The sequence below is a fragment of the Aureibaculum koreense genome, assembly GCF_034296135.1.
In the GTDB taxonomy this organism is placed as follows: Bacteria; Bacteroidota; Bacteroidia; order Flavobacteriales; family Flavobacteriaceae; genus Aureibaculum.
On record NZ_JAXKVV010000007.1, the window covers coordinates 57,672 to 115,342 of the forward strand.

51 protein-coding genes and 1 pseudogene (1 of these 52 only partly in view) are annotated in these 57,671 nt (G+C 33.8%); 23 read left to right on the plus strand and 29 right to left on the minus strand.

Annotated elements, in window-relative coordinates; all coding sequences use genetic code 11:
- Positions 1 to 545, plus strand: the final stretch of a protein-coding gene (gene katG, locus UMM65_RS08350; RefSeq protein ID WP_321976048.1) for a catalase/peroxidase HPI. It extends 1,684 nt beyond the left edge of the window; 545 of the gene's 2,229 nt are visible here — the last part of the coding sequence; its start codon lies beyond the left edge, outside the window; the stop codon is at positions 543 to 545.
- A gap of 77 nt (positions 546 to 622) precedes the next feature.
- Here katG and UMM65_RS08355 read toward each other — a convergent pair whose 3' ends face one another.
- From UMM65_RS08355 to UMM65_RS08365, 3 genes are all read right to left on the minus strand, one after another.
- Positions 623 to 880, minus strand: a complete 258-nt coding sequence (locus UMM65_RS08355; RefSeq protein ID WP_321976049.1) for a DUF6952 family protein — start codon at positions 878 to 880, stop codon at positions 623 to 625.
- Positions 861 to 1,175 carry a thioredoxin family protein gene (locus UMM65_RS08360; protein WP_321976050.1) on the minus strand — a complete coding sequence of 105 codons (315 nt, stop codon included), beginning with the start codon at positions 1,173 to 1,175 and terminating at the stop codon, positions 861 to 863. Before UMM65_RS08360 ends, UMM65_RS08355 begins: the two co-directional genes overlap by 20 nt.
- 85 nt (positions 1,176 to 1,260) lie before the next feature.
- Positions 1,261 to 1,905, minus strand: a complete 645-nt coding sequence (locus tag UMM65_RS08365) for a peroxiredoxin (RefSeq protein ID WP_321976051.1) — start codon at positions 1,903 to 1,905, stop codon at positions 1,261 to 1,263.
- A gap of 206 nt (positions 1,906 to 2,111) precedes the next feature.
- On the opposite strand from UMM65_RS08365, the gene UMM65_RS08370 reads away from it, so the two are divergent.
- The gene (locus UMM65_RS08370; RefSeq protein WP_321976052.1) at positions 2,112 to 2,552 is read left to right on the plus strand and encodes an SRPBCC family protein; all 441 of its coding nucleotides are present in this window, start codon (positions 2,112 to 2,114) and stop codon (positions 2,550 to 2,552) included.
- A 154-nt stretch (positions 2,553 to 2,706) separates the two neighbouring features.
- On the opposite strand, the gene UMM65_RS08375 is transcribed toward UMM65_RS08370, so the two are convergent.
- The 6 genes from UMM65_RS08375 to UMM65_RS08400 all read right to left on the minus strand — a co-directional run bounded on the left by UMM65_RS08375 (position 2,707) and on the right by UMM65_RS08400 (position 9,709).
- Positions 2,707 to 3,870, minus strand: coding sequence for a sigma-54-dependent transcriptional regulator (locus UMM65_RS08375; RefSeq protein WP_321976053.1), 1,164 nt, complete (start codon positions 3,868 to 3,870; stop codon positions 2,707 to 2,709).
- Between the two features lie 133 nt (positions 3,871 to 4,003).
- Complete coding sequence (locus UMM65_RS08380; protein WP_321976054.1) at positions 4,004 to 4,357, minus strand: four helix bundle protein; 354 nt, start codon at positions 4,355 to 4,357, stop codon at positions 4,004 to 4,006.
- A gap of 15 nt (positions 4,358 to 4,372) precedes the next feature.
- Entirely contained in the window at positions 4,373 to 5,236 is an 864-nt protein-coding gene (locus UMM65_RS08385; RefSeq protein WP_321976055.1) for a mechanosensitive ion channel family protein, read from the minus strand.
- A 9-nt stretch (positions 5,237 to 5,245) separates the two neighbouring features.
- Complete coding sequence (locus tag UMM65_RS08390) at positions 5,246 to 6,565, minus strand: ABC transporter permease (RefSeq protein ID WP_321976056.1); 1,320 nt, start codon at positions 6,563 to 6,565, stop codon at positions 5,246 to 5,248.
- 1 nt (position 6,566) lies between these two features.
- Entirely contained in the window at positions 6,567 to 7,493 is a 927-nt protein-coding gene (locus UMM65_RS08395; protein WP_321976057.1) for an ABC transporter ATP-binding protein, read from the minus strand.
- Between the two features lie 281 nt (positions 7,494 to 7,774).
- Positions 7,775 to 9,709, minus strand: coding sequence for an LTA synthase family protein (locus tag UMM65_RS08400; RefSeq protein ID WP_321976058.1), 1,935 nt, complete (start codon positions 9,707 to 9,709; stop codon positions 7,775 to 7,777).
- A 112-nt stretch (positions 9,710 to 9,821) separates the two neighbouring features.
- On the opposite strand from UMM65_RS08400, the gene UMM65_RS08405 reads away from it, so the two are divergent.
- The 5 genes from UMM65_RS08405 (at position 9,822) to UMM65_RS08425 (ending at position 16,172) form a co-directional block, all read left to right on the plus strand.
- Positions 9,822 to 10,280, plus strand: a complete 459-nt coding sequence (locus UMM65_RS08405; protein ID WP_321976059.1) for a MarR family winged helix-turn-helix transcriptional regulator — start codon at positions 9,822 to 9,824, stop codon at positions 10,278 to 10,280.
- Between the two features lie 12 nt (positions 10,281 to 10,292).
- A complete protein-coding gene (locus tag UMM65_RS08410) occupies positions 10,293 to 12,683 on the plus strand; it encodes a 3-hydroxyacyl-CoA dehydrogenase/enoyl-CoA hydratase family protein (protein ID WP_321976060.1) in 2,391 nt (796 codons plus the stop codon).
- A gap of 4 nt (positions 12,684 to 12,687) precedes the next feature.
- Positions 12,688 to 13,872, plus strand: a complete 1,185-nt coding sequence (locus UMM65_RS08415) for an acetyl-CoA C-acyltransferase (RefSeq protein ID WP_321976061.1) — start codon at positions 12,688 to 12,690, stop codon at positions 13,870 to 13,872.
- 74 nt (positions 13,873 to 13,946) lie between these two features.
- On the plus strand, positions 13,947 to 14,306 hold the full coding sequence (locus tag UMM65_RS08420; protein ID WP_321976062.1) for a four helix bundle protein: 360 nt from the start codon (positions 13,947 to 13,949) through the stop codon (positions 14,304 to 14,306).
- Between the two features lie 57 nt (positions 14,307 to 14,363).
- Positions 14,364 to 16,172, plus strand: coding sequence for an acyl-CoA dehydrogenase family protein (locus UMM65_RS08425; protein WP_321976063.1), 1,809 nt, complete (start codon positions 14,364 to 14,366; stop codon positions 16,170 to 16,172).
- A 72-nt stretch (positions 16,173 to 16,244) separates the two neighbouring features.
- Here the strand turns inward: UMM65_RS08425 and UMM65_RS08430 are convergent, their stop codons facing one another.
- A complete protein-coding gene (locus UMM65_RS08430; RefSeq protein ID WP_321976064.1) occupies positions 16,245 to 16,703 on the minus strand; it encodes a DUF1569 domain-containing protein in 459 nt (152 codons plus the stop codon).
- A gap of 131 nt (positions 16,704 to 16,834) precedes the next feature.
- Here UMM65_RS08430 and UMM65_RS08435 point away from each other — a divergent pair, with 131 nt between their 5' ends.
- Entirely contained in the window at positions 16,835 to 20,122 is a 3,288-nt protein-coding gene (locus tag UMM65_RS08435; RefSeq protein ID WP_321976065.1) for an amidohydrolase family protein, read from the plus strand.
- 285 nt (positions 20,123 to 20,407) lie between these two features.
- Here UMM65_RS08435 and UMM65_RS08440 read toward each other — a convergent pair whose 3' ends face one another.
- Positions 20,408 to 21,136, minus strand: a complete 729-nt coding sequence (locus tag UMM65_RS08440) for an NYN domain-containing protein (RefSeq protein WP_321976066.1) — start codon at positions 21,134 to 21,136, stop codon at positions 20,408 to 20,410.
- 104 nt (positions 21,137 to 21,240) lie between these two features.
- Here UMM65_RS08440 and UMM65_RS08445 point away from each other — a divergent pair, with 104 nt between their 5' ends.
- The 3 genes from UMM65_RS08445 to UMM65_RS08455 all read left to right on the plus strand — a co-directional run bounded on the left by UMM65_RS08445 (position 21,241) and on the right by UMM65_RS08455 (position 23,467).
- Positions 21,241 to 21,837 (plus strand): superoxide dismutase family protein, encoded by a 597-nt coding sequence (locus UMM65_RS08445; RefSeq protein WP_321976067.1) that lies wholly within the window; start codon positions 21,241 to 21,243, stop codon positions 21,835 to 21,837.
- Positions 21,838 to 21,934: 97 nt separating this feature from the next.
- Complete coding sequence (locus tag UMM65_RS08450) at positions 21,935 to 22,465, plus strand: RNA polymerase sigma factor (protein WP_321976068.1); 531 nt, start codon at positions 21,935 to 21,937, stop codon at positions 22,463 to 22,465.
- Between the two features lie 192 nt (positions 22,466 to 22,657).
- Positions 22,658 to 23,467 (plus strand): anti-sigma factor, encoded by an 810-nt coding sequence (locus UMM65_RS08455; protein ID WP_321976069.1) that lies wholly within the window; start codon positions 22,658 to 22,660, stop codon positions 23,465 to 23,467.
- 84 nt (positions 23,468 to 23,551) lie between these two features.
- Here UMM65_RS08455 and UMM65_RS08460 read toward each other — a convergent pair whose 3' ends face one another.
- Positions 23,552 to 24,397 carry an AraC family transcriptional regulator gene (locus UMM65_RS08460; RefSeq protein ID WP_321976070.1) on the minus strand — a complete coding sequence of 282 codons (846 nt, stop codon included), beginning with the start codon at positions 24,395 to 24,397 and terminating at the stop codon, positions 23,552 to 23,554.
- A 95-nt stretch (positions 24,398 to 24,492) separates the two neighbouring features.
- Here UMM65_RS08460 and UMM65_RS08465 point away from each other — a divergent pair, with 95 nt between their 5' ends.
- Genes UMM65_RS08465 through UMM65_RS08485 form a run of 5 tightly spaced genes read left to right on the plus strand, consistent with a single transcriptional unit; the run spans position 24,493 to position 28,019 of the window.
- Entirely contained in the window at positions 24,493 to 25,152 is a 660-nt protein-coding gene (locus UMM65_RS08465; protein ID WP_321976071.1) for an NAD(P)H-dependent oxidoreductase, read from the plus strand.
- A gap of 6 nt (positions 25,153 to 25,158) precedes the next feature.
- Entirely contained in the window at positions 25,159 to 26,148 is a 990-nt protein-coding gene (locus UMM65_RS08470; RefSeq protein ID WP_321976072.1) for a polysaccharide deacetylase family protein, read from the plus strand.
- A 1-nt stretch (position 26,149) separates the two neighbouring features.
- Positions 26,150 to 26,524 carry a VOC family protein gene (locus UMM65_RS08475; protein WP_321976073.1) on the plus strand — a complete coding sequence of 125 codons (375 nt, stop codon included), beginning with the start codon at positions 26,150 to 26,152 and terminating at the stop codon, positions 26,522 to 26,524.
- Positions 26,524 to 26,919 carry a hypothetical protein gene (locus UMM65_RS08480; protein WP_321976074.1) on the plus strand — a complete coding sequence of 132 codons (396 nt, stop codon included), beginning with the start codon at positions 26,524 to 26,526 and terminating at the stop codon, positions 26,917 to 26,919. The genes UMM65_RS08475 and UMM65_RS08480 overlap by 1 nt, the downstream gene beginning before the upstream one ends.
- A complete protein-coding gene (locus UMM65_RS08485) occupies positions 26,916 to 28,019 on the plus strand; it encodes an alkene reductase (protein WP_321976075.1) in 1,104 nt (367 codons plus the stop codon). Before UMM65_RS08480 ends, UMM65_RS08485 begins: the two co-directional genes overlap by 4 nt.
- A gap of 357 nt (positions 28,020 to 28,376) precedes the next feature.
- On the opposite strand, the gene UMM65_RS08490 is transcribed toward UMM65_RS08485, so the two are convergent.
- The 5 genes and pseudogenes from UMM65_RS08490 to UMM65_RS08510 all read right to left on the minus strand — a co-directional run bounded on the left by UMM65_RS08490 (position 28,377) and on the right by UMM65_RS08510 (position 34,241).
- Positions 28,377 to 30,602, minus strand: coding sequence for a TonB-dependent receptor (locus UMM65_RS08490; RefSeq protein ID WP_321976076.1), 2,226 nt, complete (start codon positions 30,600 to 30,602; stop codon positions 28,377 to 28,379).
- 3 nt (positions 30,603 to 30,605) lie between these two features.
- Positions 30,606 to 31,898: a tetratricopeptide repeat protein gene (locus UMM65_RS08495; protein ID WP_321976077.1), complete on the minus strand. Its 1,293-nt coding sequence runs from the start codon at positions 31,896 to 31,898 to the stop codon at positions 30,606 to 30,608.
- A gap of 77 nt (positions 31,899 to 31,975) precedes the next feature.
- A complete protein-coding gene (locus tag UMM65_RS17645; RefSeq protein WP_415859560.1) occupies positions 31,976 to 32,275 on the minus strand; it encodes a DUF4331 family protein in 300 nt (99 codons plus the stop codon).
- 30 nt (positions 32,276 to 32,305) lie between these two features.
- A pseudogene (locus tag UMM65_RS17650) lies at positions 32,306 to 33,208 on the minus strand (DUF4331 family protein); the annotation flags it as partial.
- Between the two features lie 448 nt (positions 33,209 to 33,656).
- Positions 33,657 to 34,241 carry a DinB family protein gene (locus tag UMM65_RS08510; protein ID WP_321976078.1) on the minus strand — a complete coding sequence of 195 codons (585 nt, stop codon included), beginning with the start codon at positions 34,239 to 34,241 and terminating at the stop codon, positions 33,657 to 33,659.
- 83 nt (positions 34,242 to 34,324) lie between these two features.
- On the opposite strand from UMM65_RS08510, the gene UMM65_RS08515 reads away from it, so the two are divergent.
- The 5 genes from UMM65_RS08515 (at position 34,325) to UMM65_RS08535 (ending at position 40,495) form a co-directional block, all read left to right on the plus strand.
- Entirely contained in the window at positions 34,325 to 35,305 is a 981-nt protein-coding gene (locus UMM65_RS08515) for a YpdA family putative bacillithiol disulfide reductase (RefSeq protein ID WP_321976079.1), read from the plus strand.
- Positions 35,306 to 35,491: 186 nt separating this feature from the next.
- The gene (locus tag UMM65_RS08520; RefSeq protein WP_321976080.1) at positions 35,492 to 36,388 is read left to right on the plus strand and encodes a TlpA family protein disulfide reductase; all 897 of its coding nucleotides are present in this window, start codon (positions 35,492 to 35,494) and stop codon (positions 36,386 to 36,388) included.
- 48 nt (positions 36,389 to 36,436) lie between these two features.
- Entirely contained in the window at positions 36,437 to 37,921 is a 1,485-nt protein-coding gene (locus tag UMM65_RS08525; protein WP_321976081.1) for a TlpA family protein disulfide reductase, read from the plus strand.
- A 161-nt stretch (positions 37,922 to 38,082) separates the two neighbouring features.
- Entirely contained in the window at positions 38,083 to 39,471 is a 1,389-nt protein-coding gene (locus UMM65_RS08530; RefSeq protein WP_321976082.1) for a TlpA family protein disulfide reductase, read from the plus strand.
- A 448-nt stretch (positions 39,472 to 39,919) separates the two neighbouring features.
- Entirely contained in the window at positions 39,920 to 40,495 is a 576-nt protein-coding gene (locus UMM65_RS08535) for a YdeI/OmpD-associated family protein (protein ID WP_321976083.1), read from the plus strand.
- Positions 40,496 to 40,498: 3 nt separating this feature from the next.
- Here the strand turns inward: UMM65_RS08535 and UMM65_RS08540 are convergent, their stop codons facing one another.
- The 5 genes from UMM65_RS08540 to UMM65_RS08560 form a co-directional block, all read right to left on the minus strand.
- Positions 40,499 to 41,353, minus strand: coding sequence for a hydroxymethylglutaryl-CoA lyase (locus tag UMM65_RS08540; RefSeq protein ID WP_321976084.1), 855 nt, complete (start codon positions 41,351 to 41,353; stop codon positions 40,499 to 40,501).
- A 33-nt stretch (positions 41,354 to 41,386) separates the two neighbouring features.
- A complete protein-coding gene (locus tag UMM65_RS08545) occupies positions 41,387 to 42,001 on the minus strand; it encodes a LysE family translocator (protein ID WP_321976085.1) in 615 nt (204 codons plus the stop codon).
- 123 nt (positions 42,002 to 42,124) lie between these two features.
- Positions 42,125 to 43,120: a type I glyceraldehyde-3-phosphate dehydrogenase gene (gap, locus tag UMM65_RS08550; RefSeq protein ID WP_321976086.1), complete on the minus strand. Its 996-nt coding sequence runs from the start codon at positions 43,118 to 43,120 to the stop codon at positions 42,125 to 42,127.
- An 11-nt stretch (positions 43,121 to 43,131) separates the two neighbouring features.
- Complete coding sequence (gene pfkA, locus UMM65_RS08555; RefSeq protein WP_321976087.1) at positions 43,132 to 44,118, minus strand: 6-phosphofructokinase; 987 nt, start codon at positions 44,116 to 44,118, stop codon at positions 43,132 to 43,134.
- A gap of 149 nt (positions 44,119 to 44,267) precedes the next feature.
- Positions 44,268 to 48,704: a translocation/assembly module TamB domain-containing protein gene (locus tag UMM65_RS08560; RefSeq protein ID WP_321976088.1), complete on the minus strand. Its 4,437-nt coding sequence runs from the start codon at positions 48,702 to 48,704 to the stop codon at positions 44,268 to 44,270.
- Between the two features lie 196 nt (positions 48,705 to 48,900).
- Here UMM65_RS08560 and tsaD point away from each other — a divergent pair, with 196 nt between their 5' ends.
- A complete protein-coding gene (gene tsaD, locus UMM65_RS08565; protein WP_321976089.1) occupies positions 48,901 to 49,929 on the plus strand; it encodes a tRNA (adenosine(37)-N6)-threonylcarbamoyltransferase complex transferase subunit TsaD in 1,029 nt (342 codons plus the stop codon).
- Between the two features lie 22 nt (positions 49,930 to 49,951).
- On the opposite strand, the gene UMM65_RS08570 is transcribed toward tsaD, so the two are convergent.
- The 7 genes from UMM65_RS08570 to UMM65_RS08600 form a co-directional block, all read right to left on the minus strand.
- Entirely contained in the window at positions 49,952 to 50,551 is a 600-nt protein-coding gene (locus tag UMM65_RS08570) for a hypothetical protein (protein ID WP_321976090.1), read from the minus strand.
- 137 nt (positions 50,552 to 50,688) lie between these two features.
- Positions 50,689 to 51,459 carry a response regulator transcription factor gene (locus tag UMM65_RS08575; RefSeq protein WP_321976091.1) on the minus strand — a complete coding sequence of 257 codons (771 nt, stop codon included), beginning with the start codon at positions 51,457 to 51,459 and terminating at the stop codon, positions 50,689 to 50,691.
- Between the two features lie 132 nt (positions 51,460 to 51,591).
- The gene (locus tag UMM65_RS08580) at positions 51,592 to 51,957 is read right to left on the minus strand and encodes a VOC family protein (protein WP_321976092.1); all 366 of its coding nucleotides are present in this window, start codon (positions 51,955 to 51,957) and stop codon (positions 51,592 to 51,594) included.
- Between the two features lie 9 nt (positions 51,958 to 51,966).
- The gene (locus tag UMM65_RS08585; protein ID WP_321976093.1) at positions 51,967 to 52,311 is read right to left on the minus strand and encodes an RNA methyltransferase; all 345 of its coding nucleotides are present in this window, start codon (positions 52,309 to 52,311) and stop codon (positions 51,967 to 51,969) included.
- Positions 52,312 to 52,522: 211 nt separating this feature from the next.
- A complete protein-coding gene (locus UMM65_RS08590) occupies positions 52,523 to 53,770 on the minus strand; it encodes an aminotransferase class I/II-fold pyridoxal phosphate-dependent enzyme (RefSeq protein WP_321976094.1) in 1,248 nt (415 codons plus the stop codon).
- Positions 53,771 to 53,931: 161 nt separating this feature from the next.
- Positions 53,932 to 54,969 carry a PLP-dependent cysteine synthase family protein gene (locus UMM65_RS08595; protein ID WP_321976095.1) on the minus strand — a complete coding sequence of 346 codons (1,038 nt, stop codon included), beginning with the start codon at positions 54,967 to 54,969 and terminating at the stop codon, positions 53,932 to 53,934.
- Positions 54,970 to 55,080: 111 nt separating this feature from the next.
- Positions 55,081 to 57,249 (minus strand): S9 family peptidase, encoded by a 2,169-nt coding sequence (locus UMM65_RS08600; RefSeq protein WP_321976096.1) that lies wholly within the window; start codon positions 57,247 to 57,249, stop codon positions 55,081 to 55,083.
- Positions 57,250 to 57,338: 89 nt separating this feature from the next.
- Here UMM65_RS08600 and UMM65_RS08605 point away from each other — a divergent pair, with 89 nt between their 5' ends.
- Positions 57,339 to 57,662 carry a YbaB/EbfC family nucleoid-associated protein gene (locus tag UMM65_RS08605; RefSeq protein ID WP_321976097.1) on the plus strand — a complete coding sequence of 108 codons (324 nt, stop codon included), beginning with the start codon at positions 57,339 to 57,341 and terminating at the stop codon, positions 57,660 to 57,662.
- The last annotated feature ends 9 nt before the right edge of the window (positions 57,663 to 57,671 follow it).

Here is a 57,671-nt window from a genome sequence, read left to right on the forward strand (position 1 = left end):
TCGTACCTTTTACTCCCGGAAGAGGAGATGCTTTACAAGAGCAAACCGATATTGAATCGTTTGGCCATTTAGAACCCATTTCAGACGGTTTTAGAAACTATGTACACAAAAGACAATCAGCTCCTGCAGAGGCTCTACTAGTGGACAGGGCTCAACTGTTGACACTTTCTATTCCTGAAATGACCGTGCTAGTTGGTGGGTTAAGGGTATTGGGCACAAATTATGATGGTTCTAAACATGGAGTTTTTACGGATAAAGTAGGTAGCCTTACTAACGATTTCTTTATCAATTTACTTGATTTATCAACCACTTGGAAATCTATTTCCGAAAATGATTCATTATTTGAAGGTCGGGATAGAAAATCTGGCAATCTAAAATGGACTGGAACTAGAGCCGACCTAATCTTTGGTTCTAATTCAGAGCTTAGACCTGTTGCCGAAGTTTATGGAAGCGATGAATCTCAAGATAAGTTTGTAAAGGATTTTGTTGCAGCATGGACAAGAGTAATGAATCTAGACCGTTTTGATTTGAAGCAGTTTAATTGATTATCTTAATAAATAGTAAAATAAAAACCACTTCAATTGAAGTGGTTTTTATACTTTTTTATTAATATCTAAATATTTTAGTTATCAATAGAACCCAAAACACGTTTCATAAATGCGTTTAATGCTTCTTTTTTTGGAGTCCCATCTTTAACCATTTTATTAACCTCTAATGCACCGTACATATTTGAGATTAATTCTCCAATTACATCAAGTTCTTCATCCTTTAACGAAGATACTTCGGTAAGTGCTTCTAAGGTTTCAATGGTTTCTATTAAATAGTCTTCATCATTCTCTTCAATAAATTGAGACAAATGCTTAATTACTGGTAACTTCATTTACTAAATCTTTTAAAACATCAAACTTATTGGTTTGTGTCTGGTTTACAAAAGCTCCATCTTTAAAAGTGGCAAAAGTTGGTAAATTATCAACTGTAGCTAGCTTTCTAGATTCAGGGAACTTTTCTGCATCTGCTATAACAAAGGTAATATCTTCTAGTTCAGAAGCCAATTTCTTAAACTTTGGCTTCATAATTCTACAATTACCACACCATGTTGCCGAATACTGTACAACAACAGTCTTATTGTTAGTTACAATTTCCTGTAAATTATCTTTTGCTAATTCTTGAACCATAATTATTTAAATTTTCAATATTAAAATCCCAAATTCCAAAATTTTAACATTGGGATTTGGGATTCATAAATTTATTTTTGACAATCTAATTGATATGTGCAGCTAAATATTCTGCTGTACTTTTTGAATCTGCTCTCATGGCATTTTTACCCTCTTCCCAGTTTGCAGGACAAACCTCACCTTTTTCTTGCACATGTGTTAAGGCATCTACAATTCGTATGTACTCTTTTACATTTCTACCAATTGGCATGTTGTTGATACTTTCATGTTGCACCACACCATCTTCGTCAATAACATAAGTTGCTCTATACGTTACATTATCACCTTCAACCTGAACTGTTCCAGTAGCCTCATCATAAGTTTCATTGGTAATATCTAAAATACCTAAAACACTTGATAAATTACGATTGCTATCGGCCAACAATGGATAGGTAACACCTTCTATTCCACCATTAACTTTTGGCGTATTTAACCATGCAAAATGCACTTCTGGCGTATCACATGAAGCTCCAATTACAATTGTATTTCTCTTTTCGAATTCGGCCATAGCCTCTTGAAAAGCATGTAATTCTGTAGGGCATACAAAAGTGAAATCTTTTGGATACCAGAAAAGTACAACTTTCTTTTTATTATTTACTGCTTCTTCCAATACATTTACTTTAAAAGTATCGCCCATTTCGTTCATGGCGTCAACATTTAAATCAGGGAATTTTTTACCTACTAATGTCATTTTTTAATGTTTTTATTTGTTACTATTTATTATTTTCTGAGTGCAAATATATCATGGCAAAGACTGAAATCATAATATTGATTATGTAATTTTTTTATATAATTATAAGGTTTATTTATAGCTACTATATAACATATATACTGCCTCTTTCTTGACTTTCTGAAATAAAATAATTAGCTTCGTAACACATTAAATATGAAATAATTATGATACACAAGGGCTTTATTGACATCAATCAAACTTTAACAAAAGTGGCTGCACTTTTTGCGGATTCCGATAATCTTAAAGAATATCAGGACGGCTTTATTAGAAAGGAACTGGTAAGTGGAGAAAATGGGGAAGTTGGTGCGGTTTCAAAAATGTACTACAAACATGGGAAAAACGAAATGGAATTGGTTGAAACCATAACCAAAAATGACCTTCCACATTCATTTGAGGCTAGTTTCCATCATATTCATATGGACAATACAATGAAGTGTGATTTTGAAGCTCTTGATGATAAAACCACTAGATACCATTATGAATATGAATACACGCGTATAAATTGGTTTATGCCAAAGCTGATCTCAATTCTATTTCCCAGTATGTACCGAAAACCTGCTGAAAAGTGGTTGAGACAATTTAAAGAATTTGCGGAAAGGCAATAAAATTGAATGCTTCGGAGTATGCTCATTGACAGGCCAACTTCAGGACAGGATTTCAAATTCTTTTTCCGAAAAGCAAAGAAGCTCCATAAGATCCCTTGTTCGTCCCTCCTCGGGATAAGCGATTCACACCACGCCAAAAGCGTGGGTTCTCTGCTTACTTACTTGCAAACAACTTTACATCGTCTTCAGAAACTTGGCTACCCCCTAAAATAATCAATCTTTCTACCACATTTCGGAGTTCACGGATATTACCTGTCCAATCGTATTCTTGTAGTTTTTTTATGGCCTTATCGGAAAATGATTTTTTGGCGTTACCTTGTTCACTCGCAATTTTTTCAGCAAAAAAATCTACCAATAATGGAATGTCCTCTCGTCTTTCGTTCAATGAAGGTACTTCGATTAAAATAACAGCCAATCTGTGATACAAATCTTCTCTAAAATTGCCTTCAGAAATTTCTTTTTTCAAATCTTTATTAGTAGCTGCAATAACCCGTACATTTACTTTAATATCTTTATCGCTACCTACCCTACTGATTTTATTTTCCTGTAATGCACGTAATACTTTTGCTTGTGCAGAAAGACTCATATCACCAATTTCATCCAAGAAAATTGTACCTCCATTGGCAGCTTCAAATTTACCCGCACGATCTTTATTTGCACCCGTAAACGATCCTTTTACATGACCAAACAATTCACTTTCAATCAATTCTGATGGAATGGCAGCACAGTTTACCTCAACCAATGGTGATTTAGAGCGTTCGCTTTTTTCGTGCAACCAATGAGCGACCAACTCTTTACCAGTACCATTTGGCCCAGTAATCAAAACCCTGGCATCAGTGATTGCTACTTTTTCAATGATATCTTTAATATGAGCAATGGCTTTACTTTCGCCCACCATTTCGTAGTTTTTACTGACTTTTTTCTTCAGTTGTTTATTTTCAACAACTAAATGCTTCTTATCTAAAGCATTACGGACAGCATTTAATAATCTATTTAAATCGGGCGGTTTTGAAATATAGTCAAACGCTCCCATACGCATGGTTTGTACTGCAGTATCTAAATCGCCATGGCCAGAAATCATCAGCATTGGTATTTCAGGCTTTATTTTTTGCGTTTTTTCCAATACTTCTACACCATCCATTTTTGGCATTTTAATATCGCACAGCACTAAGTCGTAATCGTTATTTTTTATCATTTCTATACCTGACAATCCATCTTCAGCCTCTTCAACTTCATAGGTTGAATTTTCTTCAGAAATAATTTTTTTTAATACCCTGCGGATTGCAGCTTCATCTTCAATAATTAATATTTTTGGCATATTTAGAATTTAGTCGGAAACCGGAAAACCGAAGACCGGAGTTTATTTTTAATGGTTCTACTTATTTTGAGACGGAAGTCGGAAGACCGAAGACCGAAGTTTTTATTTGGAAGTTCAAAATTTGAAATTTGTTTTATTTTATGTTTTTTCTAAATGCAATCATCATATTCATGAGATTATACGAAGCTAAGTAATATTTATTAAATTCAATTTCTGATATATAAGATCGTCTTTTTGCTTTATGCAAACAGGTTACTACCTCTGCCAACGAACGAATGGAATACCCCATAAATTTTTTAAATTCGGGATTGGTCTGACCGATTGAACCTTCAGATATATTTAAGGCGATAGAATCTACTGCCCTTCTAATCTGTGAAGTTAAGTTATACATTTCATCTTTAGGAAATTCATTTGTAAGGATGAAAATTTCTTCACCCATATCCATTGCTTTTTCCCAAATAATTAAGTTTTCAAATTTGAAATTCATTTTTTCTTATTTTTTTCACTTCGGTCTTCGGACTTCAGACTTCGCACTAACCAAATGTACATCTCTTTGAGGGAAAGGTATTGTTACATTATTTTCCCTAAACAATTTGTCAATCTCAAAACGAATATCACTTTTAGGAATGCGTACGTTAAAACTGTCATTGATAGAAAAAGCAACTCTAAAGTCCAACGAACTATCACCAAAATTCATAAATAAGACTTTAGGTTCTGGCTCTTTCAGAACTGCAGGATGCGTTTTGGCCGCTTGCAATAAGAGTGATTCAACCAATTTAACATCACTACCATAGGCAACGCCAACATCTACCGTTTCTCTGGTTTCAATTCCATTAGCTGTCCAATTGTACAAACTATTGGTTAAGTATAAATGATTAGGAATAACCAACACCTTATTATCCACAGTAACCGCCCTAGTGGTTCGTAATTTGATTTCTTCTACCCTACCTACTTTTCCGTCCAATTCAATGATGTCACCCACATGAACGGATTGATCCACTAAAATAAAAACACCCGAAATTATATCTTGAAACAAGGTTTGTAATGCTAAACCTATACCGATTAATAAAGCCGCCGAAGCCGTAAAAAGTGCAGTAACATTTACACCTATATTATCGAAAGTAATTATTAAGATAATTAAATATATAAACCAACGACCAAAAGTAAATAACGAAATAAATTTTACCTTGTCTTGAGGTGGCAATTTTCTGGTCACTAATTTCCTTATCCATTTTAAGACCAAAGCCGTAATAAAAAGGGCAACTAAAACAATTAGCAAACCTTTGTATGTAATAGCTATTGAGTCTGAAAACCTTATTGTTTCATTTAGAATTTCATTTATTTTGTCCATAGTCTCGTGAAACATATATAAAAGTTAGTACTTCAACCATTTATACAATTCCTTATACGTAGGTTTTTTTCCGTACATTAATATACCTACTCTATAAATTTTGGCGGCAAACATTACGGTTATATAAAATGTTACAAATAGAATCAATACCGATAATAGTTGTTGCCAAATAGGCACACCAAATGGAATACGCATTAGCATTACTACCGGTGATGTGAACGGAATATACGAAAAAACTTGAGAAACCATACCGTGTGGATTTTCGATAACCGTAAAAAATCCTACATAAATGGCAAGCATTAACGGCATAATTATGGGCATCATAAATTGTTGCGTATCGGTCTCATTATCAACGGCGGCACCAATGGCAGCGTATAAAGATGCGTACAATAAATAACCTCCAATAAAAAATAAAATAAACATTATAATAAGGTTGGCCAAAGGCAAATTATTAATCTCTTGGAATATAGTAGTTGCCATCTGCTGAGCTTCATCATTTTCTGCTACTTGTTTCATCATTTCTTGCTGCTGTTCTGCCATGGGGCTTTGTGACATTTGTACGCCAAAAAATGCGGATACGCCCAACATTAGCACAGTTCCTATAATTATCCAAACTGCAAATTGTGTTAGTCCGGCCAAGGAAGTTCCAAATATTTTTCCAAGCAATAACTTGATCGGTTTTACCGATGAGATTATAATTTCTATAATTCGACTTGTTTTTTCTTCTATAACGCTACGCATTATCATATTACCGTAAATTATGATAAACATAAACAACAAATACCCAGCTGCTCCTCCAAAAATCAATTTCATATAATTACCGGCCTTTGAGGTTTTTTGACCATCAAAAGTTTCTAAATTCGCTCTTACCTTAATCTTTAATTTATTTACAATTATAGGATCTAAACCTGATTCTTTTAATTTAATTGCCCTAGCTTCTTCTTCAATTTTATCCTCAATACTGTTCATGACACCCACCGAAGGCGATTCTTCCGAATAAAATTTAATTTTATCGGCAATAGCATCCACGTTGTCGGCCGGTGGAATATAGAGTAAGCCATAATTTTCAGCTTCGCGTACCAATTTCTTTGCATCATCTAAATTTAAGCCTGTTAAAATATCATACTTTGTGTTTTCGGTATTTTTAAATTTACTTGCAAATAAATTGCTTTCGTCCAAGACCGAAATGGTTTTGACACCATCATTATTCAATTGTGTTAAAAATCCGATTAACGCAAAAATAGCCACGAATATCAACGGACTTAAAAAAGTCATAATAATAAAAGACTTATTTTTTACTTTATTAAGATATTCCCTTTTTGTGATTAGAGATAAATGGTTCATATTAATGGTTTTGTACAGTTTGGATAAAAATATCGTTTACACTCGGAATTACCTCAACAAAATGCGTGAGCTCACCTTTAGATGTTAAATGTCCTATCAATTCATTTGCGGGAGTTTTATCGTCAATTTTAATATTGAACTGCAGTTCGTCGTTTAAACTTTTAAAGGTGGCGTTGGTCAGTTCAAAATTTTCTTTAAGATTTTGTGTCACTTCAACCTTATTTTCGGTTAACAATCCCACCTCAAATATATTGGCTTTATAATTGCGTTTAATATCAATCAATTTACCTTCCAAAATTTTATTCGATTTATGTATTAGAGCGATGTCATCACATAATTCCTCAACGGATTCCATCCTGTGCGTGGAAAAGATGACGGTGGCACCATCATCCCTTAATTTTAGGATTTCATCTTTAATCAAATTGGCATTTATTGGGTCAAAACCACTAAAAGGTTCATCGAAAATCAATAATTTTGGTTGATGTAAAACTGTAACAATAAATTGTATTTTTTGAGCCATCCCTTTAGATAGTTCTTGAATTTTTTTGTTCCACCAATCGCCAATTTCGAATTTATCAAACCAATATTTTAATCGCTGTTTAGCTTCCGCTTTACTCAACCCTTTTAATTGAGCCAAATAAAGAGCCTGTTCACCCACTTTCATAGATTTGTACAAGCCGCGTTCTTCGGGCAAATAACCAATATCTTTTATATGATCTGGTTTTAAAGGTTCTCCATCCAAAGTTACCATACCTTCGTCAGGCATTGTAATTTGGTTGATAATCCTTATCAATGTTGTTTTACCAGCTCCATTGGGGCCTAGCAATCCAAAAATACTTCCTTCCGAAACATTTATGGAAACATTGTTTAATGCGGTATAATTACCGTAGTTTTTTACAACATTTTCAGCAACAAGAATATTGTTCATTCTATATTATTTATTTTTTATTGAGGTCAAAGATATTGAATTGACGTTGGTTATCCGAGATTGTTACGGAGAACTTTTTATTTTGAAAAATATATGTCTGACCTATATTTTTATCTATTAAAATTTTACGACGAACCCGCCTGCCGGGCAGTTGCACGAATTAATTGATTTTGGTAAAAATAATAATCCGCTCAAATTCCCTTCTCTTTCCGCGTGTCCTTCGGTCGCCGAAGGCTTGCCGAAGATGCGACGCTAAAGCTTTAGCAGAGGTAAAGGAAGGGCTAGGGATGGGATAACTTTTTATCGACTATCCTATCAAAATAATCCTTTAAAAAAGCTTTACAAGCTTCTTCAATTTCATCCATTTCCGGTGTTCTGTTCCCTATAAGATTATTGGTCAGCCCTTTATCGTTAATATCGTAAAATCCCGTAGCTTTTTTACCATCAAAAATACAGATATAATTGCCACGTAACAATTGATATTGTGTACCGTTGTAATTCATCACATAGGGTTCTATTTGAGGTTTACCAATCAAGCTCCTGCCCCAACTTCTAAAAGGTTTGTCATAACCAATAGCGTCTAGAACCGTGGGATAAATATCTATTTGTTGTGCTAATTTATCATCAACACCTACATAAGTACTATCAGGTTTGTAAATTAAAATTGGTACCGCACCTCTATTAATAACTTTGTAATATTCATCTTTATAAAAAGATTGATTGGTATGGTCCGCAGTAAGAATAAAAATGGTATTGTTAAACCATGATTCTTTTTTTGCTGCTTCAAAAAATCGTTTAAAAGCATGGTCCGTATAGCCTACCACTTCGTGCATGGGAATATCCCCGTCGGGGAAAACACCTTTATATTTTTCTGGTACTATATAAGGTTCATGCGAAGTCAGCGTAAAAAGTGAGGCAAAAAATGGCTCTTTTTCAGTGTCCAATACCTGTTTGGTGTATTGCATAAATTCTTCATCCCAAATACCCCAAAACCCATCGTGATCTTCGTCTTTTCCGTATTCGGTCATCCCATAATAATGGTCAAACCCTAAAATATTACTAAATCCTAAAAAACCCATTGATCCGTTGGGAGCCCCATGAAAAAATGAAGTGTCGTAACCACTTTCCTTTAAAGTTGAAACCAAGGATTGTATTTTCTGATTGGCATACGATGATGACGTAAAAGCATGTTCAAAAGAGGGAATACCCGCGATAACAGACGACATGCCATGAATGGATTTTCTTCCGTTTGCAAAAGCATTGGGGAAAATTAAGCTGTGCTCTGCCAAAGAATCTAAAAAAGGAGTATAACTTTTAAAATTCGGTATTTCGGTGTTTTTATTAAATGTGCCCCAATATTCGCGACCATAGCTTTCTACAATAAAAACTACAATGTTTGGCGTTGTTTTAGGGTTGTTTTTATATTGTTTTACAGGCTTAAAATATTTCTCAACAGCATTTGGTGCAACACTGTATTTTACCTTTTTAATATTATCAGATGTAAAGGTTCTAATATAGGCGAAAGGAGAATTTAAGACAAAATCAGCCTGCTGTAATTTTGTAACGTGGCGACTGGCATCAACCATATTAATAGGTCTGGTACTTTTTTTAAAATCGCCACCACGAATACCGCCAATCATCATTACCACCAAAAAGCAAAATACCAGAATAGAAGAAACAAAATAGCTAAGGTTACTTTTTTGATAAGGTTTTTCCTTTATTTTTACTTTTTTGTACAGAAAAATCCACAAAGCGGCCATTGCAAAAAATAGCAAATAGACATGCCAATAATTTACCAGAAACCTAAAAAACATATTAGCTTTGTTCGATTCGTTTTCTAAGGTTTCAAAAACGGTTTTTGTAGTTCTGCTAAAGGTAAATCTGTAATAGATAAAGTCCACAAAATTAATGGCATAAGCTACTAAATTGAAGATAAAATATACGTAAAACAACACTTGCTGATACCATTTTCGCGTATTTATCTTTAAAGGTATCAAAGACAAAACAACAAACAGGGCATTTACATATAGAATTGCAGCGGTATCAAACGCAAGCCCGTAATAAGATAATCTAAAAAAATCAGAAACGGTATTAATTCCCAGTAAATCACTGTTGTAGAAATAGAATAAAACCCTAGCAATAAAATAAAAAAAATAGGCTAACAACAACCTATAAAACAGTATTTTGTATTCATTTTTTCTTAAAAAATCAAACATAAGCGACCAAAAAAACAGGTTTCAAAAGTACAAAATAATGAATGAACTTAATATGTTTTTATATTTCTAAATTTATTATGCGTGCATAATAAATTTTTTGTATATTTGTGTCATGCAAAAAGAAACTACCATTGACCATGCTCTTAGAGCCACCTGGCAAGCAGTTGCAAAAATGTATAACGAGCAGGCTGCAAAGCACGGTAGTACAATGGCCACAGCATTTGTATTGTTGAACATAGATTTTGAAAATGGAACGCCATCAACCTCTTTAGGCCCGCAAATGGGAATGGAACCTACGAGTTTGTCAAGGATTTTAAAGTCTATGGAAGATGATAATCTGATTTTTAGAGAGAAAAATCCCGAAGATGGTCGCAGTGTTTTGATAAAACTGACCGATTTTGGCAAGGAGAAAAGAAAAGTTTCTAGGCAATCGGTAATTGCTTTTAACGAAAAAGTTAGAGCCCATTTAGATGAAGAAAAATTAAATCACTTTTTTGAGGTAACGGAAAAAATAAATCAATTAATAGCTGAGCGTGAAATTTTTACAGAAGTAAAACGTAAAGCAGTATAAAAAAGTTAATAAATGAACAAAAGACATATTAAAAAGGTAGCTGTTATAGGTTCTGGAATTATGGGATCTGGCATAGCTTGCCATTTTGCCAATATTGGTGTGGAAGTGTTGTTACTTGATATTGTGCCGAGAGAATTGACAGCTGCTGAAAAAGCAAAAGGGTTGACGCTTGAGAATAAAAGTGTAAGAAACAGATTGGTCAATGATAGTTTAAAAGCTTCCTTAAAATCGAAGCCCTCTCCTATTTACGATCAAAAATTTGCTGATAGAATTTCAACAGGAAACCTAGAGGATGATTTGCACAAAATAGCAGATGTTGATTGGGTTATGGAAGTGGTTGTAGAGCGATTGGACATCAAACAAAAAGTTTTTGAACAGGTTGAAAAACACAGAAAACCCGGTACGTTAATTACATCAAACACTTCGGGCATTCCTATTCAATTTATGAACAAAGGAAGAAGTGAAGATTTTCAACAGCATTTCGCGGTAACACACTTTTTCAATCCACCTCGATATTTACAACTTTTTGAAGTTGTTCCCGGGCCAGATTGTAAGCAAGAAGTTACCGACTTCCTAATGATGTATGGCGAAAAGTTCTTGGGCAAGACTTCGGTTTTAGCCAAAGATACACCAGCATTTATCGGAAACCGAATTGGCATCTTTGGTATCATGAGTCTTTTTCATCAAGTAAAAGAATTAGGATTAACCGTTGAAGAGGTTGATAAATTGACTGGACCTGTTATTGGCAGACCAAAGTCAGCTACTTTCCGAACCGTAGATGTTGTAGGGTTGGATACTTTAGTGCACGTAGCCAATGGAATTTATGAGAACTGTCCAAAAGACAAGGCTCACAATCTTTTTAAATTACCTGATTTTATCAATAAAATGATGGAAAACAACATGTTGGGTAGTAAAACTGGGAAAGGTTTTTATAAAAAGGAAGGTAAGGAAATTTTAACCCTAGATTTAGATAGTTTAGAATATCGCGAAAAGAAAAGAGCAAAATTTGCAACGCTAGAGCTTACCAAAACCGTTGATAAGGTTATCGACCGTTTTAAAATTTTGGTGGGCGGAAAGGATAAAGCAGGAGAATTTTACAGAAAGAATTTCGCTGCGATGTTTGCTTATGTTCAAAATCGAATCCCTGAAATATCGGATGAATTATATCGAATTGATGACGCTATGAAAGCTGGATTTGGTTGGGAACATGGCCCATTTCAGATTTGGGATGCCGTTGGTGTAGAAAAAGGAATCGAATTGATGAAAGCCGAAGGTCACGAACCTGCAAAATGGGTTTCTGAAATGCTAGAAAGTGGAAATACTTCTTTTTATTCAGTTAAGGAAGGTGCAAAATATTATTATGATATTCCTGCTAAAAAACAGACCAAAATACCAGGTCAAGATGCGTTTATCATAATAGATAATATACGTGAGGCGAAAACCGTTTGGAAAAATAGTGATGCCTCCATTCAACATTTAGGCAATGGCGTATTGAATGTGGAATTTCAATCAAAAATGAATACATTGGGTAGCGGTGTTTTACAAGCTATAAACAAAGGAATTGATTTAGCCGAAACAGAATATGATGCTGTTATTTTAGGAAATCAAGATGCTAATTTCACCGTTGGTGCAAATCTAGCCATGATGTTTATGATGGCGGTGGAACAAGAATATGATGAGCTTAATTATGCGGTAAAATATTTTCAAGATACCGTAATGCGTTTACGTTATTCCTCTTGCCCAACTATCGTTGCCCCTCACGGAATGACACTTGGTGGTGGATGCGAACTTTCGTTACACGCAGACAAAGTTGTAGCTGCTGCCGAAACGTATATTGGATTGGTTGAATTTGGTGTTGGTATTATTCCAGGTGGAGCCGGCTCAAAAGAAATGGCTTTAAGAGCAACCGAAGGTTTGCTTAAAGATGACGTTAAACTCAATAAATTAAGAGATTACTTTATTAATGTAGCAATGGCTAAAGTAGCAACCTCAGCTTATGAAGCCTTTGACTTAGGATTTTTCAAAGAACATAAAGATATCGTAGTAGTTAATAAAAATAGACAAATTGCTACGGCAAAACGACATGCCATTCAGATGTTGGAAGACGGATACGCCCAACCCACTCCGAAAAAAGCATATGTAATGGGTCAGCAAGCATTAGGTATGTTTTTGGTTGGAACGGACAGTTTAGAAAAAGGGCATTACGCTTCTGAACATGATAAAAAAATAGCTAATAAATTAGGTTATGTAATGGCAGGTGGTGACTTATCTGAACCGACTTACGTCTCTGAAAGATACTTATTAGACCTAGAACGTGAAGCTTTTATGTCACTGACTACAGAGCGAAAAACATTAGAACGTATAGAGCATATGTTAAAAACAGGTAAACCGCTAAGAAATTAAAAAAATGAAACAAGCATATATAGTAAAAGGATATAGAACGGCAGTTGGTAAAGCTCCGAGAGGTGTATTCAGATTTAAAAGACCTGATGAACTTGCGGCAGAAACCATCCAACATTTATTGAAAGAAGTTCCTTCTCTAGATAAAACAAGAATTGATGATGTAATTGTTGGAAACGCGATGCCCGAAGCTGAACAAGGTTTGAACATTGGAAGATTAATCTCTTTGATGGGGCTTAATATTGACGATGTACCAGGTGTAACCGTTAACAGATATTGTGCATCAGGACTGGAAACAATCAGTATTGGTGTGGCAAAAATACAATCGGGTATGGCAAAATGTGTCATTGCCGGTGGTGTAGAAAGTATGAGTTATATACCTATGGGTGGTTACAGACCAACACCAAACTATAAGGAAGCGAAAAATGGTCATGAAGATTATTATTGGGGAATGGGTCTGACCGCTGAGGCTGTTGCTCAACAATTCAAAGTTTCTCGCGAAGATCAAGATGAATTTGCTTTTAACTCACATGAAAAATCATTAAAAGCACAGGATAATAACACTTTTCAAGACGATATTGTTCCTATAGAGGTAGAAGAAATTTTTGTTGGAGAGGATGGCAAAAAACAATCTAAAAAATATACCGTAAAAAAAGATGAAGGTCCAAGAAGGGGAACCTCAATTGAGGCGTTGTCAAAATTACGTCCTGTTTTTGCTCAAGGTGGAAGTGTAACAGCAGGTAACTCCTCGCAAATGAGTGATGGTGCTGCTTTTGTCTTGATAATGGATGAGGATATGGTTAAAGAACTAAATCTCGAACCTATTGCTAGAATGGTTTCTTTTGCGGCCGCTGGTGTCGATCCAAAAATTATGGGAATAGGCCCAGTAAAAGCGATTCCAAAAGCTATTGATCAGGCTGGATTAAAGTTAAAAGACATTGATCTCATAGAATTGAACGAGGCTTTTGCTTCACAGTCCTTAGCTGTAATCCGTGAATTAGGATTGAATAAAAATATTGTTAATGTTAATGGTGGAGCCATTTCTTTAGGACATCCGTTAGGTTGTACAGGTGCAAAATTATCTGTTCAATTATTTAATGAAATGCGAAAACGGAAAAATAAATACGGAATGGTAACGATGTGCGTGGGTACGGGTCAAGGAGCAGCCGGAATATTTGAGTTTATTTCTTGACAGTCCGAAGTTTTGGAGAATAGAGAATAGAGAATAGAGAATAGAGAATAGAGAATAGAGAGAATAAATTTAAAATGGCTAAAAAAAGACACAACTACAAAAATTTGAAAATATGGGCATTGGGATTAGAAATTGCCAATGATATTTCTGATCTGTTGATCGAATTTCCCAAACACGAAACATACGATTTAACTTCTCAAATTGGTAGATGTTCGGTATCTATTCCTAGTAATATTGCTGAAGGTTCCGCGAGAACGAATAAATCTTTCAGTCATTTTATTGATATTTCTTTAGGTTCTTCATTTGAACTCGGAACACAATTATTAATAGCCTTACACAGAAAATATTTAAACAATCAACAATTGGAAAAATTAGAGGAAAAAATAGAAAAGTTTCAAAGAATGACAATGGTCTTTCAAAATAGTCTGAGCTAGTCTATATTCCATTCTCTATTTTCCATTTTCCTAAAATAATAATGTAAAATATAAAAAATGAGTACTGAAAACGATTTACTAAGAGGCGGACAATTTCTAGTTAGGGAAATTAGTTCTGACGAAATATTCACTCCTGAAGATTTTAACGAGGAGCAACAAATGATGAAAGAATCGGTCACTGAATTTGTTGACCGAGAACTTTGGCCAAATAAAGCAAAATTTGAAAACAAAGATTATGCTTTGACCGAAGAATGTATGAAAAAAGCTGGTGACCTCGGTTTTTTAAGTGTTTCAGTACCTGAAGAATACGAAGGTATGGGTATGGGTTTTGTCTCGACCATGTTGGTTTGTGATTATATTTCAGGTGCTACGGGCTCATTCAGTACTGCTTTTGGTGCTCATACTGGTATTGGAACAATGCCCATTACTTTGTACGGAACCGAAGAGCAAAAGAAAAAATATGTCCCGAAATTAGCTTCTGGAGAATGGTTTGGGTCTTACTGTCTAACAGAACCTAGTGCCGGTAGTGATGCCAATTCTGGTAAAACAAAAGCAGTTCTGTCTGATGATGGCAAATATTATAATATTACAGGACAAAAAATGTGGATTTCCAATGCTGGTTTCTGTCATTTAATGATCGTTTTTGCACGAATTGAAGATGATAAAAATATCACTGGATTCATCGTTGAATATGATAAGGACAATCCTAATGGTATTACAATGGGTGAAGAAGAACACAAACTAGGCATCAGGGCTTCTTCTACACGTCAGGTGTTTTTTAACGAGACTAAAGTACCCGTTGAAAATATGTTATCCACTCGTGGCAACGGATTTAAAATTGCCATGAATGCTTTAAATGTTGGACGTATTAAACTAGCTGTTGCCTGTTTAGACGCACAGCGTAGAACAGTCACAGAATCTATTAAATATGCCAATGAGCGTATTCAATTTAAAACACCTATTGCTAAATTTGGTGCTATCCGTCAAAAAATTGCAGAAATGGCAACCAATTGCTGGGTAGGTGAAGCTGCTAGCTATAGAGCTGCAAAAAATATAGAAGACAGAATTGATTTACGAAGAAATAACGGAAAAGATACACATCAAGAGGCGGAGTTAAAAGCTGTGGAAGAATATGCCATTGAATGTTCTATTTTAAAAGTAGCGGTTTCAGAACATATTCAAAAATGTACGGATGAAGGTATTCAAATCTTTGGTGGCATGGGATTTTCTGAAGAAACCCCAATGGAATCGGCTTGGAGAGATGCCAGAATTACTCGAATTTATGAAGGTACCAATGAAATCAACAGAATGCTTTCGATTGGAATGTTAATCAAAAAAGCCATGAAAGGCCATGTAGATTTGTTAACTCCTGCAACAGCAGTAGCGAACGAATTAACAGGGATTCCTTCTTTTGAACAACCCGATGCTTCTGTGCTGTTTGCTGAAGAAAAACAAATTATAGTTAACCTTAAAAAATTATTTTTAATGGTTGCAGGTGCTGCATTACAAAAATATGGCGAAGAAATTGAAAGGCACCAACAATTAATGCTTGCAGCTTCTGATATTTTAATTCAAATTTATTTGGCAGAATCTGCTATTTTGCGTGCCGAAAAAATGGCTAAAAAAGATGGTGAAGACAATGTAAAAGAGCAAATAGCCATGGCAAAATTAAATTTATTCCATGCGATAGATGTAATTGAAACCGCTGGTAAACACTCTATAATCTCATTTACAGAAGGAGATGAACAACGTATGATGCTAATGGGGCTTAAGCGATATATTAAGTATGTTAATATGCCCAATATTATAGAATTAAGGAATATTATTGCCGATAAAGTAACTGAGAAAAATAAATATTGTTTTTAAAAATAGTACACTCAAATAATTGTCAAGTTTAGTGGATTGAAGTCGTTTTCTCACGAAAACGGCTTTTTTTATTTATACACCAAACTGACTCAAATGATGATCTATGTGTTTATAAAACAAATTATTCCATTCATTTTTAGTCAATGTTCCAAAGGAGTGGCTTTCTTTTCCATCAAAATGTGCTTCACCTAACTCTTGAGTTTTTGTAATATAATCAATTAAACGCTTCTTCTCTTTATTAAAATCTTTATCCCCTTTCATTATAAACATGGGTGCAGTTCTTGAATTGCGTTTATAAGGAGCATTTCCTGTAACTATTTTCTTTGCGAATAGCTTAACCATAAATTTGGTAAAAGCATTGGGTTTTGGATGTTTATTATCATAAACCAGCTCATAAGCTACACAACAATGTGCCAACATTTCAGCCACACCCATTGTACCCCATTGTGGGTTGGTTTCTGGCGTTAACTTATTGATGCGTCCAATTACTTTGTCAGCAACTTCTTTGGTAAAAATATTAGGGAAATCCATAGTGTAAGATTTTGATTTGTTGAATTAAATCAAAAGTAACTATTTTATATAAAATTTGTTCACTTGGTACTGATGTTTTTTAAATCTATGGATTATAATTATATTAGCATTTCTAATCTAAACTTGCCAAAATGTCTAAAACCAACCTATCACTCATTCTTTGTTTTTTAATTTCACTAAACTTTTTTGCCCAAGATAAAAAATCTAAAAAATGGGATGTTTCAAATCCCGAAGGTGATTGGAATTTTAAAGAAGTTAAACTTGCTACCGATGAAGGCACTTGGATGAATCTTGATGTGAGTCCTGATGGAAAAACCATTGTTTTTGATCTGTTGGGCGATATTTACAAAATGCCCATTTCAGGTGGAAAAGCCACTTTATTACGTCAAGGATTACCTTTTGAAATCCAGCCACAATTTAGTCCCGACGGTAAAAAAATATTGTTTACAAGTGATGCGGGTGGCGGTGATAATATTTGGATGATGAATACCAATGGTTCGGGTGCCAAGCAAATTACAAAAGAGGATTTTAGGTTGTTAAACAATGCCACTTGGATGCCAAACGGCAATTATTTGGTAGCTAGAAAACATTTTACTTCGGGACGCTCGTTAGGTGCTGGAGAGATGTGGATGTATCATATTACAGGTGGTTCTGGCACACAATTAACAGAGAAAAAAAACGATCAACAAGATGTAAATGAACCAACAGTATCGCCCGATGGAAAGTATTTATATTATAGCGAGGACGTTTATCCTGGTGGAGCTTTTAATTACAATAAAGACCCCAACAGTCAGATTTATGTGATTAAAAGATATAGTTTTGAAGATGGAGATATACAAACCATTACCGGAGGACCCGGAGGAGCGGCTCGTCCTCAAATTTCACCAGATGGTAAAAAGTTGGCATTTGTAAAACGTGTACGGACTAAATCCGTAATTTATATTCACGATTTAGAAACCGGTGAAGAATACCCTGTTTATGACAGCTTAAACAAAGACCAACAGGAGGCTTGGGCTATTTTTGGAGTGTATCCACGTTTTAGTTGGATGCCAAATAACAAGGAATTGGTGTTTTGGTCAGGAGGAAAAATCAATAAGCTTAATATTGAAACCTTGGAAGTGAACAATATTCCTTTTCAAGCGGAAGCCACTATTAAAATTGCTAAAACCGTTCAATTCGAATACCCCGCATTTACAGAAAACTTTACCGCGAAAGCGATTCGGAATGCGGTTACATCACCTGACGGAAAAACACTGGCTTTTAACGCCTTAGGATACATATACACTAAAAAATTACCCAACGGTACACCAAAAAGACTGACAAAAGGCACTGATTTAGAAGCGGAGCCAAAGTTTTCTCCCGATGGAAAAGAAATTGTGTTTGTTACTTGGAATGACGAGAATTTGGGAGCCATCCATACCGTATCTTCTAAAGGTGGAAAATCAACAAAAATTACTGAGGAAAAAGGGATTTACAGAATGCCCTCTTTCAGTAATGATGGTAAAAAGATTGTGTACGTAAAAGAAAGCGGTAACAACGAACAAGGCAGAACGTTTTCTAAAAAATCTGGGCTTTATACCATAAATACCGATGGCTCTAATAATAAATGGTTGGAAGTTAGTGGAGAATATCCTCAATTCTCGCAAGATGACAACAGAATTTTCTATCAAACCGGTGGTACGTATTTTGGTAATTTGACGAAATCCTTAAAAAATGTTGATCTGAACGGGCAAGACGAAAAAACCATGATTACATCAAAATATGCCAATAGGTTAGTACCAAGTCCTGACAATAAATGGTTAGCATTTACCAATTTGCATAAAGTATTTCTGGCACCGATGCCAATGACGGGTAAAACGCTTGATTTGGACAATAAAACCAAAGTTGTTCCTGTTTCGCAAATTTCAAAAGATGCAGGTACTAATATACATTGGTCTGGTGATAGCAAAACCGTACATTTTACTTTAGGTGAAGAATATTTTAGCAATAAAATCAATGAACGGTTTACATTCTTAGAAAACGCACCAGATAGCATTCCACCTCCAAAAGAAAAAGGAATCAATATTAATTTGGTTGCCAAAATGGATAAACCCATGGGTAAAATTGCTTTTACGAATGCACGAATAATTACTATGGAAGGTGATGAAGTTATTGAAAATGGAACTATCGTTATTCAAGAAAATAAAATTGCTGCCATTGGCAAAACCGAGGATATAAAATTGGATTCAAATACAAGGGTTTATGATGTTTCCGGTAAAACAATTATACCAGGAATTGTGGATGCCCATGCACATATTGGTGGATTCAGATATGGTTTAAACGCCCAAAAACATTGGCAATTCTATGCTAATTTAGCTTATGGCGTTACTACTGCTCATGACCCTTCTGCCAATACCGAAACCGTTTTCACTTTGGCAGAATTAATAAAAAGTGGCGAAATGGTCGGTCCTCGCCTCTACTCTACTGGGTTTATTCTCTATGGAGCCGATGGCGATTTTAAAGCGGTTGTAAATAATCTGGAAGATGCACGTTCATCCATCAGAAGAACAAAAGCTTTTGGAGCTAATTCAGTCAAAAGCTATAACCAACCCAGACGTGATCAACGTCAACAAATTTTACAGGCGGCTCGCGAAGAAAATATTTTTGTGGTACCTGAAGGTGGCTCAACTTTCTATCATAATATGACCATGATTATGGATGGCCATACGGGAATAGAACATAACATTCCGATTGCTCCAGTCTATAAAGATGTAATTACGCTTTGGAGCAATAGCAATACGGGTTACACCCCTACACTTATAGTAAATTATGCCGGGATGAGCGGTGAATATTATTGGTATCAGACCACAAATGTTTGGGAGAATGAAAAACTACTAAAATATACACCAAGAGGTATTATTGATGCTAGATCAAGACATAGAACAATGATACCTATGGAAGAATATGATAACGGGCACATATTGACTTCAAAAACCTGTAAAGCACTAACAGATGCAGGAGTTAAAGTTAACCTCGGAGCTCATGGTCAGTTACAAGGATTAGGTGCTCATTGGGAATTATGGATGCTTCAACAAGGCGGAATGACAAATCATGAAGCGTTACAAGCAGCCACCATCAACGGAGCGGAATATATCGGGTTAGGTAAAGATATTGGCTCATTAAAAGTGGGTAAGTTGGCAGATTTAATAGTATTGGATAAAAATCCGTTAGAGGATATTCAAAATTCCAATAGCGTAAAGTACACTATGGTAAATGGAAGATTATACGATACCGAAAACATGAACGAAATTGGAAATACCATAAAAAATAGAACAAAATTCTACTGGGAAAACAACAATTATAATCAGGCATTTCCTTGGCATGAAGAAGCTCAAAGTTTTACCCAACCGGGTTGTGGTTGTGTAGTTGGGCATAATTGAACGAGAAGCATTGGTTACGGCTTAGTTCTCTTCTAAACGAGAATCTTTTCAGTAACACAACGGTTCTCGATATCCCCCAAAAGGGCGGACAGGCTATTTTTTTGTTTCATTGCATTACACAAAAAAATACTCGAACTGACATTAGAATATGGAATCTAAGTGATATTTTATCGTGAAAATTGTCCCCTTGTGCCTCGCTAAAGCTTTAGCGTCGCATCTTCGGCAACCGAAGGACACGCGGTGAGGGGACTTTAGGGGTGTTTTTTAAGCAAAGAACAATTAGCATCACTTATTCCTCACATAAATCAACTTAAACCTTTTATTGCCTTGATCGCGTTGCTCAATTTCAAATTGAGATAGTGAATTAAAAAGTGGAGTCAATTTTTCAAAGCCAAAATTACGAGCATCAAAGTTGGGTTGTTTTTTAATGATTAATGAGCCTACATCCCCTAAAAATGCCCAACCATCTTCGTCTGCGGCATCTGAAACGGATTGTTTTAATAATCTAATGGTTTGTGGTGTTATTTTATCTAAACTTGGTTTTTTAGGTTCGTTTTTACCAGATTGTTTTTCAGTATAAGTTTCTAATATTTCAAGGTAAATAAATTTGTCACAGGCTACAATAAATGGGTCTGGGGTTTTCTTTTCCCCAATGCCAATTACTTGCATTCCCGACTCTCTAAGTCGTGTTGCCAATTTGGTAAAATCACTGTCCGAAGAAACCAAGCAAAAACCATCAATATTTTTAGAATATAAAATATCCATGGCATCAATAATCATGGCAGAATCCGTAGCATTTTTACCAGTAGTATATCCATATTGTTGGATCGGGTTTATGGCATTTTCCAACAATACGTTTTTCCATTTGCTTAAATGTGGTTTTGTCCAATCACCATAAATACGTTTTATGGTTGGCGTACCATATTTAGTAATCTCTTCCATCATTTCCTTAATGTATTTTGACGGAATATTATCGCCATCTATCAATACGGCTAATTTTGTATCTTTTATCATAATGCAAATATACAAGATATAAAATGAGTTAATCATTATTTTAATAGCGTCAACAAATAAGTTGTGGAATTATTAAGTTTGGATTTTAATTTAAAACTCTAATTATGAAAACTAAAATTATAACAATAATGGTCTTAGTATTTTTTACGGCCATTTCATGTAAAAACGACAAGAAAACAGATAAGGCAGACGATACCATAGATTCTGTTACGGAAACGGCAAGAACGATGCCCGATGCTATTGTTGAAAAAGATGAGACTATTAAAGTTGAATTAATGGCCAAAAGTAATAGCAACGTTACTGGAGAAATTATATTTATCCAAAAAGACAATATGGTAACAATGACAGCTAGTTTACAAGGGTTAACACCAGGAGAACACGCCATACACCTTCATGAAACAGCCGATTGTAGTTCAGATGACGCCACTTCAACTGGCGGACATTGGAATCCTGAAGACAAACAACATAGTAAGTGGGGAGATGAAAATGGATATCACAGAGGTGATATTGGCAATTTAACTGCCGATGCCGACGGAAACGCAACAATGACTTTTGAAACCGACCAATGGGCAATTGGAGGTGATGATGAAAATAAAAACATTATTGGAAGAGGCATTATTGTTCATGAAAAAGCCGATGATTTTACCACACAACCAACTGGTGCGGCTGGTGCAAGAGTAGCTTGTGGAGAAATTAAATAAGTTAAGTTAATTATCAATTATAAAAAATCCGTTTAAAAACGGATTTTTTATTCCATTTTATTTTAAAATCCCTATATTTCAGCCCCAAACCTTATCAATGACATTAGAAGAATCGGTAATACAATTTCAAAAAAAAGATGTAAAGGCTTTTGAACACCTCTACAATAATTATAAAAAAAGTCTCTTAGGTGTCATTTTTACAATTGTTAAAGACGATGCTATTGCGGAAGAAATACTACAAGATGCTTTTATAAAGGCATGGAACAACGCGGATTCTTACAATTCTAGTAAAGGTAGGTTTTTTACTTGGATGCTTAATATTTCTAGGAATGCAGCCATAGACAAAACAAGATCTAAAAACTTTAAGAACAGTCAAAAAAACCAAAGTGCCGATAATTTCGTAGATATATTGGAAACGTATGACAATCTTGATGCTACTACAAATAGTATTGGGATTAAAAAATTTGTTGATAAACTGGCAGAAAAGTGTAAAGATGTAATTCATCTATTATATTTTAAAGGATATACGCAAAAAGAAGCTTCCGAAACTTTAAAAATGCCTTTGGGTACTATAAAAACACGGAACAGAAATTGCATTAACGAACTACGTAATATAGTTTTGAATTAAAATAATTTAATCCTTAAGAACGATTAAGGAAATAATAAAAAGTAAAATTAAAGAGGAAAATAAATTTAAATTTGAAGTAAGTAATTATTTTAATTTTTCCTCACCCGAAACTGTAAAACAGTTTCGACCTCTCCTTGGGAGAGGTGAAACGGAAACCTAGAGACAAATTCTCTAGGAATATTATTAGTAGAAATGGAAATTAAAGAATACATAGCATCGGGAATTTTAGAGCTTTATGTGGCTGGAGTTCTTTCTGAACAAGAAAATCGGGAAGTATTCGCTATGGTTCAAAAACACCCAGAAGTTGCTAAGGAAGTTGCTGAAATTGAAGCGGCTATTTTAAAATTAACCGAAGCCACTGCTCCGGTTTCAACATCTACTTTTCAAAAAATTAAAAATAACCTAGGATTGTCAAATACTAACGAGACTAAGGTTATTCCATTAAAGCAAAAATCTACAAACTGGCTATCATATACAGGTTGGGCGGCCGCTATATTATTAACTGGTGGATTAATTTGGACCATGGTTCAAAACAACGAGTTAAATACCCAATTAAAATCTGCTGAACTTGAAAAGCAACAGTTAGAAGATCAGATTTTTAAAGCCAATTCTAGCCTTGCCGAAACTAAAAAATTAAATACCATTCTTAGAGATAAAGATATTTTGGCCGTTCCATTGGGTGGACAAACAGTTTCGCCTAATTCTTATGCAAAAGTGTATTGGGATAAAGACGACAACCAGGTTTATGTTGATGTACAAGGTTTACCTACACCACCGGCGGGCAAAGTCTATCAAGTTTGGTCCTTAAAATTAGACCCTTTGACACCTACAAGTATTGGTATTTTAGATCAATTTAACGAAGATGAAAACAAAGTTTTTGCCTTAGGCAACAATAACGATTCTGAAGCTTTTGGTATTACCTTAGAGCCTGAAGGCGGTAGTGAAACTCCTACTTTAGAGCAGCTTTATACGCTAGGAGCCGTTACAACTGCTGCACCATAAATTCAAATACTTTTATTTACTCTTTTTTGAGCTTGATTACAATGATTGCGTATTTGCAATTGTCTTCGATTCCATCAACCCTAATTACCTGTACTCACTTGGATTTATACTATTATATTTTTTAAATATTCTATTAAAATGGCTTGCATCTACAAATCCCGTTTTATCGGCTATTTCATTAATACTCAAATTGGTTTGTTTTAACAATCGTTCCGCCATTTTCATTTTTGTCTCTATTACATATTGCTGTATAGAAATACCTGCATGTTTTTTAATAAATATACTTACATAATTTGGAGACATATAAAATTCTTCAGCAATTGACTTGATTCTAATTCGCTCTTTATCAAGTACATTCTGCCTTACATAAGTTAAAATAGTGTCTATTTTTTCTTTATCGGAAATATTGGCATTGGCTTTGTTTTTTAAAGTTGATTTTAAATTTCTTGATAGCACAATCAATAAAGCTCCGAACAATTCGGTAAGCACATTCCGGTTGTAAACCAAAGCATTTTCAATTTCACTTTTTATCAACTCGTACAATCCAAAAAGTTGACTCTTGTCTTTTTCGTGATGCACAATGCTTTCAGCAATAAGGTTAGAATGAAAAATTACCGTTTCTATATTTTTTCGCCAGTAGGTACTTGAAGAAAAAGTTGCTTTTTCTAAAAACAATTGCTCTGTAAATTTTATAATTCCAAAAGTTGTAGGCTTGGAAACAACAAACTCATGTTCGTCTTCGGGAGTTAAAAAAAAGATATCCCCTTCTTTATAATCTATAATACTTTCATTTAAAATATGCTGTCCACTTCCCTTAATAACAAAAGTCAATTCAAAAAAATTATGTTTGTGTCTGGAATATCCCCATTCGTTAACGGCCTCAAACTCCAGCACATCCAAATCTTTCGTGATATAAAAACGCTTTGCCATACCTTAAACATTTAATTATACAAATATACAATGTATTTATACAATAAAAATATTATTATCACCTCTATCTTTGCAGTGTAATTAAAATTTAAATAATGATAGATAAAAACAAAATATTAACAGCCTATAATTTCAGACACGCCTGTAAGTTATTTGATCAAGACAAAAAAATAAGTAAATCAGACATAGACTTCATCTTAAAAACAGGATTGTTATCACCGAGTTCTTTTGGGTTTGAACCTTGGCATTTTGTGGTAGTTCAAAACCAAGAACTAAGAACCAAATTAAAAGAGAACGCTTGGGGTGCAACCGCAAAATTAGATACTGCCAGTCATTTTGTATTGGGGCTTACAATGAAAGCTCCCTTAACTAAATACGACAGCAAATACATTAAAAATTTTATGCAAAACGTACAGCAATTGCCAGAAAATGTAGTGGAAGGAAAAGGAAAAATGTACGAAGAATTCCAAAAAAGCGATTTTGACCTAACAAACGATAGGAAGCTCTTTGACTGGGCATCAAAACAATGCTATATACCCTTGGCAAATATGATGACTAGTGCCGCAATGATAGGTATTGACTCTTGCCCTATCGAAGGATTCAAACAAAAAGAAACGGAACTAATACTAAAAAACGATTTGGGTATCGATACAACCCAATATGGTCTTTCGTATATGGTGGCATTTGGTTATCGTGTAAACGAGCCCAGACCAAAAACGAGAAGAGAACTATCGGAAATAATAAGTTATAAATAATCAATTATGAGAAAAAATGTTATCCTAGTACTTACAGGCTTATTTATGTTTATGAGCTTTCAGTCTTGCAACAAGAATACTAAAGAAAATAAAACAATAACAGCTGAAAAAGCAACAACTAGAACTGAACCAAGCAAAAGTTTTTGGCCTAACAACGCACAATTGGTAATTTCATTTTCAATGCAGTTTGAAACCGGAGGACAACCAGAAGGTGCTGAAAGTCCTTTTTCAGGAAACCCATTACCAAAAGGAAATCCGGATATGCCCGCAGAAAGTTGGTTTAGATATGGAGCTAAAGAGGGTGTTTACAGAATGTTGAAACTTTGGAAAAAGCATGATATCAAAGTTACTTCTCATGTTGTTGGTGAAGCCGCCATAAAATATCCTAAAGTGGCAAAAGCCATTGCAGATGGCGGACATGAAATTGCAGCCCATGGTATAGCATGGAAAGACCAATGGAATCTAAATTATGAAGACGAACTCGATTTTATTAAAAAAGGAATTGATACCGTAGAAGCAATTACGGGGAAAAGAGGTCGTGGTTACAACGCAAATTGGTTACGAAGAGGTTCAAATACATTAAAAGTTTTACAAGATTTAGATTTCTTATATCACATTGATGATTTAAGCAGGGATGAGCCTTTTATAACTAAAGTAAGAGGAAAAAATTTTGTGGTAATGCCTTATACGCTAAGAAACAATGATATTGTAAATATTGCCGGAAAAAACTGGAGTCCAGATCAGTTTTTGGCACAATTAAAAGCAGAGTTCGATCAACTGTATGAAGAAGGAACTTCTCAAAGGAGAATGATGAGCGTTAGCCTACACGATAGAATTGGCGGTGCACCTTCTGTTGTAAATGTTGTAAACAAGTTTATTGAATATGCAAAAGAACACAAGGGCGTAGTTTTTATGCGTAAGGATGAAATTGCTAAAATGGTTAAAGACGATTCGAATACTCCAATTGATAATTCTGAAATTCAATATAATAAATAAGATGAAAATTGACCACGTTACTATTCGAACTGGAAATTTAGCTAAAACGAAAGCTTTCTTTGAAACTGTTTTTGGTTTAGTTGAAAAGCCTCGCCCAAAAATAATTCAACGAATTCCAGGACATTGGCTTTACAATGGCAAAAAACCATTTGTACATTTAATAGGTGGTTATGGAAATAAAACAGGCTTTACAACAAATGCCATAGATCATGTGGGTTTCCAATTAAAGGATTATAAGAAGTTTAAACAAAAATTAAAAAAACTAAAAATTCAATATTCACTTATGGATATTGAAGAACTCCAAGAGCGAAGAATATTTTTTAAAACACCCGACGGTGTTTTGTTAGAGACGGTTTTTAACGAAAAAATACAATAATGAAAACTAAAATTATAAACGAAGTTGGAAATTGGAATTCTCCTTGGACGGACAATTTAAAAAAAGAAGTAGAATCTAATTTGAAAAATACCATTATTGGCGAACAGTTGTTGTTAGAAACCTCCACCTTTAAAGTATGGAGCATAAATCTACCAAAGGGAGAATCATTACCTTTTCACAAACATTGCAAACCTTATTTTTACACTGCGTTAAATGAAGGTAAATCACGTTCCTATTATTCAGATGGAAAAATTGTGGACACAGCATATGAAAAAAACGATATTGCCTATTACAATAATTTAAACCAAGACAATTATTTTATACATAATTTAACCAATATTGGTAGTACAACTTTAGTATTTACCACAGTAGAATTTAAAAAAACAAAACAATGACAAATACATTATTTACACCTTATAATATGAACGGCATGGAGTTAAAAAATCGTTTTTTAATGGCTCCGATGACACGTTCTAGAGCCTCACAACCTGGTGATGTTCCCAATCTATTAATGGCGGAATATTATGGACAAAGAGCTTCCGCTGGGATAATAATTACTGAAGCAACCCAAGTTTCTTTACAAGGAATGGGCTATGCAAAAACACCGGGAATTTACACCAAGGAACAAATTGAAGGTTGGAAATTAGTAACCGAAGAAGTGCACAAAAAAGGGAGTAAAATATTTTTACAGTTGTGGCATGTAGGCAGGGTTTCCAGCTCAAAAGTAAATGGGTTACAACCTATTGGCCCATCATCTAAAATTGCCAAAGAGACCAGTGTTTATATTTTTAATGGTGCACCCAATGGAGATGCCACTTTTGTACCTGTGGAAACTCCAAAAGAAATGACAAAAGAAGACATAAACCAAGTAATTGACGAATTTAGAATTGGTGCAAAAAATGCTATTGAGGCAGGTTTTGATGGGGTAGAAATTCACGGTGCAAACGGTTATTTAATAGATCAGTTTTTACGAAGCAATTCTAACCAAAGAAAAGACGAATACGGAGGTAATAAAGAAAATAGGGTTCGGATTTTAACTGAAATCACAGAAGCGGTTGCGAAAGAAGTCGGAACGGAAAAAACAGGAGTGCGTTTATCTCCTTTTATCAGTTTTAAAGACATGGGCGACCCCGAGATTTTAGATACGATTATGCTCGCTGCTGAAGAACTCGAAAAAATTGGGGTTACCTATATTCATTTATGCGAAGCTGATTGGGATGATGCCCCTGAAATTCCAACCGATTTTAGAATTAAGCTTAGAGAAACCTTCAGTAAAACCATTATTGCTACGGGAAATAAAACGCCAAATCAAGCTAATGAATTATTAGCTAAAAACTTAGTTGATCTTGTAGGCTTTGGCAGAAAATTCTTGACCAATCCAGATTATCCAAAACGGGTAAAGACCAATGCTCCAATGAACGAAATTAGTGACAATCACACTTTATTTGGTGGTGGAACCGCAAGAGGTTACACTGATTATTCATTTATAAAATAATTAACATGAGTAATCAGTAATGTCCGGTTAAAAATTATATGATGTCCCTACGGGACATTGGTTTAATAGAATCTTATTGTTTACCAATATATTGCCCCGCTGGGGCAAATACGCCGTTAGGCATAAAATATGGGTAAAAAAACAGAACCTGTAAAAAATAGCGTCCCGTAGGGATGCCATATATCGCAAGGCTTCTCACGTTTATGTTTCATCTTTACCGAACGCTACTGATCAGTAATAAAAGAAAATGCCCATCAATTAAGATGAGGCATTTTCCCATTACTAACATAAAACTCAAAACTTCTTCATTGCAATTTTTACCCCTTTTCCATATTCCACTTAATTTATGTTAGCCTTTTAAAAAGTATAACCAATACTTGCTTTTATATTAAATGGTGTACCAGGTGTAAAATGAATTTCTTCCACAGAAACCGGTTCATTAAACAATCTTGATTCAGTAGCAAATTGGGTCTCGTTCCATTGGGTATCAAATAGGTTTTCAACAGCTACACCAAGTGTAATATTTTTAATTTTATAATTTAAATTCAAATCGGTTACGAAATAACCTTCGGCAATGATAGAATTATCCTCATTTGCTGGTCTGTCATTTATAAATCGATATCTGATTCCACCAGAAAAACCGTTGTAATCGCTTAATGAAAGTCCTCCCGCTAAGGTAAAATCTGGTGCTAACGGAATATAATCTTCACCTTTAATTTCGTCAACAGAACGTGCATGTGTATACGTTGCATCAACATCTCCATAAATGTATTTGTTAAACTGATATCGCAAACCCAAATCAACACCAAAACGTTGCGATTTTCCGCTAGGCTCAACAATTCCTGCATCTCCAACATATACAAATTCCTGTTCCGAAAATAAATACCACAAGGCTGAATTCACCGCCAATTTTGATACTGGCTTATAGATAAATTCCAAATCAGCTCCATAGGCTCTAGGTAAAATTTTCTCACCTTCTTTGTTAACTACAACTCGGGTATCATTAGAATGAAAACCAATACCTGTCTTTAAAAACCATTGGATATTTTGATTGGGATTGTACAGAAAGTTCAACTTAGGACTCACAATCGCTTTTTGCTCCGCTTGGGTTGTATAGGTATTTGTCAATTGATCTTCATATAGATACTTAAAATAATCTAAACGTAAAGCGGGTGCTATTGTAAAGTTGCCCAATTCAAAATCTGCATTTATAAAAGCAAAAACATTTGACTGATTTATGTCGCCCAATTGAATATTTTCAAGCGTGGTTTTTCTGTTGAGTGTATGGGACAGTTCAACATCATCAACAATATCATGTCTTAACCCAATACCCGAAGTTAATGTAGTTTCAACATTGTTCCATTGAAAATTATTTTTTATGGAGGCATTAAATCCAAAAATATCCCTTTCTTCTTTTTGCTTTATTTGATCTCCGTTTACAGGGTCTTCTAAAAAGAAGGTGAAATTAGAATAGAGTTCAAATCCGTAACGGCTATAAAACACATTCGATTTGAAACTGGTATTATCATCAATAAAACCTTTATATTCTATATTCAAATTAGATCTTGAAGTAGTGCCACCTTCAGTGTCATCAATAGCTCCAAATCTAGAAATATTGCCGTTAGCCACTTCACGAACAGGAATTTGACCAGAGGCATCCCATCTACTATTGAAATGAGAAGCGGTAATTGCCAATTTATCACTTCCTTTTAAAAAGGTGGAATATTTTGTCATCACATTGATTCTATTAAAATTTTGTGGTGATTCAAAAGGGCCGTCGGTTGCAATATATTCAAAAGCAACATAGGCATTTTGGTTACTGCTTTTATTCATTAAATCAAACATCCCTAAGGTTCTAAGTGTATTAAACTTACCTCCTTCTATTTTCAACAAACTGTTTTTTAGTCTATCTTTCGTTTTGAATGCGGCATAACCTGCTGTGGCAAAATCGCCACGATCAGCATTATATGGCCCTTTACCAAAATCTACTTTAGCTACCGTTTCGGGTATCACAAAGTGAAAATCGCTATAGCCCTGACCGTGAGCATGGGAAACCATATTTACGGGCATTCCGTCAACCGAAAGATTAATATCCGTTCCATGATCTATATCAAAGCCTCTTAAAAAAAGCTGCTCCGCCTTACCTCCGCCGGCATGTTGGCCAATAACCAACCCTGGAATTTTTCTCAAAATTTCTTGCGAAGAATTTACAGGGTTTGTTTGCAAATCAAGTTTTGCAATATGCTGTAGTGCATTTAATTCTTTGGTAATGACCAACTCATCTAACTGAAATATTTTACTTTCCAATTGTATAGTAATACCATTGTCAACATGGACTTGTGTAAGCAAAATTACTTTTTTATGAAACCCCAACATTCCAACTTCTATACTATCACCAACTTTACTCTCTTCAATCGTAAACATTCCGTTTGCCAAGGTGTGGGCATGTTTTGTACTGTTCATATTATAAACATATACACCTTCTAACGGATATTCATTTTCATCGGTAACCACTCCTTTTATTTGTTGGGCGTGTATTACTTTAGAAATAAGTAAAGTAAAAAGTACTATAATAAAACGCATCTATTATAAATTTTTAATATTCTGTTCAAGAACTGGCCCTAGTTCATAGGCACTTTCCAATAATTCCTTTTTCAATTTTTTTGCATCTTCTCCCATTCCGTTCGCCTTGTAGATGGCAGCCATATGGTATTGTGCTTCTGGCTCAAAAGTTTTATTAGCAATATGTTGTTCTACAATTTCCAATGCTTTTTTAGCTTCGCCTTTATGGAAATAAGACCATGCCAATAAATCATATGATTGAGGCGTTGGCCTGTTGTCAATTTCTTTTTGTGCAATTTGCATCGCTGAATCAACTTGGTTCAATTCTTCGGCAAACAATAATGCATTGTATTTGTTATACATATCACCATATTGTTTATTTTGGACAGCTGCCATATAAGCTTTAATATTTTGTTGCTTTTCCTCACTATCATTTTGATATTCAGCAATTTCCGCTTTTAACAAATAATAATCGGGTGACTTATGTTGTGCACTAATTGCCTCTAAAATTCGCATTGCCTCTTCTGGATTTCTTTCATGTGAATACACAATCCAAGCAATTCCTTTTTTTGCGTACGCCTCATTAGGATTCATAGCCAATGTTTTTAAATACATATTATAAGAATCTTCAATACGGTTGGCATGACCGTAATAATCTCCTAAGTTGGTATATGACCATTGCATTAAAACTTTATTTTTAGAAGATTCGGCAATTTCTTTTGCCTTTTCCATATACTTAATGGCAGCATCTAAATTTCCTTCGTGGTCGCTCCATTTTGATAAGCGAATTAAATAACCAAAATCACTTAAATCTTTTACCTCATTTAAATAGTGTTTTGCTTTATCAGCATTACCCAATTCTAAATACACATCAAATAACATTTGTTGGGTTTGGGTTAGTTTTTCACCGTTTGTTTCAGCTTTTAATAATTGCTCTAATGCTTCTTTAAATCTGTGCTGTGAAATATAATTTCTAGCTAAACTTCTTAAATAACCTGCGTTATTATAGTTTGTTCTTTCATTCGCCAAAATCAATTTTTTCTCAGCTTCTATTAAGTAATTTATCTCTCCGGTAGTTGAGAAAAGTTGAGCATTGGCTCCTGCAATTTTTCCTAAGTATGGATATTGATTTGGGGTTTTTTCTAACTTTTCAGTCCAAAATTTATGTTCTTCATTGGCTAAAGCCAAATCTTTATTTTCTTTAGTTTCTAAATAGCTATTGTAGTCTTTAGTATCGGTAATTTTATTTGTGTTTTTATTGCAACCAATTAAAATCGTCAACGTTAGAATAGCTGTTAATATATGTTTTGAGTTCATAATATTCTAAGTTTTATGTGTGAGTAAAATATAAGGGCATGTCATAGCGGCACACCCTTATGGGTATTATATTATTCTTACCAAGGCGAAGCCAAGTAAGGGAACGATGTTAAAAAAGCTTTATCATTAGCATCAACGTTATCATCTGATAAACCAGGGTTTTCTGAAAAATCTTCACCTCCAAATATCAGTAACAACTCTACAGTAATTACATCATCGGCCAAAGCTCTACCAGTTAGTACATTTGTACCATCATAAAATGTGGTTGTACCGTCTAATGATAATGTGAGTACATCTGTTGCTAAAACTCCAGCAAAAGCTGCAGCATCCAAACCAAGTGCATTTTTATCTCCATCGTTGGCATACGCAGGACTCAACCCTTTTAAACCTGCTTCAAATTTTGATGCAAACGCCGCACCTTGATCTTTTGGTGCTGTTGTATTAAATGTATCTTTTTCATCTGCTCCAACAAAAACCGTATTTATAGCTGGCCTCCCCATTTGGTCAGCTTGTGCATAGGTTCCTGAAAAGTCAGGTCCCATTGGTTCTTTTGGATCGTCACCATTATCGCAGCTTATAAAAACAACGCTTGATAACAATGCGATAGTCATTAATTTTATATTATTTAATTTCATAATTTTAAGTTTTAAAAATTTATATTATTGTTTTCTTTTAGATTCTACCCAAGTATTGATAGATCCTGATCCGCCTACGGCCGATTTAGGCACTTCTACTACAATAGACATTACGTTTGTACCAGCAAAAGTATCCGCTCCAGGGTCATTAAAAGATGTGGCATTACCTGCGATAATTTCACCGTATTGGGCAAAATCCATAAAGAAAGGATCATCACGTGGTCCTGCGAAATAAGTCATACCAGCATTTGTAGCTGTAATTGCACTTGAGCCATAAGGCGTAATGTCAACAGAAGATTGCGTGGCATTTGTTAAAATAGTACTGTTTAAACCAGGGGCACTAGGTGCCATAGGGCCAAAAAAGTACATTTTACCATCTCTGGGAATGGCTTGTATAACCATATCTTCAACATTATCCGCATTGGTGTCAATATTAAATTCTACCAATACATTTTCATCAAATGATGCGTTTCCAGTGGCACTGGGACTTAACAGTCCTTGTACATTGGCTACAAATACAACATTGTCTGTGTTTTGCCCTTGAAAGGCATAAAAATCGGTGATATCACTGCTACCACCTTGTACATCCGGGGCATCAATGTGATCCGCCGCAACGATTAGGAGTCCGACAACTGCCAACACTCCGATTCCAATACTAATTTTCATTTTTTTCATAATAGTTTGAGATTTTGTTATTAATTATTTTATGTTCTCTGCTATATCTACGGAAAAATGAAAGGGGCGGTTTTTAAAAATGTGGATTATTTTGAAAAAAAATGTGATTTATTTATATATATCTGTTTTAGTGATAGTTACGTGACAAATAAAATTGAACATTTTTATAAAATATTGTTTGGAAGCTCTTTATGAAGATTATGAGCTCCAATATTTCACGCAAAGAACGCAAAGTAAAAACGCAAAGAACGCGAAGAAAAGGTTTATATGTTAATGAGCCTGCCGGCAAGGTAAGTTTATTAGTTTAAATTTGTTCCTAATAAACCTATAGAGTTAACGAGATGAATTTGTAGATGATTAATCTAAAGAGTAAAAAAAGTCGTACGTTTTAAGTCATATAGCGAAGCGGTCTTAAGTCTTTTCGCCCTAAACCCATAAACTCAATTTCTCATTTCCTCACCTTACCACTAAAAACACTTACTTTAGAATTAAAAGGATTGCCCGAAGCTCTTCTCATGACAGCGATTTGTCCAGCATGCCAGACAGCATCTTCAATTGGCCCGTTAATGTTGTTCCAAAATGGATATTCCGAAGTGCCATAATCGTTTTTAAAAATAATCTTAAAATCTTCTAAGGAATCTGCTTCCAACAAAATGTCACTTGCTTTTTTAAAATTCAATAAAGTAGCTTTACGGATTTCAGCAAAACTCAATGAATCTTTTTTTGAACCACTGTTAGGAGTTTTTGTGGTAGCGTTTACAATCACTTTAGACAAATCATAAATATGACTGACAGTTTCTAAACTGGTACGACTCCCTTCAGTAATTTTGTAAGCCAAATCTTCAGGTCGTAAATCTTCAGTTGCCCAATAGTACCTAAAACCTAAACCATCAATCATTCTAGCAGCAACAGTTGTTGCCGTGTATTTTTCAGGGTAGTCAGGGATTTCCGCATAGGGCAAGTCCGTTTTTATGTCTTGAGCATTGATGGATGAAATGGTTAAAAGCAACACTATGTATAAAAATGACTTCATTTTTTAATTGTTAAGTTTGTAGTTTTTAAATGTAAGATAAATTTTGAATATTCAAGCCCATAATGGGCATTTAGTAACTATAAATGAAGAATATTTTAGACATTTTAATAATCGGAGCAGGACCAATTGGTATTGCCTGTGCCTTGGAAGCTCAAAAAAAACAGCTGACTTACATAATTATTGAAAAAGGCGTTTTAGTCAATTCATTGTACCATTACCCTACAAACATGACCTTTTTTTCTACTTCCGAAAAATTGGAAATTGATGAAATACCTTTTATAAGCAGTAATGCCAAACCCAATAAAAAAGAGACGTTGGAATATTACCGTCGTATTGTATCCTCTAACAAACTGAATGTAAATCTATTTGAAAAAGTAGAAAACGTCAAATCGGAAAACGGAAATTATAAGGTAGAAACTGACAAGGGTAATTATCTAGCAAAAAACATCATTATTGCTACGGGTTTTTATGATATTCCCAATTTTATAAATGTCCCTGGCGAGGATTTACCTAAAGTTTTTCATTATTATGATGATCCGCATTATTTCTCTGAACAAGATGTAATCGTGGTAGGTGCAAGTAATTCCGCTGTAGATGCTGCATTAGAGATTTACAGAAAAGGTGGACGTGTAACTATGGTTGTTAGAGGTAAAAATATTGGCGAAAGGGTAAAATATTGGGTACGACCCGATATAATAAACAGAATTGAAGAAGGCAGTATTACCGCATATTATGAATCTGAAATTAAAGAAATAGTTGATGATAAAGTAATCATTAAAACAAAAAACGGAAAGGAACTTTCGCTAAAAAACAACTTCGTTATTGCACTGACAGGTTACCGTCCTAATTTTGAATTTTTAAGAAATATAGGTATAGAACTCTCAAATGACTCTTTAAAAAAACCTGTTTACAATCCCAAAACCATGGAGAGTAATTTAAAAGGTATTTATTTGGCAGGGGTAATTTGCGGCGGTATGGAAACCCATAAATGGTTTATTGAGAATTCACGAATTCATGCGAAAATGATTATTAATCATATTTATAAAAAAGTTAGTAAAGACTAAATTACTTAGAAAAAAGTAAATTAACAATAACTACCAAGATAATTTATTGCTATTTTTTTGATTATCTATTTCTATTTTAAACACCTATTAAATACAAAAACTATAAATATAGTTAATTAACTATATTTATAGTTTTTTAACTTCAAAAATAGTTATATATTTGTATTCAATTTTAAATTTACCAATATGAATAATAAAATTATTGTATGTATGTTACTTTATTACGGGACTATATTTGGGCAAGGAAACATAATAAATAAACAAGTCTTGCTTCAAAATGGATACCCAAAAGTAGTAAAACAATTTTTTGACTTTTACGGTCAATACAAACAATCAGAGGTCAAAACAGCAAAACTTAATACAGGTATTGATACATTACAGGTGTATTTTGGAATTGCCGATAACAATAAGAACAAATTTTATTGGTCGGCATTAACAAATAATGACTCTCTCTTAACCTTAACGTCAGGATTCTTATTAAAAAATAAAGCACCAAATGTATCTACCGGTTCATCAGAATTAGTACTGGGAGAAAAAAGACCTGAAAAAATAAAATTTGCGATTCATCTAAATGAAGACACCAACATTCTGTCATACAAATGGTTAAATCTATATAACAAACCAATTAAAATAATGGAAATTATTAAAAATAATAAGTTCGAACTTGGTAATCAACTACCAAATCTAACATTTAATAAACTTGATGGAAAAAAAATTAACTTGAAGATGTTTGAAGGTAAAATAATAGTCCTTAATTGGTGGAATACATATTGTAAACCCTGCATAGCAGAAATGCCAGGACTTAATAAAATTGTTGAAAAATACTCTTCCAATAAGAATATTGTTTTTATTGCTATTGCTGACAATACTCAAGACCAAATAAAAAAGTTCTTAACTAAAAGAAAGTTTGAATATGAGCAATATGTAACGTCTAGCCATACCAAAAACTTTTTTGAATTATCTTATCCTAAACATTTTATTGTTGGAAATGATGGTAAGATAAAATTTTTCTTGGAAGGTGGAGGAAAAGAAACTTACAAAGAAATTGACTTAGCCTTGGACAAATTGATTAAAATAAAATGATAATACATGTTATATAATTGTTGTAAAACATAACCAAAAACATTCAGAATGACGAAAAAAATTTTATTAATATCACAATTAATACTTTTATTAATGTTTTCTTGTAATTACAAAGAAAAACGAACTGATTACAACGAGATTAATATTAGTGGAAAAGTAAAAGATTTTAACGGGCAAAATGCTGAACTATATTTAATTTACTCTCAACCCGGAACCAAAAGATATAATGAACCGTTAAAAATTGATTCAGCAGGAAACTTTAAATTTAAACTAAAAAGTAAAATTCCATTAGATGCTTTTATTTTAGATAAAAAAAGTTTTGCTAATATAAATTTTATATATCATCCAGAAGATAGTATTTATTTAGAGTTTAGTCCTAATAAAAACAATTTGGATTTATTAAAAACCGTTCGTTTTAAAGGAGATAGACAGGAAACAAATAATTTGCTCATTGACTTTCAAATATTGAGAGAAGAAAATAATTTGGGATATGGAGCTATTCAAGAAAGTTCATACAATAAAGATGTTAACAGTTTTATATTAGAGATGGATTCTATTAAACTTAAACAATCTGAACTTATCAACCAATTTAAAAGTAACAATAGACTAAACGCTGAAACTGAATCATGGATTACCTCGTTCGCTTATGAAACATATTATTACTTCCTCAATGACTATGGTGTTGGCAAGAAAGATTTGCCAAGTAATTATTATGATTTTAACAACGATTTGTCCGTAATGTCCGCCTCAAATATGGTCTCTTGGAGAAATTTAAGCGAGAGAATCAACAGCTATTCCCTGAATACGGTAAGCCCTGCTATTCATAATGAATTCAGCGGCATAATGGGCGATATGATTGACGGGGAAATGAATGCCGACTCCTTGGTAATCGGGTATATAAGAGAAAATACTACTAACGATTTATTGGCCCAATTGCTAATATCCCATCATTACACTTCTCAATTTAATGAAAACGTAGTAGATGGATATGAAAACAATCAAGACTTAATTACTGAAACTATTAAATTATCTTCAATAAAAGATAACCTAAACAAATACTATGAAGAAACATCAGCTTTTGTCAACAAACCTGGTGTATATACGAATGAAGTTCTTCTTAAAATGAATGACACACCCATTGAAGAAACATTCTCTGAAATTCTTTCGAAAAATGAGGGTAAAGTAATCTATTTAGATGTTTGGGCAACTTGGTGCTCACCTTGTATCAAAGCAATGCCAGATTCCAAAAAGCTGATGGGGAAATTTAAGGATAAAGATGTCTCTTTTGTATACTTATGCATTGAATCGAAAGAAGATTTGTGGAAAAGATTAGTTTCTGACTTTAATTTAGGTGGTGGACAACACTATTTAATGGATAAAAATCAAAGTAAGTTTTTTAGAGAAACAATGGATGTTCAAGGAATACCACAATATTTCATAATTGACAAACTTGGTAATATCGTGGAAAGAGGTAATGATATACATCCTGGAAATAAAATTACGGAAGAAAAAATATTGGCAAGGTTGAAATAATTACGTGTTATAAGCCGTGTATAATTAATGGCTGGTTATCAATCACTTACGGAATTCCTCACAGATTTCCAATTCGGTTTTTATTTGCTAAATTAGGTGCTTAAAACACGCCACTAATCAATACACAAAACCGTTGTATGCAATGTAAAAACAAATTACAAATGAAAATATTCAACATAATCATTATTGCTGTTTTCTTTCTTTTTAGTTGTCAAAATGAAGAAAAATCAGAATTTATAGAACTGGATTTCTTAGAAGAATTTCCACAACAAGTAGTAATTACAAGGTATTCTGATAATTTTGTTGATTACAATGATACAATCCTCATCAATAATCCTAGTGAAAGAAAGATAAAACTATCAATAGACAGGCCACAATATCTCTATCTGCAATCACAGGGAAAAGTCCTCAACCTATACGTGCAACCTTCGGAAAATTTAAAAATATCCAAAAAAAATGATATTTATGATTACGAGGGAACTTCGGAGCGAGAAAATGAATTTATCCAAGAAGCATTATTGAACGCAGACTTAAAAAGCAAAGAATGGAACTATAAAAGCTCATTTGATGATTTTAAAAACCAAGTTGACGAATATTTCAAGACAAAAAATAAATTATTGACTGATTACATAACTGAAAAGAAAAACAAACATTTTTATAATCTACAACTAATCGAAAATAAAGCATTCAAGAATAACGTATATCTTGACTATATTATTGGAACTAGAAACTTAAAAAAAGACAGTCTATTTTTTGAATACTTTGATAAAGATTTAATTGCTTTCCAGAAGATAGAGCCATATTTAGAGTCTTCACGTTTAAAATCATTTTTAGGAAAAATGGGAGTTGAGTACTTCTTAAGAAAAAAATATGGAAAAGAAATAAATAAGGCCAAAAAGGAACAGGAACTATACGTTTTAAGAGAAAATATTATTTCGGAATATTTTCCACAACCTATAAAATCTATGCTCATTTACGATGACCTAAAATACTATCCATTGGAATTTGAATATTTCCCAGATTCATTGAATTTAACGCCCCCAATGAAAATGTTCAACAAATTTAAAACATATCTAAATGAAGAGGCTTATAATACACTGGTGTTAAGATATAATTTAGCAGAAAGTAAGAAGAAATCTTATGAACGAGGAAAAAATGTGCCTAAATTCACTTTTAAAGACCAATCATCAAATGACTTCCATTTCGACGTGAATAAACTAGATAAAATGATTTTATTAGACATTTGGGCAAGTTGGTGCAAACCCTGTATTGTCAAATTTCCAGAGGTAAAATCTATAGAAAAGAAATATAGTGAACAATTAACAGTTATTTCACTATCAATCGATGAAGAGATAACAAACTTCAAAGAAAACATTGAAAAATTAGATGTACCTGGAAATTTAAAATTGTATGTCCCAAATGGATTTCAAAGTTCTTTTGCAGAACATTTCCAAATAAAGTCAATCCCTAGATATATATTAATAGACAATGAGGGAAAGATATTGGATGCTGATTTAATTCTTTCGGATTTAAGAAAATACATAGAATAAAAAACACTGCACACAACATGCTATAAGTAATTGCTTCTTCTTGCCTACTTCTAAAAATCCTTGCGGATTTTCTATTCGTTTTTTATTTGTTAAATTAGGTGCTTAAACCCGCAACTAATCTTATACAAACACGTTGTCTCTTATTTTGACCCGTCCTGAATATAGGCTACGTAATTTTAAACATTATGTACAAAAATGACAATAATTAGACGATATTCAGAACCTTTTAAACTGAAAATTTTAGACGAACTTACAACCGGTAAACTAAACAAATATTTACTTAATTTATCCTAAATTGAAATATATTTACGCTTTATTATTTCTTAAATGCCTAATAAGACTAGTTTTCGATAAGAATCGTTTGGTAAGTGACAGTTTCATTAAGAACTTACCCTATCAAGCTTTTTTAATTTTAATCATATTTTCAAAATTTATAAAACAATTTTAAATGTCAGAACTACCCGAATTTTATTTTAAAACTGATGTTGAATGGCGAGAATGGTTGGAAAAAAACCACCTTGTTGAAAATGGTGTATATCTTATTTTTTATAAAGTTGAGAGCAGTATGCCCAGTATGCGTTGGGAAGAGGCCGTAAAAGTTGCTTTGTGTTTTGGTTGGATAGATTCAACCGTTAAAAAGTTAGATGAGGAACGCAGACGACAATACTTTTGCCCAAGAAATGCAAAAAGTGTTTGGAGCAAACTCAATAAAACCTATATTAAAGAACTGATCGATGGTGACTTAATGCACAGCAGCGGTCTGGAAAAAATAAAAATTGCAAAGAAAAATGGTTCATGGACCGCTTTGGACGATGTAGAAAATTTAATTATTCCTGATGATTTGCAAATTGAATTTGACAAAAACCCGAAAGCTTTCGAAAACTACTCAAATTTCGCACCTAGTTACAGAAAGAGCTATTTATATTGGTTAAATCAGGCCAAACGAGAACAAACAAGAGTAAGTAGAATTGAGCAAATAATAAGCTTTTGTGAAGAAAATAAAAAATCTAGAGATATACGATAGTCGTTACAAGAATACTTCACCCGATTGGTTGAATGCTTTATCAAATTCGGCAATTTTCAAACCTAAATCAACGTTTTTTTCTTTAAAATAAGATACTAGTTTTTCGGTAGGCATATTGCCCGTTAACTCGTCTTTTGCCATGGGGCAACCTCCAAATCCTTTTATAGCACTATCAAATCGGTTACAACCTGAGCTATATGCGGCATGGACTTTTTCTTTCCAAGTATTTGGCGTGGTATGTAAATGAGCCCCAAATTCTATATTGGGATACATTGGTATTAAGTTCGTGAATAAATATTCTATTATGTCTGGTGTTGAACTGCCAATAGTATCTGATAATGAAATTATTTTTACGCCCATTGTTGCCATTTTTTGAGTCCAATCTGCAACGATTTCAACATTCCAAGGATCACCATAGGGGTTGCCAAATCCCATGGATAAATAAGCAACAACTTCTTTGTTGGTTTTGTGTGCAATACTTAAAATTTCCTCTAAAACGAGTACGGATTCCGCTATGGTTTTACCCGTATTACGCATTTGAAAATTTTCGGAAATTGAAAAAGGGTAGCCTAAATAATCTATTTCTTCAAATTGAGAGGCATCATTTGCACCGCGTACATTCGCTACAATTGCCAACAATTTACTCGTCGAATTACTCAATTCCAATTGGGAAAGTACTTCGGCCGTATCACGCATTTGGGGGATGGCTTTAGGAGAAACGAAACTTCCAAAATCAATAGTATCAAAGCCTACTTTTAATAACTGATTGATGTAAATTGCTTTTATATCCGTTGGTATAAACAACTTGATGCCCTGCATGGCATCTCTTGGACATTCTATGATTTTTAACTTACCCATCGAGAATCAAAGATACAATTTGATATAACTATTTTATGAAAATAATATAAAAATTGCTATCCCAATAAATACGACAATCTGTAACCATTTTAAAATCAATCCGATTTTCTTATTGCTTTTAAGATAGTTGGCTATTTGCCCTGCTGAAACGGCAATTAAAGAAAAAATTACCAATGAAACTGCCATAAACACCAAACCCAAAACAAAAAATTGGGTTACGGTACTCAGTTCATCACTAAATAAAAATGCGGGAAAGAATGCCAAAAAGAAGATAGAAACTTTAGGATTCAACACATTCATTATAAACCCTTGCTTGAATAATTGCCCCGTACTTTTCTGGGATTTTTTATTGGAAGACAGGTCAATTTTTGATGAACTTTTATACACTTTATACGCTAAAAACACCAAATAACTCGCTCCAAATATTTTTAATGCTAAAAATAAATTTTCATTTTCTTTAATAATGGCTGATACGCCAAATGCCACTAATGTCGTATGAACGATACAACCTGATATTAAACCATAAACCGTTGCTAAACCATATTTTACCCCGTTGGCTATACTCTGTATTAATACGTAAATATTATCTGGGCCGGGCGAAATGGCCAATAGTGCTGTAGCGACTATGAATGAAAGAAGGGTTTCCACGCTTGGTTAACGAGTTAATGGGTTATTAATTATTTGGAACTAAAAATCAGAAACTACCGCTAAATTAAAGCAAAAAAAATCCTACCGAAGCAGGATTTTAATATTATTTACAATTTGTATTAATTACAAAGTTGCAGCGTACTCAATAAGGTCAACAATTTTTGTGGAGTACCCCATTTCGTTATCGTACCACGCTACTACTTTTACAAAATTATCCGTTAAAGCAATTCCTGCATTGGCATCAAAAATACAAGTACGAGGGTCACTTACAAAATCTTGAGATACCACTAAATCTTCAGTATATCCTAATACACCTTTCAATTCATTTTCGGAAGCTTTTTTCATTGCCGCTTTAATCTCATCATAAGACGCTCCTTTTTCTAAACGAACCGTAAGATCTACTACAGAAACATCCATAGTTGGCACCCTAAATGCCATACCAGTTAATTTTCCGTTCAACTCAGGAATAACCTTCCCTACCGCTTTTGCAGCACCGGTTGAAGATGGAATAATATTACCCAAAGCTGATCTACCACCTCTCCAATCTTTTGCAGAAGGAGCGTCAACAGTATTTTGAGTTGCAGTAGTTGCATGAACAGTAGTCATTAAACCTTCTACAATTCCAAAATTATCATTTAACACTTTTACCAACGGAGACAAACAGTTAGTTGTACAAGAGGCGTTCGAAATAATGGTATCTGTAGCTTTTAATTTTTTATTATTTACACCCATTACAAACATTGGTGCATCTGGTGATGGAGCAGAAATAACCACTTTTTTAGCTCCGCCTTTAATGTGCAAAGATGCTTTTTCAATATCTTTAAAAATCCCCGTTGAATCAATTACGTATTCAGCTCCTACTTCGTCCCATTTTAAATTTTCAGGATTACGCTCTGCTGTAATTCTAACGGTTTGTCCGTTAACCACCAATGCACCATCTTTTACCTCAACCGTTCCGTTAAAAGCACCATGCACAGAATCGTATTTTAACATATATGCCAAATAATCTACTTCCAACAAGTCGTTTATGGCAACCACTTGTACATTATCCCTTTCCATTGCTGAACGAAACGCTAATCGCCCTATTCTACCAAACCCGTTAATTCCTATTTTTATCATAATTTTAGTTTTTAAACTGATAATATATCAGATATTCTTAATAATTCTCTATTTATATCATGAGAGCCTTTTATGGCTTCCTCAATATTTGTCGTTACTACTTTACTGTTTATAAACCCTACCATGGCATTAGATTGTCCATCTAACAAACTTTCCACAGCTTTAACTCCTAATTTACTGGCCAAAACCCTATCAAAACATGTTGGGCTACCACCTCGTTGCATGTGACCTAGTACAGAAACCCTAGCTTCATATCCCGGTAAGTTCTCTTTAACGTATTCTGCCAATTCAAATACATTTTTACCTGTTTTGTCACCTTCTGAAACTACAACGATACTTGAAGATTTTCCGCTACGTTTACTTTTCTTTAAAGATTCTAATAATCTATCCAAGCCTAAATCTTCTTCTGGCAATAAAATTTCTTCGGCACCAGCTCCCACTCCTGCATTCAATGCTATAAAACCAGCATCACGCCCCATAACCTCAACAAAAAACAATCTATTGTGCGAGCTAGCGGTATCCCTGATTTTGTCAATACAATCCACCACGGTATTTAATGCCGTATCGTAACCAATAGTTGAAGAAGTTCCAGCAATATCATTATCAATTGTACCTGGAACACCGATAAAAGGAATTCCATGCTCTTTTCCAAAGACTATACCGCCGTTAAAAGTTCCATCGCCGCCTATTAGAACCAAGGCATCTACACCTGCTTTTTTTACTTGTTCATAGGCCTTTTTTCTACCTTCTTTTGTTCTGAATTCTGTAGAGCGGGCGGATTTTAAAATTGTACCTCCTTTACTGATAATATTTTTTACGCTTCTGGCAGTAAGTTCTATATAATCACCTTCAATCATACCTTGATAACCTCTGTAGAAACCAATGCATTCAATATTATAATAAGAACAGGCTCTTGCTACAGCCCTGATGGCCGCATTCATTCCGGGGGCATCGCCACCAGAAGTCATAACGCCTATTTTTTTTATATTTCCTTTCATTCTTTACCCTTATTTAAAAGCAGCGTAAAATTAAGAATAATTAAGGTAATTTATTATCTTTTTGGAACTTTTATACGAAATCGTTATCGTTAGAAATTGTAATATAAAATGTAGTAGTAAACCGCTTAATAAAAACCAAGGAGCAGTTTCTAATTTTTTACGGTACGCGGCAATGAATCTTTTTTTCTCGATCCTATATTTATTAATTTTTTTTCGGTTTTTAAACTGTCTTTAACTTTTTTCTCAAATTTCTTTTTATCATTTCTTTGGAATAATTTATCCATCAATTCTTTCGTATTGTCATAATCAACTCTCCAAGACAAACCAATACCATGTGTATATCCTTCTACATCGGTAACATCGTATTCTATATCGTTTTGCCGAGTGTACGCTTTTGCCCTTAAAGTACCTTCTTCGTTTAACGGAAGTTCGACTTCAACCTCACCAACAATATTGTTTTGCTGTGTATTTGTGCTAACCGGCACACCCACTTTACCATTTACTATAAGTTTATCTGCAATGGTGCTTGAAAAAGAAACCCCTAATTGATCACTCAAATCGTATGACCTTACATCATTTCTACTTGCAATATCATAACTAACCCCCAATTCAAACTTATCTCCTTTTGATTTTAATATACCTGAAAGCACCTTGGTTATTTTTTCCGACAAGTTTCCAGTTAAAGCAGCGTTACCATCAAAATTCAAATTCCCATCGTTTAATGGCATAAACGAATTAGCCATCAATAAAGAGAAAAACTGTGTCATTTTAGCATCTTCATTACTTAATTTAAAATCTAATTCAGAGTTTATACTTGAATTTTGATTTACAAGTTCTATGTCAAAATCTATATCGGAATTTAATAATTGGCCTGTAATTTTTGCAATCAGGTTTACATCTATTTTTCTATTGGATCTTTGGTCAATATTATCCAGTAAAATTGAAGGGTTTGCTTTTGTTTTATATATGGCTTTTATATTTAAAAAGGCATCGAACGGATTACCGTTCCAAATTACCTGCCCACCAGGTTGTACTATAAAATCTTTATTGACTATATTTCTAAATTCATAAATACCACTTGAAATAACATATACACCATTGATTTCAAACTTACCATTTGTATTTATTTCAATGCCCATATAGCCATTACCGCTACCTCTTAAAATACTGCCCGTATTTTTATCAATAACAATTTCCGCAATGGCATTATCTCTAACTTCAAGATCAAAATTTAGGTTTAAGCCTTTTAGTCTATCAAAAATAATTTCTTCTCGTTTGTTTTTATCCACACCATTTTCGGCCAAGGTTACAAAATTAATCAGGCCTGAATCTCCAATTGTAGAAACATCGCTTAATGGAACTATAAATTCTGTCCCCGGCATTGTTGCACCTTCTACATTAATGGTTAACTGATCTGTATAACCCTTAATCTGGGCTGTTCCGTCCATAAATGCAGTGCCATAATATTGAACTTCCTCATCTTCCTCGGTATTTAACACTAGCAAGTTATCAGTATCAATATTCAGATTCAGGTACCATTTTTTAAACTTGTAGTGAATTATGCTACCGAATAAATTACCTTTTGTATTCTTATCCACATCGGTAATTACAGTTGGCAAAAATTTAAATGTGCGATTATTCAGTTCAACTTTAGAATTGTTGGCCAAACCATAGTTAACATTTAAGTAAGGTATTTTAATACCTGCATTATCTAATGTTAGTTTTCCATTAAAATCGGGATTTTCAAGTAACCCAGAAACAGTTCCAAATCCCTTAACCTTGCCCCTAATATCTGTTAAAACGTCTTTGCCCAAATCACTAAAAGAGCTTATATCAAACTCGTAAAAATTATAATTTGCAAGAATCGTGGGTTGTTCAGCTGAAAAATCGACTTCGCCATCAGCAATAAAAACATCAAATTGCCCATTCGTTAGTCTTGCCGCTATTTGATATTGCTCAACGGAATTATCTCCTTGTGCCGTTAAAAATAGGTTGCCTTGCTTAATATTGTTGATGTAAAAATCGTTTATAGAAACATTGGCCAACGGAAAAGTCTCACCGTTCAATTGCTTATAATTGACACTTCCATTTACAAGACCAGTCATTTCAAAACCATCAATGTAAGGTGTTATGCCGTTAAGATCTACATTTTTTAAATTTAAAGTAAGATCCTTATTACTTTTCCCATTGATTATACCTGCCATATCTATGACTTGGTCTTCATGAGAAACAGTAAATCTATCAAAAGCAAAAGTGTTTAATGCCTTATCAAATACTACTTTATTTTGATTATTGTTGTTGGGGTTTACGGCCCAGTTGTTATCTTTATAAACTATGTTAGACCTTTTCAAGCCTACAACCGATTTATTGTTTTCATTAATGGTATGATAAAAACTTAAATCGAATTTTTCTTTTAAATCTTTACCTCCTACAAAATCCGTTCTAAAAAACAAAGTGTCGTTTAAAGTGACGTTGACCAAATTAACATCAGCTACATTATAATATTTAGTGTTTATTTTATCTACACTTAACAATGTATTGTAGATTGGGTTTTTATTATCTATTTGTAACCTAATATTTTCAATAAGGTTGTCATAGGCATCAATACGAGGCGACTTTACGGTCAATTCAAATTTATCTGAATCAGAACTTATAGTGCCTTTAATGGTTGAATTTGCCCCTATTTTTACATTTGGGAAAAAAACATCGACAATTTTATTGTAGATTTTAAAATTGAAGTCAATAAACTGGCCTTTTGTTACCACAGCGGGACTATAATTTGCATAAATACCCGCAAATGAATTTGTTGCTAGTTTCCCTATTTCATCATACTTAAAAATGCCCTTTATTTTACCTTCGATAATATCTGTGGAATTCATGGTTACAACCCTAATACTATCTTGGAATTCTGATGTAATTTTAAAATCGGTAAAATAGTAGTCATCGTTTTGGTTGGTGTAAGAAGCGTCGGAAAAATTTATTTCACCAGCCATATTGTCCAACGTATTTCCTTGAAGCTTTATATCTATTTTTCCTTTAAGGATTGCCATCGAATCCCTTTTAAAAAGATTGAGCTTATTAAAATCCGAATAGGTTACATCAGCAACAAAGTCAAAATCATATACTTTTTTAGACAAGTCGGCCAGACCGGTAAAACTCATTTGCAAATTTTCATCTTTAGAGACCAAACTTCCGTTAAAATGTTTGTTTTTGAATACTCCGTTGATGTCAATGTCATTATAGGTATAGCCCTTATATTGATGCTTAAAAATATTACCATCTATGGAGGTGTTTATATTATCAAGCGTAAATCCTTTGCCCTTTACATCAGCGATCAATGATAATTTACCTACTAGGCTATCTTGTATAATTTTACCGAATTCCAAATCTACAAATTCAATTTCGCCAGCATATTTAGCATTATTTACATCGTCTATATTGGTCATTTGTAGATCAGTAATAATTTTGCCTAAATCCGTTTTTATGATAACATCGGCATTCATTAATTCAGTGGTTACATAAGATGCACCTGTAACACTAAATCTGCCCAACCTGCTTACTGAAGGCGGTAAGTTTTTACCTAAAAGATTTGGCAATAATATTTTTAAATTCTCATAATTGGAAGTAAGCTCATTAATGTTAGCAGTTAACGAAAAACCGTTCTCTTTGGTTACGGCATTCTTAAAATGAAAATGACCATTGATAATTGATTTTCTATTGGATTCCAACTCAAGATTATTAAGCTTAAAATCGTTCAAAGTTCCTTTTAGCTCTGTTGTAAAATTTACCTTGTCGTTTAACCCTAGCTCATTGTAAAACTTATTTAAATCAATTAAAGACACAGCTGCTTTGGTGACTTTAGCATTAATTAGGACTTTATTATTAAAATCGGCAAGATCTTCCCTGTTGTAGTTAAAAGTAAAATCGGCACTAATCGTAGAATTTTCCGTTGCCAAATACGTAGAGTCAAAAGTCATTTTTGACCTGGTGTATATAAAATTAGAAGTCAATTGCGTAACTTCAATACCATGATTTTCAATTAATGAGACCCTCCGAACATTTGCATAAACTTCTGGGCCTTCAATTTTAAAATTATCTACAATACCCGTTATATTTCTATAATAAACAATAGCATCTTCCTGTTTGTTTTTATCGAATAGGTAAAAATTACCATTGTCGATATTTAATTTTGAGGAAGTTAATAAAAATGGAGTTGCCGATGGCGTATCATCACCATCGTCAAACTTATCAATAAAAATAGAAAGATTATCCTCATCTTCTCCTTTGTAAGTTTTCATAATCATTCTAAGGCCTTGCACATCCGCCTCACCCAGTTCCAGCTTATTATCCAAAATATTCTTATAGCTGAAAATGGATGTTGTAAGCTCATCCACATAAATTAAAGTATCGTTATGATGGTCATTAATTTTCACACCCTTTAACTTGGCATTGCCCAAGTAAGATAAATCTACTTTTTCAACAAGAATATTGGTATTGTACTTATTATTTATATTATTAGTTACAACTTTGGCAAGTTTGGTTTGTACCACAGGTAATGAAAGTAGAGCAACGGATACTACTACCAATAATAATAAAATCAGTAGTGTTCTAACAATTATTTTTCTTGCTCTTTTGATAGTTTTAAATGTTATAAATTTGCCGTGTTAAAAATACAATAATTACAGGTACAAAATTTGTGCCTTAAATACAAATCTTAACCTAAATGCAACTTCTGCTCACTAATTGATAAATAAGGTTTGCAGAAATTTATTTTAAATAAAATTGACAACAAAAAATTCGACATATATTTTGGCCATAGAATCGTCTTGCGATGATACAGGGGTGGCTATTTTACACAACGATAAAGTACTATGTAATGTTGTGGCAAATCAAGAAATTCATTCAAAATATGGTGGTGTGGTTCCTGAATTGGCCTCAAGAGCACATCAACAACATATTGTGCCCGTTGTGCACCAAGCGTTAACACAAGCCGGAATCGATAAAAAACAGTTGAATGCAGTTGCTTTTACACAAGGTCCCGGATTAATGGGATCTTTATTAGTAGGTAGCTCTTTCGCCAAATCAATGGCATTGGCTTTGAACATTCCTTTAATCGGGTTAAACCATATGCAGGCTCATATTTTGGCTCATTTTATTGATGATGAAAGTCAACAAAAACCACCTTTCCCTTTTTTATGCTTAACCATAAGTGGTGGACATACACAAATTGTAAAAATTACAGATTATTTTACCATGGAAGTGATTGGCGAAACCATTGATGATGCAGTGGGTGAAGCTTTCGATAAATCGGCTAAAATATTGGGGTTGCCATATCCTGGCGGTCCTTTAGTTGATAAATATGCACAATTGGGAAATCCGAAAGCCTTTGAATTCCCAAAACCTAGAACTAAAAACCCATTAGATTTTAGCTTTAGCGGATTAAAAACGGCTATTCTCTATTTTATTCAGAATAATGTAAAAGAGAACCCTAATTTTATTGAAAAAAACCTCAACGATATTTGTGCTTCCATACAGTTTACCATTACCTCTATTTTAATGGCTAAATTAAAAAAAGCTGTAAAACAGACTGGAATTACACATATTGCTATTGCCGGAGGTGTGTCTGCCAATTCCGAAATACGGAAGGTTTTAAAAGGAGCTGAAAGCAAATATAATTGGAAAACGTATATTCCCAAATTTGAATATACTATGGATAATGCAGCTATGATCGGCATAGTTGGATATTATAAATTTTTGGATAAGCAATTTGATGGTTTAGATGTTACTGCTAGAGCCAGATTGAGATTTTAGAATCATTTTTTTAAATTTACTTTTAAAATTCAAAACCTATAAAAAACCAAATATTTTGATCAAATACACCGCCAACAATGGTCGTTTCACCCAATTTTGTTTTTTTCGTTGGTTTTAAATCTATTCTTAAGGGAATTGAAAAGGTTGTAAATAAGCCTTTCACGCCGAATAGGTTTGTTTCTCTATAACTTATACCGACGCCAATAGTCGGTGAAAAATCATTTTTAAGCTCCTCATCTAAAATAGTGTGATTGTATTCACTTTTGTAATATCCGACCGAGGGTCCTACGTACAGTTTATCCCTAAAGACCGTAAAATCGTAAAAAGCTTCAAATCCAAAAAATTTACCCTTAACATTGGGGCCATCAACAGCTTTTGCAAAAGAAGAAGACAGGTGTTGTTCTGACAAATTTACATTCATATGAACTAGTCGTAGTAAATGATTGTTTCTAAACCTTAATCCTATTTCGCCAGAATGAGATTGAAATTTATTGAATACAGCTTCTCCAATTTCATAGGCAATAAAAAAACGAGTTTTCTTTTCCTCTTTTATGGATTCTTTCTGAGCCAATCCTATCATACTCCATGACATTAATACGAATGTTAATAAAGTTTTTATCATAACTTTTAATCTTTTGTTTGGACAAATATATAGTCATGATTATAATTAGAGTGTCATACTTTTGTAGAAAATATGTATGCTACACTAAAATCATACAAAAGTATGAGAAGTGAAAGCGGAAACATAATGAATGGTGACTAATTGATTAAAAGTACAATAAGCTCTGATCTTGTCTTGACACCACATTTTTTATAAATATTACTGGCATGTGATTTTACAGTAGGCATGGATATAAAAAGCATTTCTGAAATTTGTTTATAGGTTTTTCCTTTTGCTAGTAATTTAGCAACCTCTTTTTCTCTATCTGAAAGTGAATAATTTTTAAAGTGTTGTTCGTTTAGCTCTAGATGCGGCTTAATTAAATACAGTCTTTGTAAATCATCCAAAAGCTTGTTTAATGCAAGAAGGATAAAGACCAATGGTAAGGTAAATCCAATTCTTAAGTTATAACCTTTATCCACGAATATATAATTAGCTGCAAGAGACATTGGTACTACAATCAAAAAAACTATTGCAAAAATCCGATTTACTTTTTCGAGGTGAGCCACATTTTTTTTTGGTTTTGTCTTACGTATCAAGAACATGGATAGAATTACTGATATTCCTAAAAATGCTACAATTACGTTTTCTAAATAAGCAATCTTATCGACAAAAAAGGCAACGCAAGCAATTAAAACAAGTAAAATTGTGATAATGTAAAGTACCTTAATCAAATATGAGGGTACTTTATGTTGCCTTTCCGGAAGAATACTCAATGGAGTGGTAAGACCTATAAAAATCATTGAGATAAGAATAAACCCATTAGCAGCTTCGGATGTATTATTTTCATAAACGAATAGGGGTATTGTTATCGATATTATAAAAAGAAGCAATGAAAAGGCAAACGCAATGGTTTCCCAATTTTCCATATTTCTTTTATAACAAATTAAGATAACAAATATTGTTATTATTATGGTGGAATATGCCAGTATTAATAATATTAGCTCTATTGATCTCATTTATTTAATTTATGCACTACAGCTACTTCTTAAATTAATAATTCAAATTTTAAACTCACCGATATGCCATAATATGCCTGAAGGGTCGTGTATAAAAAATTCATTTCCCCAATCGTTTTTGACTATTTCGGAGATACGCACGTTTTTATATTTTTTATCGAGATTTAGGTTTTTAATTCCTTCAAAATGCTTTTCTAAATTTTCAACTTCTAAAAACAACATGCTATTGTCCACCCAATCTCTCACGAAATAATCTTGCAAATAAAATCCAAAATCTGCTAATCTAAAATACAACATTTTAGGTGAGGTTATAAATTCTTCAAAACCCATGTCTTGATAAGAATTTCTTGAAATTTCATAATTCTTTGCTCCAATAAAGGCTCTGATTGATTTTGGAGTGTATTGCATTTGAAGTGGTTATTTTAATGTTTTATTTAAATCTAAGGCTTTATCTATCCAATATTTTAAATCCGATTCTAAATCAAAACCTTTGGGTGTTATAAAAATATAACCTTTCATAGGTCTGCCAGTAAAATCCATCTGTAGACAAACTTCTTTTTTTATTTCTTCTTCATAGGCCTGAACCCCAATTTTTGCCATTAGCAAACTGTCTCCGTATTTTTTATCAATATGAATACCACAAGTCATTTTTTCATTGATTAAAAAAATCAACCCACCCATCATTTTTTTGCTGTAAAAATCAACGTTTTTAGTTTTTAAGATTTCGGTGATTCGTTCACCTAAATGCTCATCGTATGCCATTTTATTTGTTGATTTTGAATGACTAATTTACGGTTTATTTTACTTTTGATAATCCCGAAACAAAAAAATCCCAAACTCCACTATTGGAATTTGGGATATTATCTTTTTTTATAGTAGTCTAATTGATGAGTTCCCGAATCTCCCTATGGTCGTTCGGGATAAGCGATTCACACAATTTTTCATAAAAAATAAAAAGTGATTCTCTGCTTAACTACCCGAGCATAGCCTCTGCTATTTTTTTATAAACACCTTGTTTTAGTTTATCTCTTATGGCAGAATAAGCCACAATTGTTTCTTCTACATCTTGTAAAGTGTGTGCCGCCGTCGGAATCATCCTTAACAAAATCATTCCTTTTGGAATAACTGGATACACCACAATAGAGCAAAAGATACCATGGTTTTCCCTTAAATCGTTGACCATTGCCATAGCTTCAGGAATATCTCCTTCTAAAAACACGGGCGTTACACAGGTATTGGTATTACCAATGTCAAATCCGTTTTCTTTTAGTCCTGACTGAAGTGCATTTACATTTTCCCAGAGTTTTTCTTTAAGCTCTGGCATGGTGCGTAACATGTCCAAACGTTTTAAAGCTCCTTTAACCATAGCCATAGGCAATGATTTGGCAAACATTTGCGAACGCATATTGTATTTTAAATATTGTATTATATCCTTATCGGCTGCAAAGAAAGCACCAATACCCGCCATAGATTTTGCGAATGTTGCAAAATACACGTCAATATCATCTTGAACACCTTGCTCTACTCCTGCTCCTCTACCGCCTTCTCCCAATGTACCAAAGCCATGAGCATCATCTACTAAAAATCTGAAATTATATTTTTTCTTAAGTGCTGCAATCTCTTTGAGTTTACCCTGCTCTCCACGCATGCCAAAAACACCTTCGGATATAACTAGAATGCCTCCACCATTTTCATTAGCCATTTTAGTGGCTCTTTTTAAATTTTTTTCTAAACTGTCAACATCATTATGTTTATAAACAAACCTTTTACCTGCATGTAAACGCACGCCATCAATAATACAAGCGTGTGTGTCCATATCGTAAACAATAACGTCGTGCTTTGTTACCAACGCATCTATGGCTGAAACCATACCTTGGTACCCGAAATTGACCAAATAGGCTGCCTCTTTATTCACAAATTCAGCACATTCTTGCTCTAACTGCTCGTGAAAAGTAGTGTGGCCCGACATCATTCTGGCACCCATTGGGTAAGCCATACCGTGTTCAGCAGCAGCCTCTGCATCTGCCTTTATCACTTCTGGATGATTCGCTAAACCTAAGTAATCATTAATACTCCATGTAATTACTTTTTTCCCATTGAAGCTCATCCTATTGGATATAGGCCCTTCTAATTTGGGAAAAACATAATATCCCTCTGCTTGTTCGGCCCATTTACCTAATGGTCCTTTATCTTTAATTATTCTTTCAAATAAATCTTTCATCTAACATCTCTATTTAATATTGCAAAGTAACTAATTTTTTAATGTATTTTAAGCTACTTGGCAACTCTTTTTTAACAAGGTACTATTTTTAAATGAAAATAATATAAAAAGCATAAAAAAAGGCTTCAGAAATGAAGCCCTTATTATTTTATTTAAAAATTTTATTTAATATGCTCAATTTCCGCTTGAGCAAATTTTTCAGTATCAAAAAAGCCTTGTTCTTGCATCCATTGGTCGCTATAGACTTTACTCATATATCTTGAACCGTGATCTGGAAAAACAACAACAACTTTACTGTTTTTGTCAAACTCTCCTTTTTCTGCCAATTGAAAAACAGCTTGCATGGCTGCACCACTTGTGTAACCCGCAAAAATCCCCTCTGTTAAGGCTATTTCTCTAGCTCTATGGGCACTATCCTCATCATTTACCTTTTCAAATTCATCAATAATATCAAAATCAGTAGCGGTAGGAATTAAATTTTTACCTAAACCTTCAATACGGTATGGATAGCTTTCATTAATATCTAACTCACCGGTTTCGTGGAACTTTTTCAGTACCGAACCAAAAGCGTCAACGCCTATAATTTTAATATTTGGATTTTGTTCCTTTAAATATTTTGCTGTTCCAGAAATAGTCCCTCCTGTACCGCTAGCGGCAACTAAATGTGTTATTGCCCCATTGGTCTGTTCCCAAATTTCGGGACCAGTTGTATTATAATGGGCATCAATGTTCAACTGATTGAAATATTGATTTATATAAACCGAATCTGCAATTTCAGAATGCAATTTTTTAGCTACATTATAATAAGAACGAGGATCATCAGCACTAACATGAGCTGGGCAAACATAAACTTTTGCACCCATCGCTTTTAGCATATCTATTTTATCATTTGATGACTTGGAAGATACCGCTAAAATACAATCGTAACCTTTTATGATGCTGACCATGGCAATACTAAAACCTGTATTACCAGATGTAGTTTCTATAATTGTAGTTCCTTTTTTGATTAAGCCTTGTTTTTCGGCTTGTTCGATAATATGTAAGGCAATTCTATCTTTGGTTGAATGACCTGGGTTGTAACCTTCAAACTTTGTATAGAACTTACCTTTTAATTTGGTGGTAATTTTATTTAACTTTATCATTGGTGTATTACCAATAAGCTCTAAAATGTTTTGGTTAATACCTAATTTATGACTCATAAAAAATCAATTCTAATTATTATTAACTAACGGACAAATTTACTGCTTTTTTTTAAATCGCTCTAAAAATCTAATAAAAAAACCCATTTTTGGATTATAAATAATTGATAATTAATCCTTTATTCCTTCCATTTCGAGGATAAACCCATAATCCCTAGCCGTATCTTTTAAAGCATTAAATCTGCCCGAAGCACCACCATGTCCAGATTCCATGTCTGTATGCATGACCAATAAATTATCGTCCGTTTTGTACGCCCTTAATTTGGCAATCCATTTTGCAGGTTCGTAATACTGGACTTGACTATCATGCAAACCGGTTGTAATCAGCATATTAGGATAATCTTGTTTTTTAACATTATCATAAGGGGAATAAGACAACATATAGTCGTAATACTCTTTTTCGTTCGGGTTGCCCCATTCGTCATATTCAAAGGTAGTTAGTGGAATGGTTTCGTCCAACATGGTAGTAACCACATCTACAAATGGTACGGCAGCCACCACGCCGTTATACAATTCAGGATTCATATTAACAACAGCTCCCATCAACAATCCACCGGCCGATCCACCCATAGCATATAAATGATCAGCCGATGTATAATTATTTTCAATCAAATATTTGGAGCAATCTATAAAATCGGTAAACGTATTCATTTTTTTAAACAGTTTTCCATCTTCATACCATTGCCTGCCCAAATATTGGCTACCGCGAATGTGTGCCACGGCATATACAAAACCTCTGTCCAACAGACTTAAACGCGTAGTGCTAAATCCGTCGGGAATAGTATTTCCGTAAGAACCATAAGCATAAAGCAACAATGGTGTGTCCTTTCCTAATTTGGTATCTTTTCTATGAACGATTGAAACTGCCACTTTTTTTCCATCTCTAGCAGTGACCCATATTCTTTCGCTTGTGTAATTATCCTTATCAAATTTACCGCCCAAAACCTCTTGTTCTTTTTTGATTTCTTTGGTTTTATCCTTCATGTTATAATCAATGATAGACGCTGGAGTTGTAAAAGAATTATAGGCATACCTCAGGGTGTCTGTATCAAATTCAGGGTTATTACTAACATTTACCGAATAGGTTTCTTCATTAAATGGTAAATATTCATCAGCCGTTCCGTCCCATCTTTTAATTCGAATTTTATTTAATCCGTTTGTACGTTCTTCCAATACCAAATAGTCCTTAAAAATAGATATATCCTCTAATAAAACGTCTTCTCTGTGTGGAATAACATCTACCCAGTTTTCTGAGCCTGTCTTGTTAATTGGCGTTTTCATCAATTTAAAATTTGACGCTTCGTCTTTATTGGTATAGATATAAAAATTATCCTTAAAGTGCGAAATATGATATTCCAACCCCTTAATCCTTGGTTGTACAACTTTAAATTTACCGTCAGGATTATTTGCACTTAAAACCTGATATTCAGTTGTTAAAGTGCTACTAGACCCAATGGCTATAAATTGATTGGATTTTGTCTTAAAGGCGTAGGTACTGTAGGTATCATCTTCTTCGTAATAAACTTCAACATCTTCTTTAGGGTCCGTACCTAAAATATGTTTAAATACCCTTTCTGCACGTAAAGTGGTTGGGTTTTTCTTAGTATAAAAAACCGTTTTATTATCATTTGCCCAAACCGAAGAACCCGAAGTGTTTTCTATCTTTTCGGGCAAGATTTCGCCGGTTTCTAAATTTTTGAATTGTAGTACGTATTGACGACGACTAATCGTATCCACGGCAAAAGCTACCATTTTGTTGTTAGGACTCACATTTAAGCCTCCTAGGCGATAATATTCATGAACTTCTGCCATTTTATTGACATCGAACAATAACTCCTCATCAGCTTCCAGCGTCTCTTTTTTACGGGCGTAAATTGGATATTGACCATGTTTTACATAACGTGTAATGTAGTAATACCCATTATCTTTATAAGGTACAGATTCATCGTCTTCTTTAATCCTTGATTTCATTTCTTGAAATAATTCCTCTCTGAATTCTTCAGTATGACCCAACTTTTTCTCAAAATAGTCGTTTTCTGCATTTAAATAATCTCTAACCTTTTGTGCATGCTCATCAGGGCTTTCAGCATTTTTTTGCTCGTCAGACAATCTAATCCAATAATAATTGTCAATTCTGGTATCACCATGAATTTCCATTTCTTTGGGAACTACATCGGCAACTGGTGGCTTAATATCATCTTGGGCTTGCATATTTTCTTTTTTGCATGAAGCAACAAAAGTAATGAGAACAATCAGGAAAATAGGAACAATTTTATTCATTTTTAACTTTTTAGGATTTCACGGTAAAAATAGTAAATTTGCAGGGAATGGTTGCACAATTAAACTATCACAAGATTAAACAATAAACAATGTTTGGAGATTTACAAGGTATGATGGGCAAACTTAAAGAAACCCAACAAAAAATAGAGGAAACCAAAAAACGATTAGATACGGTTTTAGTTGAAGGCACTTCCAATCAAGGGAAAATAAAGGTAACGGTTACGGCCAATAGAGCGGTCAAGGACATCGCAATTGACGATAGTCTTTTCCAAGACAAAGAACAGTTGGAAGATTTCTTAATACTTGCACTCAACGATGCTCTTAAGAAAGCTAACGAAATTAATGAAGCTGAAATGGCAGCAGCTGCGAAAGACGGAATGCCAAATATTCCTGGATTGGATTTATTTGGATAAACGCTTTGG

Bases quoted from the DNA above. Each gene is read 5' to 3' on its own strand.
- UMM65_RS08355 (WP_321976049.1), bottom strand. From the start codon at position 880: ATGAAGTTACCAGTAATTAAGCATTTGTCTCAATTTATTGAAGAGAAT.
- UMM65_RS08360 (WP_321976050.1), bottom strand. From the start codon at position 1,175: ATGGTTCAAGAATTAGCAAAAGATAATTTACAGGAAATTGTAACTAAC.
- UMM65_RS08365 (WP_321976051.1), bottom strand. From the start codon at position 1,905: ATGACATTAGTAGGTAAAAAATTCCCTGATTTAAATGTTGACGCCATG.
- UMM65_RS08370 (WP_321976052.1), top strand. From the start codon at position 2,112: ATGATACACAAGGGCTTTATTGACATCAATCAAACTTTAACAAAAGTG.
- UMM65_RS08375 (WP_321976053.1), bottom strand. From the start codon at position 3,870: ATGCCAAAAATATTAATTATTGAAGATGAAGCTGCAATCCGCAGGGTA.
- UMM65_RS08380 (WP_321976054.1), bottom strand. From the start codon at position 4,357: ATGAATTTCAAATTTGAAAACTTAATTATTTGGGAAAAAGCAATGGAT.
- UMM65_RS08385 (WP_321976055.1), bottom strand. From the start codon at position 5,236: ATGTTTCACGAGACTATGGACAAAATAAATGAAATTCTAAATGAAACA.
- UMM65_RS08390 (WP_321976056.1), bottom strand. From the start codon at position 6,565: ATGAACCATTTATCTCTAATCACAAAAAGGGAATATCTTAATAAAGTA.
- UMM65_RS08395 (WP_321976057.1), bottom strand. From the start codon at position 7,493: ATGAACAATATTCTTGTTGCTGAAAATGTTGTAAAAAACTACGGTAAT.
- UMM65_RS08400 (WP_321976058.1), bottom strand. From the start codon at position 9,709: ATGTTTGATTTTTTAAGAAAAAATGAATACAAAATACTGTTTTATAGG.
- UMM65_RS08405 (WP_321976059.1), top strand. From the start codon at position 9,822: ATGCAAAAAGAAACTACCATTGACCATGCTCTTAGAGCCACCTGGCAA.
- UMM65_RS08410 (WP_321976060.1), top strand. From the start codon at position 10,293: ATGAACAAAAGACATATTAAAAAGGTAGCTGTTATAGGTTCTGGAATT.
- UMM65_RS08415 (WP_321976061.1), top strand. From the start codon at position 12,688: ATGAAACAAGCATATATAGTAAAAGGATATAGAACGGCAGTTGGTAAA.
- UMM65_RS08420 (WP_321976062.1), top strand. From the start codon at position 13,947: ATGGCTAAAAAAAGACACAACTACAAAAATTTGAAAATATGGGCATTG.
- UMM65_RS08425 (WP_321976063.1), top strand. From the start codon at position 14,364: ATGAGTACTGAAAACGATTTACTAAGAGGCGGACAATTTCTAGTTAGG.
- UMM65_RS08430 (WP_321976064.1), bottom strand. From the start codon at position 16,703: ATGGATTTCCCTAATATTTTTACCAAAGAAGTTGCTGACAAAGTAATT.
- UMM65_RS08435 (WP_321976065.1), top strand. From the start codon at position 16,835: ATGTCTAAAACCAACCTATCACTCATTCTTTGTTTTTTAATTTCACTA.
- UMM65_RS08440 (WP_321976066.1), bottom strand. From the start codon at position 21,136: ATGATAAAAGATACAAAATTAGCCGTATTGATAGATGGCGATAATATT.
- UMM65_RS08445 (WP_321976067.1), top strand. From the start codon at position 21,241: ATGAAAACTAAAATTATAACAATAATGGTCTTAGTATTTTTTACGGCC.
- UMM65_RS08450 (WP_321976068.1), top strand. From the start codon at position 21,935: ATGACATTAGAAGAATCGGTAATACAATTTCAAAAAAAAGATGTAAAG.
- UMM65_RS08455 (WP_321976069.1), top strand. From the start codon at position 22,658: ATGGAAATTAAAGAATACATAGCATCGGGAATTTTAGAGCTTTATGTG.
- UMM65_RS08460 (WP_321976070.1), bottom strand. From the start codon at position 24,397: ATGGCAAAGCGTTTTTATATCACGAAAGATTTGGATGTGCTGGAGTTT.
- UMM65_RS08465 (WP_321976071.1), top strand. From the start codon at position 24,493: ATGATAGATAAAAACAAAATATTAACAGCCTATAATTTCAGACACGCC.
- UMM65_RS08470 (WP_321976072.1), top strand. From the start codon at position 25,159: ATGAGAAAAAATGTTATCCTAGTACTTACAGGCTTATTTATGTTTATG.
- UMM65_RS08475 (WP_321976073.1), top strand. From the start codon at position 26,150: ATGAAAATTGACCACGTTACTATTCGAACTGGAAATTTAGCTAAAACG.
- UMM65_RS08480 (WP_321976074.1), top strand. From the start codon at position 26,524: ATGAAAACTAAAATTATAAACGAAGTTGGAAATTGGAATTCTCCTTGG.
- UMM65_RS08485 (WP_321976075.1), top strand. From the start codon at position 26,916: ATGACAAATACATTATTTACACCTTATAATATGAACGGCATGGAGTTA.
- UMM65_RS08490 (WP_321976076.1), bottom strand. From the start codon at position 30,602: ATGCGTTTTATTATAGTACTTTTTACTTTACTTATTTCTAAAGTAATA.
- UMM65_RS08495 (WP_321976077.1), bottom strand. From the start codon at position 31,898: ATGAACTCAAAACATATATTAACAGCTATTCTAACGTTGACGATTTTA.
- UMM65_RS08510 (WP_321976078.1), bottom strand. From the start codon at position 34,241: ATGAAGTCATTTTTATACATAGTGTTGCTTTTAACCATTTCATCCATC.
- UMM65_RS08515 (WP_321976079.1), top strand. From the start codon at position 34,325: ATGAAGAATATTTTAGACATTTTAATAATCGGAGCAGGACCAATTGGT.
- UMM65_RS08520 (WP_321976080.1), top strand. From the start codon at position 35,492: ATGAATAATAAAATTATTGTATGTATGTTACTTTATTACGGGACTATA.
- UMM65_RS08525 (WP_321976081.1), top strand. From the start codon at position 36,437: ATGACGAAAAAAATTTTATTAATATCACAATTAATACTTTTATTAATG.
- UMM65_RS08530 (WP_321976082.1), top strand. From the start codon at position 38,083: ATGAAAATATTCAACATAATCATTATTGCTGTTTTCTTTCTTTTTAGT.
- UMM65_RS08535 (WP_321976083.1), top strand. From the start codon at position 39,920: ATGTCAGAACTACCCGAATTTTATTTTAAAACTGATGTTGAATGGCGA.
- UMM65_RS08540 (WP_321976084.1), bottom strand. From the start codon at position 41,353: ATGGGTAAGTTAAAAATCATAGAATGTCCAAGAGATGCCATGCAGGGC.
- gap (WP_321976086.1), bottom strand. From the start codon at position 43,120: ATGATAAAAATAGGAATTAACGGGTTTGGTAGAATAGGGCGATTAGCG.
- pfkA (WP_321976087.1), bottom strand. From the start codon at position 44,118: ATGAAAGGAAATATAAAAAAAATAGGCGTTATGACTTCTGGTGGCGAT.
- UMM65_RS08570 (WP_321976090.1), bottom strand. From the start codon at position 50,551: ATGATAAAAACTTTATTAACATTCGTATTAATGTCATGGAGTATGATA.
- UMM65_RS08575 (WP_321976091.1), bottom strand. From the start codon at position 51,459: ATGGAAAATTGGGAAACCATTGCGTTTGCCTTTTCATTGCTTCTTTTT.
- UMM65_RS08580 (WP_321976092.1), bottom strand. From the start codon at position 51,957: ATGCAATACACTCCAAAATCAATCAGAGCCTTTATTGGAGCAAAGAAT.
- UMM65_RS08585 (WP_321976093.1), bottom strand. From the start codon at position 52,311: ATGGCATACGATGAGCATTTAGGTGAACGAATCACCGAAATCTTAAAA.
- UMM65_RS08590 (WP_321976094.1), bottom strand. From the start codon at position 53,770: ATGAAAGATTTATTTGAAAGAATAATTAAAGATAAAGGACCATTAGGT.
- UMM65_RS08595 (WP_321976095.1), bottom strand. From the start codon at position 54,969: ATGAGTCATAAATTAGGTATTAACCAAAACATTTTAGAGCTTATTGGT.
- UMM65_RS08600 (WP_321976096.1), bottom strand. From the start codon at position 57,249: ATGAATAAAATTGTTCCTATTTTCCTGATTGTTCTCATTACTTTTGTT.
- UMM65_RS08605 (WP_321976097.1), top strand. From the start codon at position 57,339: ATGTTTGGAGATTTACAAGGTATGATGGGCAAACTTAAAGAAACCCAA.